Source organism: Seohaeicola sp. 4SK31 (assembly GCF_028802875.1).
GTDB lineage: Bacteria > Pseudomonadota > Alphaproteobacteria > Rhodobacterales > Rhodobacteraceae > Seohaeicola.
This window is the reverse complement of sequence record NZ_JARAMP010000027.1, coordinates 1-45,259: the sequence shown is the minus strand read 5'-3', so window position 1 is coordinate 45,259 and position 45,259 is coordinate 1. Positions and strand designations below refer to the sequence as shown.

Here is a 45,259-nt window from a genome sequence, read left to right as displayed (position 1 = left end):
CAGGTCCGCATCGCCATCCTGAACGGCTACACCGCACTCGGCATACCCGTCACAGAGACCGTGGGATAAGTCTGTCCAGGGAAAGGGGAACTTCGGCGATCAGCCGATTTGTGCAACAGAGCCCCCAAGAGGCACTTGCGGTAGTGCAGGATATTGGAGCTGTGCGCATTTTGCGTTGAAGCCACGGGGGGTTTTCCCCTGTCTATAAGGGCGGCGCGATGCCAGTCTGTATCGTATCCTCGCACCGCCAGCAGGTGTTAGGCGCGCGGAAAGCCGTCCAGTAGTGCGCGCGCGCCGGTATAGTCTCTCTGCTGGGCGGCTGTCAGAAACATCCACAGTGGGCGGCCGGCCGCCTCTTTTCCCGCGCGCAGTGGCGCGGTCATCCCACCCTTGGTGCGCCCGATCCGTCTTGGCCTCAAAAGGCAATTGCCGCGCCGTCCGCGCGGGGGTCGGAGGCGGCTTCCATCAGCCCTTCGGGATGAAGGACCACCGCCCCTGCATGGCCTGCGGTGTCCGAGAAGGGGGCGATCATCTCGACCTCGTGACCGGCGTCTTGCAGGGCGGTGACAAGGGCAGGGTCGAAGCGGTCTTCCAGCTTGAGGGTGGTCGTCGTCTCGCCCCATGTCTTGCCCAAGAGCCAGCGGGGGGCGGTGACGGCGGCTTGCAGGTCCTGACCGAAGGTCACATGGCGGGTGAAGACGGCGGCTTGTGTCTGGGGCTGGCCTTCGCCGCCCATCGTCCCATAGGCCATGACGCGGCCATCGGTCAGTTGCGCGAGCGCCGGGTTCAGCGTGTGGAAAGGGCGGCGGTAGGGGCCGAGCTGGTTGGGGCCTGCAGCCAGCGAGAAGCCCGCACCACGGTTCTGGAAGAACACGCCGGTATCGGTGCAGGTGAGGCCCGATCCGAATTCCCAGAACACCGACTGGATGAAGCTGACCACCATGCCGTCCTTGTCGGCCGCGCCCATCCAGATCGTGTCACCGGGTTTTGCCGGGTGCGGCCATGGCAGGGCGCGGGTCATGTCGATCTTGGCAGTCAGAGCATCCAGATGGCTGTCCGTGAGCCAGTCCTGCGCGGGAGTGGCCATCTGGTCTGGATCGCCCAGTTCGGCGTTGCGTTGGATGAAGGCTTGTTTCGTCGCCTCGATCAGCCCGTGCAGATGGGCGAAGCCTTCGGATTGCGTGATGCCCAGACGGTCGAACAGGGCGAGGATCATCAGCGAGGATACGCCCTGTGTGGGGGCGGTCATGTTGAAGAGTTGCCCGGCGCTGGTGGTGACGGTCAGGGGGGTGACCTGTTCGGCGGCGAAGAGGTGGAAATCGGTCAGGCGCAGGGGGCTGCCCATGTCCTCAAGGAAGCGCGCATGGGTGGTGGCGATGTCACCGCGGTAGTAGTCGTCAAGGCCGATCTCGGCGAGGCGGGCGAACGTGTCGCCGAGGGCGGCTTGACGGAGTTTGTGGCCGGGGGCGGGTGGCGCGCCGTCGACGAGGAAGGTTTCGTCAAAGCCCGTCACGCCCTTGAGGGTGTCCAGCTTGGCGGCCGTGGTCAGGGATTGGTTGGCTGTCACGGCGATCCCGTCATGCGCCAGCGCGATGGCGGGGGCGAGCAGGTCGGACAGGGGCAGGCGGCGGTTTTCGGGGACGAGGGCGAGGGCCTTGGCCCAGCCGTCGATGGTGCCGGGCACGGTCAGGGCGGCCAATGGGCCGCGTGCGGGCAGGGCGGTGGTGACGCCCCGCTCGGCATACCATTCAGGTGTGGCGAGGCCCGCGGCCCGGCCACAGCCCGAGATGCCGACAGGGGCCTGACCGGGGCGGTGGATCACCCAAAAGCCATCGCCGCCGATCCCATTCATATGCGGATAGGCGACCGCGATGGCGGCGGCGGCGGCGACCATCGCCTCGATCGCCGTGCCGCCCGCGTTCAGGATATCGCGACCGGCCAGTGCGGCGGCGCGATGGGGGGCGCTGATCGCGCCTTTGTAACCCATGGAAGATGTCAGCATGTCACCACCCGATTGCTGCGGGCAGCCAGAGGGCCAGCCCGGGGAAGACGTAAACCAGTGCCAGCGCCAGCGCTTGCAGTCCGATGAAGGGCACTGCGCCCTTGTAGATGTCAAGGGTCGTCACCTCAGGCGGGGCGACGCCCTTGAGGAAAAACAGCGACCAGCCGAAAGGGGGCGTCAGGAATGAGGTTTGCAGGTTCAGGCAGATCAGGATGCCCAGCCAGACCAGATCGACTCCATTGGCGATGAAGAAGGGCAGGAACAGCGGCAGGGCTATGTAAGAAATTTCGATCCATTCCAGAAAGAAGCCCAAGAGAAAGACCAGCAGCAACATGAACAGGATTGCGCCGTTCACACCGCCGGGGACCCATTCGAACATGCGGCCCACAAGGTGTTCGCCGCCCAAACCGCGGAAGGCCAGACCAAAGACCTGCGCGCAGATCAGGATGAAGAACACCATCGAGGAAATGAGCAGCGTGGATCGTGCAACCTGCTTGAGCAGATCGAAGGTCAGCCGCCCCGACAGCGCCACGAAGGCCAGCGCGCCGATGGCCCCCATCGAGGCCGCTTCCGTCGGGGCGGCCAGCCCGCCGATGATCGAGCCAAGAACCGCGATCACCAGACCGATGGGCGGGCCGACGACGAGAAGGACCTTTTTCGCCAGTTGTGCCCCGCTCATGGCGTCGCGTTCGGCCTGCGGGATCGGAGGCATGAGGCCGGGTTTCCATGCGGCCAGCACAAGGATCGCGATGATATAGACGCCCGCCAGTGTCAGGCCGGGGATCATGGCGGCGGCGAACATGGTGCCTACCGATTCGCCAAGAATTTCCGCCAGAAGGATCAGCACCAGCGAGGGTGGGATGATCTGCCCCAAGGTGCCCGAGGCGCAGATCATGCCGGTCGCCAGATATTTGGGATAGCCCCGGCGCAGCAGCGTGGGCAGGGTCAGCAGGCCCAGCGTCACGATGGTGGCCCCGACGATGCCGGTCGCAGCCCCCAGCAGCACACCGACAAGGATGATTGCCACACCCATGCCGCCCGCGACCTTGCCGAAGACATGGCCGATGATGTCGATCAGTTCCTCGGCCAGACGGGATTTTTCCAGCATCACGCCCATGAAAACGAAGAGAGGGATCGCCATGAAGGTATAGTTCGTGACAACGCCATAGATGCGTGCGGGCAGCAGGTTGAACAGCATCGGGCCGAAACCCGCATAGCCAAAGACCAGCCCCGACACGGCGATGGCGATGCCCACGGGGATGCCGATGATCAGCAGCACGAAAAAGGCGGCGATCATGCCGATCGCCAGAAGTTCGGTCGGAGACATAGCGGTTCTTTCCTGAAGTTCAGTGTCCCGAGGGCCCGCTGTCATGGGCCGGGTTGGGAAGGCCAAAGCCATGGCGCAGCGCATGGGCCAGACCTTGCAGCGCCAGTAGCGCAAACCCCAGCGGGATCAGCGATTTGAGCGCCCAGCGATAGGGCAGGCCACCCGGATTTGGCGAGGATTCCGCGCGCAGCCATGACTGCTGCACCCATGGGATCGACAGCCAGACGGCATAGAGGGCAAAGGCCATGAGCGCGAGGCCGCCCATCACCTCGATCAGGCGACACAGCCAAGGCGGAAAGCGTTCGAACAGCACATCGACGCGGACCTGTTCGCCGCAATAAAGCGCGTAGGACATGCCGAACAGCGCGATGGGCGAGATCAGGTGCCATTGCAATTCCTGCAACCACACGGCCCCGGTGCGCAGGAAGTAGCGGATGAACACATCGCCCGCCACCATCAGCACCAGCGCCACGCAGGTCCAGGCCGCGATCCAGCCGAAAAGCCGGACCGCGCCCTCGATCCCGTTCACGAAACGTGAGAGGGCGCGCATCTTCAGACCTTGAGGATGGACTTGTGCCACGGCCCTTCGCTGACCCCAGCCCAGCGGTCGTGGTTCGCCTTGAAGGCCATGTAGCTGTCATGGACTTCCTTGACCAAGGGATCGGCGGCGGCCCGGGTGGCCAGCGTGTCGGCGGTCGCGGTGCGCAGTGCCTCGACCACCGCTTCGGGGAGGACGGCGGCGGTGACGCCGAAATTGTCCACCAGATCGGACAGGGCCTCGCCATTCACGGCCTCGGACCATGTCATGCTTTCAAGGCAGGCGGCCATGCAGGCGGTCTTGACGATCTGTTGCAGATCGGCGGGCAGGGCATCCCAAGCGGCCTTGGAGATGAGAAGTTCCCCCGTGGTGGAGGGCTCGTGCCAGCCGGTGGTGTGGTAGAACTTGGCGGCGTTTTGCAGACCAAGGCGGCGATCCTGATAGGGGCCTACGAATTCGGCGGCGTCGATCACGCCGCGTTCCAGCGCGGGGAAGATCTCGCCGCCCGGAAGGACGCGGGCGTCCACGCCAAGGCTGGCATAGACCTGACCGGCCAGACCGGGGATGCGCATGCGCAGGCCTTGCAACTGGCTGACATCCTCGATCGGTTCGCGGAACCAGCCGGTCATCTGCACACCGGTATTGTTCATCGGGAAGGCAACAAGGCCGAAGGGTTCATAGACCTTGTGCCACAGCTCCAGACCGCCGCCGTGATAAAGCCATGCCATATGTCCGGCGAAGCTCATCCCGAAGGGAACGGTGGTGAAGTATTGTGCGGCAAAGGTGGTGCCCGACCAGAAATAGCTGTTGGAGGCGTTCATCTCGATCACGCCCTGCTGGACGGCGTCGAAGCCCTCGAAGGCGGGGATCAGCTCGCCTGCGGCGAAGTGCTGGATCTTGAGGCGGCCGCCGGACATGGCGTCGATCTTGGCGATGATGTCCGTGGGGCTGCCGGGGCCTTCGACGTAGAAGGGCGAGCCGGGGCCGTAGGAATTGGTCATGCGCCAGGCGAAGCTGTCCTGCGCCTGTGCCACGCGGGGGGCGGCCAGGGGGGCAGCCACGGCGGCTGCGGCGGTGGCGGTCAGAAATCTGCGACGTTCCATGAAAGTACCTCTCCTGTCTGGGTCCCTGTCGGGGTGGCCGCAAGGTTGGCTTGCGGTCCGGTTTCTGGTGCGTCTCCTCCGTGAGGGACGAGCTAGGGCAGCGGGCGGATGAGGGGCAGGGGAAAGGGCGTGGATGGCCTTGTTGATTGGTCATATTGTATACAATTTCCGCTGATCAATGCGCTGGTGAATACAAATAAGGCAGTCTGAGAAGCGGCTGCCGGGGCCTGTTTCGGGTTTGACAACCTGCGGTGCGCAGGACAGGCTGAGCCTCCCCGGTGCCGCTGTCAGATGGAGCCTTGTTTGCCCTTTCGTTTCGTTCACACGGCTGATCTGCATCTGGACTCGCCGCTGAAATCGTTGGCGCTGCGGGATAGCGCCTTGGCCGAGGTGATCGGCAATGCCAGCCGCGCGGCATTCACGCGGATCATTGATCTGTGTCTGGAAGAGGCGGTGGATGCGCTGCTGATCGCGGGGGATCTGTATGATGGGGCGCAGACCTCGATGAAGACGGCGCGGTTTTTGACGCAAGGGTTGCGGCGTCTGGATGCGGCGGGGATCGAGACGTTCATCATCCGGGGCAACCATGACGCGGAATCGCGGATCACGGCGCAGTTGGTCTTGCCGCCTTCGGTCACGGTGTTTGGCGCGCAGGCGGGGGTGGTGCGGCGCAGCAAGGGCGCGTTGGAGGTGGCCATTCACGGGATCAGTTTCGCGCGGCCGCATGCGCCGGACAGCCTGCTGGGGCGGTTCAAGGCCCCTGTGCCGGGGGCGGTGAATATCGGGATGCTGCATACCAGTCTGGACGGGGCGGCGGGGCATGATCCCTATGCGCCGTGCCGTCTGGCGGATTTGCAGGGCAGCGGGTTCGATTACTGGGCGCTGGGGCATATCCATGCGCGCGCGCATCATGCGGGCGGCTGTCATGTGGTGATGCCCGGCATCCCGCAGGGGCGTGACATTGGCGAGGCGGGTGCGAAATCCGTGACGCTGGTCACCGTGGCGGATGATGGCACTGTGACGGTCGAGGCGCGCTCAACCGGCGTGGCCCGGTTCGAGCGGGTGGAGGTGCCGCTGGACGGGGCCGAGGATTGGCCGGGTGTCGTGGCGGCGTTGTCGGGGGCGCTGCGCGCGGCGCGGCGGGATCATGGCGAGGATCATCTGGTGCTGCGGCCTGTGCTGACGGGACGGACGCCGCTGCTCTGGCGACTGCGGCGCGATCAGGGACTGCTGCTGGATGAGGCGCGGTTGACCGCCGAAGGGATCGGGACGCTGTGGATCGACAAGGTGGAGCTGGCCTGCACCGATGACGCCCCTCCCGATACAGCCGGCCCATTGGCGGAACTGGGGCGTCAGATCGCAGGTATGACCACACCCCCCGCCGCCATTCTGGCCGAGGCGGATGCGGTGATCGAGGCTCTGGCCAAGACCCTGCCCAAGGAGTTGCGCGGGATGCTGGGCGATGATCCGGCAACGCAGGCGGCGATCCGCGATGCGCTGTTGCAGGAGGGTGCCGCAGAGGTGCTGGCCCATCTGCACGGGCTGGAGGGGGACGCCTGATGCGCCTGCGCCGGCTTGATCTGATCCGCTACGGCAAGTTCACGGACCGCAGTCTGGATTTCGGCGCGGCTCCGGCCGATGGGCCTGATTTCCATATCATCTACGGGCCCAATGAAGCGGGCAAATCCACCACCATGCAAGGCTGGCTGGATCTTCTGTATGGTATCCCCACCCAAAGCCGGATGGATTTCCTGCACCCTTATGCGTCGATGCGGCTGGGGGCTGCGATCGACGCGGGCGGCGAGGTGCTGGAGGTGATCCGCACCAAGGGACGCACGGGCACGCTGACCGATCCGGCGGGACATGCCCTGCCCGAGGCGATGATGCCCGGTCTCCTCGGCGGGATCGACCGGGCGGGCTATGAGGCGATGTTCAGTCTGGATGACGAGACGCTGGAGAAGGGCGGGGAAAGCATCCTCTCCAGTCAGGGGGATCTGGGGCAGATGTTGTTTACCGCCTCAAGCGGTCTGGCGGAGATGGGTCAGGCGCTGGAGGGGTTGCGAAGCAAGACGGCGGGTTTCTTCAAGCCCGGTGGCCGCACTGGCGGGCTGGCCGATCTGAAAAAGGCGCTGGCGGCGGTGGAGCAGCAGATTGCCGATCAGGATGTCGGCGCGCGGGACTTTGCTGTGCTGTCGCAGCAGCGCGAACAGGCACAGGCGGCGCTGGATGCGGCGCAGGCAGTGCAGGATGACACGCTGGCGCGGTTGCATCTGGTTGAGCGGCAATTGGCGGCGCTGCCATTGGTGACGCGGCTGACGCTGATCGCGGCGGATCTCAAGGTCTTGCCGGATCTGCCTGCGGTGCCGCAGGGCTGGATCGCGGAACTGGACGACCTTGCGCGGGAGCATGGCCAGACAGTGGTGCGTCTTGAAGGGCAGGCCGCGCTGATGGACGGCCTGCGCGCCGAGATGGAGGCCGCGCGGGATGATCCCGCGATGCTGGCGCAGGATGCCGCGATGGCCGAGGCGGAGGCGCTGAAATCCGATTTCGACGGAGCGGTGCGTGACCTGCCCGCGCGCCGGGCCGAGGCGGATCAGGTGCAGACGCAGATCGACGAATTGTTGCGACAACTGGGTGCGGCGGGGCGCGATCCGGCTGATCTTGTGCTGTCCCCTCCCTTGGTGGCCAGCCTGCGCGCGCTGATGGAGCGGCAGTCCGGCGTGGCGGCGGCGTTGGATACGGCGCGGCAGGAAGAGGCTGCGGCGGCCCAGCGTTTGGCGGCGCTGGTGGCGCGGCTGGGTGACGATGGTGGCGCGGTGCCCGATCTGTCGCTTTTGGCCGAGGTCGTGCAGGGCGCACAGCGCGGCGATCCCGCAGGCGCGCTGGAGCGTGCGCGCGGACTTGAGGCGGCGGCGCGCGACCGGATGGAGACAGCCTTGGCGCGGCTTTTGCCGTGGCGCGGGGATGGGGCGGCGCTGATGGCGCTGTCCTTGCCGGATGCGGCGCAGGTGCAGGGCTGGCGACAGGCGCTGGCCGAGGCGCAGCGGGGCCAAGAGCGCGCGCATGCAGAGGTGACGCGCGCCACGGAGGAGGCCGCGCGGATCACGGCGCAGATGCAGGCCGAGGTCGCGGCGGGACAGGTCACGCTGGAGGATGCGGCGCGGAGCAGGGCGGCGCGGGAAAGCCTGTGGGCCGCGCATCGCGCGGCTTTGAGCACAGAGACGGCCGAGGCGTTCGAGGCGGCTCTCAGGCAGGACGATCAGGTGACGGCGGCTCTGGCGCGGGCGCAGACCGCCGCGCTGCACCGGGCCGAAGCCGAGACGCGGCTGGCCGCGCTGGAGATAGAGCGTGCGCGGCATGAGGCCGAGGCGCAGGCGGCGGCGGCGCGAAGCGCCGCGGTGCGGGAGGCTCTGGCGCGCGTGCTGCCGGCGGGGCTGGACCCCGCGACATCGCCCGAGGCTCTGGAAGACTGGATGCGGCGGCGCGAACTGGCGCTGGAGGCCTTGGCCACGTGGCAGGCCGCAGCGCGGGATCTGGAGGGGGCCGCGCGGGGGCAGGCGGCGGTGCGGGATGCCTTGGCGGCGGGGCTTGCGGCCTCGGGGCAGGCGGTGGCGGAGGATGCGCCGCTGCCGGTGCTGGCCGCACAGGCACGGGTCCTGCTGGAGCGCGCGCAGGGCAAGGCCGCGCTGGTCGAGGCGCGGGATGCGGCGGCAGAGGATCTGCGGCGGCGGCAGGCGGCGCTGGACCGCGCCGGGGCGGCGATGCAGGCGTGGCAGGATGACTGGCAGGCGGCCTGCGGGCGTCTGCCGCTGGGGGGCAGTGACAGCCCGGACGTGGCCGCGATGGGCGGCGTGCTGGACCTGTTCCAGAGCCTTGAGCAAAGCTGGCGCGACTTGCGCGGATTGCGCGACCGGATCGGCAAGATGCAGGCCAATCATGCGGCTTTTGGCGCGGCGGTGGCCGCGCTGGCCGGGCGGTTGGGTCTGCCGGAGGATGATCCCGCGGCAACCTGGGCCGCGTTGCGGGCGCGGCAGCGGGCCGCGCTTGAGGGGCAGGCGCGACGGCAGGATTTGCACGGGAAGCTGGCAGCGGGTGAGCAGGTCGCGCAGGGGTTGCGGGACAAGCTGGCCGTGACCGAGGCGCGGCTGGCCGAGTTCTGCCGGCATTTCGGCTGCGATGACGCGCAGGCGCTGCGCGATGTGGTGGCGCAGGCCGCACGGCGGCAGGATCTGACCGCCGAACGCGACCGGCTGGCCCGTGACATTTGCGAGGGGATGGGCACCGACCGGCTGGCCGAGGCGGTGGCGGCGCTGGAGGGGTTGGACCGGCCCGCGCTGGCGGCAGAGCGCGCCGGGCTGATGGCGGCGCAACAGCGGCAGGGTCAGGATTTGCAGCGGCTTTATGCGGATCTGTCGCAGGCGCAGGGGCGGATCGAGGCGGTGGGTGGCGACGATGCGGTGGCGCGTTTGCAGGAAGAGCGGCAGACATTGCTATTGCAGATCGCCGAGGAGGCGCGCGCCTTCCTGCGGCAGCGGTTGGGGATCGTGGCGGTGGATCACGCCTTGCAAGGCTATCGCGACAGTCACCGCAGCGCGATGATGCAGCGCGCGTCAGAGGCCTTCCGCACCATCACGCGGGGCGACTACAGCGGACTGGCCGCCCAGCCCGAGGGTGAACGCGAGGTGCTGGTGGCGATTGCGGCGACGGGGGCGTCGAAACTGGCGCGGGATCTGTCCAAGGGGACGCGGTTCCAGCTGTATCTGGCGCTGCGGGTCGCGGGTTTTCACGAGATCGCAGCTGCGCGGGAAACGGTGCCCTTCATCGCGGATGACATATTGGAGACCTTCGACGATGACCGCGCCGCCGAGACCTTTGCCCTGCTGGCCGGGATGGCCGGAGTCGGGCAGGTGATCTATCTGACGCATCACCGGCATCTATGCGAGATCGCCCAGCGGATCTGTCCCGCGGTGCGCGTCCATGCTTTGGGCTGAGCCGTTGTTTCTGGATATTTGAAGCAAGAAGAAGCAGGGCGCGCGGACTGCTTCATCCGGCCGGAGATACTCATTCCACTCCGGCCGATGTCAGCAGGGCGGTGGCGGTGGTATCGCCTGCGTCGAGCGCGCCTTCGATCAGGCCGGGGCTGCGGGTCGAGGTTTCCGCGATGGCGATATGCAGGCGGCCGTCCAGATGGGGTTGGCGCAGGATCGCCGGGGGCAGGTCGGGATGCGCGCCCATGTGATCCGACGCCGTGCAGATCAGCGGTTCGCGCGACCAGTCCTGCACCGTGACGGAGTTCGGGTGCGGGGCGTCCGGGCCGAAACAACGGATCAGTTGCGCGCGGATCGCCGCCTCCAGCGCGGCGGGGTCGCGGGCCTCGGGCGGCCAGCCGACGAATCCGAACAGGGCGGGTTGGCCGTTCGGGGCGCTGTGGTCATGCACTTCGACCATTGGGCCGATGCGGCTGGCGATGCGGCCTGAGAGGCCGCTGTCGCGCCAGAAGGGGCGGTCGTAGAGGATCACGGCCTTGGCCTGCCCCGCCATCCATGTGGGTGTGGCGCGCATCGCGTGCAGCAGGGCTGTGGGCGCGGCGGGGATCGCGATGCGGGTGGCGGCGACGCGCAGCGGGGCCGAGAGCACGACCCGCGCGGCGATGACCTGTGCGCCTGCCGCATCGGTGAGGATCAGCCCGTTCCGGCCCGGATCAAGGCGTGTCACAGGGCGGTTCAGATGGAGCATGCCATCCGGGAGGCCCGCGGCCATGGCCTGCACCAGGGCTGCGGGGCCACCCTTGATGCGCATCATGCCGTCCTGACCGGGCAAAGGGGCGCGGACCGGGGCGGGGTGATAGCCTTCGATCACGGCATCGCCATCATTGGCCTGCACAAAGGTCGCAAGCCCCAGCCTGTCGAGCCACTGCGCCACAACGGGCTGATGCGGCGGCCAGACCCATGTGGGACCAAGGTCGGCCAGCACCTGTCCCTGTTCGTCGCGGAGCGCGTGGATGCGGCCGCCGATGCGGGCCGCGGCCTCGAACACCGCCACTTTGGCCCCGGCGTCCGAGAGCCGGCGCGCGCAGGTCAGGCCGGACAGGCCTGCGCCAATCACGGCAATGTCGATCCGGTGCATGATGTGCCTTTCCCGCAGGGTCCGGGCGCGGCCCTGCGGCGCGCGCCGTTCCGGCCCGTTTACAAAAGTTTCACCTGAATGCAACAAAGCCGTCGCGCTGATCCCTTACGCCGCAAGGCAGACCAAAGGGGGACAGCCATGTTTGCGGTCAACACGCTGACCAAGCGCTTCGGTGCGAATACCGCCTGCGATGCGGTGAGTTTTTCGGTCGATGCGCCCAAGATGATCGGGATCATCGGACGCTCGGGCGCGGGCAAGTCCACGCTGTTGCGGATGCTGAACCGGCTGACCGATGCGACCTCGGGGCAGGTGATCCATGAGGGGCGCGATATCCTGACCCTCAAGGGTGCGGACAAACGTTCCTGGCAATCCGCCTGTGCGATGATCTTTCAGCAATTCAACCTTGTGCCGCGCATGGATGTGGTCAGCAACGTGCTGCATGGCACGCTGAACCGCCGGTCGACGCTGGCGACGATGTTCAACCTCTATCCGACTGCCGATATCGAGAAGGCGATTGCCATTCTGGACCGGCTGGGGATCGCGGATCATGCGCCCAAGCGGGCCGAAGCCTTGTCAGGGGGGCAGCAGCAGCGCGTCGCCATTGCGCGGGCCCTGATGCAGGACCCCAAGATCATTCTGGCCGATGAACCCATCGCCAGTCTTGATCCGATGAATGCGCAGGTCGTGATGGAGGCGCTGCGCCGCATCCATGAAGAGGATGGCCGCATGGTCATCGCCAACCTGCACACGCTTGATACCGCGCGGCGCTATTGCGACCGGGTGATCGGGATGCGCGACGGGCGCGTGGTGTTTGACGGCACGCCCGCGCAACTGACCACGGGTGTTGCGCGCGACATCTATGGGGCCGATGCGAGCTTCAGCGAGGAGGCCACCAGCACCAGCATCGAGGCGCTGGAGCGCAGCGATGCCGCCGCCCGCGCCATCCGCGAAGCTGAGGCGGCCATTTGACGTCTGAGACCTGAAACCGCCCTCCGCCGCATCCTGCGCGAGGGGTTTTCCAAACCGGAGAGAGCCATGAATAAACTGTTTGCCGCAATGGTCGCCACGACCGCCCTGATCAGCCCGGTCCTTGCACAGGAGCAGATCACCGAATTCCGCATCGGCCTGCTGGGCGGCGAGAATGCACAGGACCGTCTGGCGTCCAACGAGTGTTTCCGCGCCTATGCCGAAGAGGCACTTGGGGTGCCCACCAAGCTGTTCACCGCCGCCGACTACAACGGCGTCATTCAGGGTCTGATCGGGGGCACGCTGGATATGGCATGGCTGGGCGCGTCCGGCTATGCCGCGGTCTGGCTGGAAGCGCCCGAGGCGGTGACGCCCGTGCTGGTCAAGACCAACCTTGACGGGTCATTCACCTATCACTCCATCGGTTTTGCCCGCAAGGACAGCGGCATCACCTCGCTGGAGGACATGAAGGGCAAGGTTTTCGCCTTCGGTGATCCGAACTCCACCTCGGGCTATCTGGTGCCGTCGGTCGAGATCCCGGCCGCCACGGGGTCCACGATGGAGTCGGGCGATTATTTCGGTGAAGTCCGCTTTGTGGGTGGGCATGAGCAGACCATCGTGGCCGTGGCCAATGGCGATGTGGATGCCGGTGTGACCTGGGCCGATGGGCAGGGCGACTGGGAGGACGGTTACAACTCGGGTGCGCTGCGCAAGGCTGTGGATTCGGGTCTGGTGGACATGAATGAACTGGTCGAGATCTGGAAATCCAAGCCGATCCCCGAAGGTCCGATCGTGCTTCGCAATGCGCTGCCTGAGGATGTGAAGGCCAAGATGACCGAGCTGACCCAGAACCTGCATGCGAATGACCCGGAATGCGCCTATGGCGTGGCGGCGGGCGAGACGGCGGGTTTCACCCCCATCGGCCATGACGCCTATGAGACGATCATCGCGGTGCGCAAGGCGCAGATGTCGAACTGATCCGCGGGATCGCTTGCAAGGGGGCCCGGGGCCTTTGACCCCGGCCCCTCGTTTTCAGGGAGACCCTTCATGTCCGATCTGACCGCTGCCCGCAGCCCGAATGCGGCGCGTGCCCTGACGCAGAACAGTGACAGCTATCTGCGGATGGTGCGGGCGCGGCGCATGTATTCGGGGCTGATGATCGCGCTGTTCGTGATCGCGATGATCCTTGGGTTTCGCATCGTCGAGGGGCGCTCGGCCGGCGGGTTCTGGGACGGGATGCCCAAGGTTCTGGATTTCCCGGCGGGTCTGGTGACCGAAGCCTGGGAGAAGCGGGCGAACCTGCCGGGTTATTTCGTGGAGTTCTTTCCGGCCCTGATCGAGACGATCAATATCGCGGCGGTATCGACCCTGCTGGGCGCGGCGCTGGGTTTGGGTTTGTCCTTGGTGTCGACGCGGGGGCTGGCCCCTTTTCCGCGACTGATCCCGGTGTTCCGGCGGATCATGGATATCCTGCGTGCCTTTCCCGAAATCGTGATCGCGCTGGTGCTGATCTTCATTCTGGGCGGCGGGCCGGTGCCTGCGATGATCGCCATTGCGCTGCATACGGCGGGGGCGCTGGGCAAGCTGTTTTCCGAAGTGTCCGAGAATGTGGACCTGAAACCTGTCGAAGGGTTGCAGTCGGTCGGGGCCAACTGGTGGCAGCGGATGCTGCTGGGCGTGGTCCCGCAGGTGGCGCCGAATTACCTGTCCTATGCGCTGATGCGGTTCGAGATCAACACCCGCGCCTCGGCCATTCTGGGGTTCGTGGGGGCGGGCGGCATCGGCTATGAGCTGCGCAATGCGATGACCTTCGGGACGGGGCGGTTCGACATTTCGGCGGCGATCTTCATCCTGCTGTTCCTTACGATCGTGTTCTTCGATCAGGTGTCGAGCCATTTCCGCAATCGTCTGGTGCATGGGGTGACGCGATGAGCATGACCACGGAATTGGGGGCGGCGCGCCCCGGCGGGGTGCCCTTGCAGGCCGCGATGACCTTGATCGCGCGGAAACGCCGGTTGGCGCTGGCGGTGCCTGTGCTGGTGCTGGCCTATCTGGTCTATGTCTTCTTTGCCTTTGATGTGCCGGGGCTGGTGCAGCGGGCCAATATGGACAATGCGCGGATTTTGGTGGCCGACAGCTATAGCCATAAGGTGCATGTCACCCGTGATGCCCGCGCCGGCGAGATGGTCTATGCGGTCGAGGGCGAGAACAAGGGGCGCTACCCCGAGGGCACGATGCCGGCCTGGGTGTCAGGCGGGTTCGACGATACGGTGATAGATCTGGGGGGCGGGCATGTGGTGCGTTTCCTGCCTGACCGGCGCGTGACCTATGACATGCCGGATGTCGGGATGATCCAGATCGACAGGATCGATGGCAGGATCGTTGCGCTGTTTCCGGGCTATGGGCCGGGCGAGAGCCCGGACTGGGCCAGCGTGTCGGACAGCCGTGTGTCGATCACCACCGATGCGGGACGGGTGAGCGTGACCCGCTCAAAGGACGAGGTGTTCCGCTATTTTCCGGGGTGGGAGTTGTTCTGGTTCACGCTGGACAGCCCCTATCATGGGCGCGGGCTGGGCGAGATCCTGTTCGGGCCGCAGATTGACCCGATGCGGGGGAACGTTGTCGGGGCCGTCGCTGATTTCATGGGCAACCCGATGTGGCGGCACGCGGATGTGTTCTGGGCTATTGGCGAGACGGTGCTGATGGCCTTTCTGGGCACGTTCGGTGCGGCGGTCATTGCCCTGCCGCTGGCCTTTCTGGCGGCAAAGAACTTTGCCCCTGTCGTGGCGCTGCGGTTCGCAGTGCGCCGCGTGTTCGACTTCGTGCGCGGGGTGGATGGGCTGATCTGGACGATCATCCTGAGCCGCGCCTTTGGGCCCGGTCCATTGACAGGGGCGCTGGCGATCCTGATCACGGATACGGGCAGTTTTGGCAAAAGCTTTTCCGAGGTGTTGGAGAATGTGGACGGCCGCCAGATCGAGGGTGTGCAATCGACCGGGGCCAAGCCTCTGCAGCGCTATCGCTTTGGGGTGATCCCGCAGGTGACGCCGATCCTGCTGTCGCAGATCCTCTATTATTTCGAGTCCAATACCCGCAGCGCCACGATCATCGGCGCGATCACCGGGGGCGGCATCGGCTTGTTCTTGACCCAGGCGATCCAGACCCAGAAGGATTGGGAGGAGGTCACCTATTACATCGTGCTGATCGTGCTGATGGTGATGGTCATGGATAGCGTGTCGGGCTGGCTGCGGCGGCGGCTGATCAAGGGTGACGATGCGGGGCATTGAGGCGTTGCTGTTGAGTATTTCTGGCAAGATGAAGGGGCGGGGCGCGTGAAGGATCTGAGGGCGGAGGCGCCGTTGGTGCATCCTGATTGCGAGATCACGGATGTGACCTTTGGCGCGTGGTGCGAGATCGGGCGCGGGTCGCGTGTGGCCCATTCCGGGATCGGGGATTACAGCTATTGCGACCGTTTCTGTGACATCGCGAATGCGAGTGTCGGCAAATTCGCCAATATCGCCAGTTTCGTGCGGATCGGTGCGACGGATCACCCGCTGGACCGCGCCTCATTGCATCACTTCATGTATCGCAGCGCGTCCTATTGGCCGGATGCGGCGGATGATGGGGACTGGTTCGCCAAGCGCCGCGCGCGGCGGGTGGTGATCGGGCATGATACCTGGATCGGGCACAATGCGCAGATCAAGCCCGAGGTGACGGTGGGACATGGCGCGGTTGTGGCGTCGGGCGCTGTCGTGACCAAGGACGTGCCAGCCTATGCCATTGTTGCCGGGGTGCCTGCCAAGGTGATCCGGATGCGCCTGCCCGAGGATCTGGCGGCGCGGATGATCGTGCTGGCGTGGTGGGACTGGGATCATGCCCGGTTGCGGGCCGCGCTGGAGGATTTCCGACGCTTGTCGGTGGCGGATTTTCTGGACCGCTACGAAGGCTAGGCCGGGGTTATTCGGCGGCCATGGCCAGTTCGGCGCGACTGCCGAGGAAACGATGCGCGGCCTCGCCGGTCAGATGGGTCAGGCGACCCGCCGAGAGGGTCGCCTCGACGCGGCGCGTCTCCTCGTTCACCACGCAGAGATCGGCGCGTTTGCCATAGGCGATGACGCCCCGATCCGCGAGGCAGAGGATTTCGGCCGGGCGGGTCGAGATCATCGCCCATGCGGCGGGCAGGTCGAGGATGCCGTCATCGACCAGACGGAACGCCGCGCGCGACAGGGCAGGGTAGTAGTAGTCAGACACCAGCGCATCGCACATCCCGCGCCGGATCAGGTCGGTGGCGGCGATATTGCCCGATTGCGAACCACCGCGCACCACGTTGGGTGCGCCCATCAGCACGGGATCGTTGACCGCGCGGGCGAGTGCCGCAGCGGAGCGGGCAATGGGGAATTCGCAGATGCGCGCACCGATCATCGAAAACCGCTCGCGCGTTTCTCCATCCGGGTCGTCATGGCTGCCGTAATGAACACCCAGCGTGTCGAATGCCTCGGCCAGACGGCAGAGGTAGCGGGGCACTTGCGGAGCCTGCTGACGCGTGGCCTCGACCAGTGCCAGCTGTGCCGCGGGGGAGCGGCCGGACTTCGCGGCCCAGAGCGCCAGTTCGGTGGGACGGGACCCGGCAAGATGGAGCGCCTCGTCCAGATGGTTGTTGAAGATCACATAGTCGATGTCATGACGGCGTATGGCGGCCAGCAGGCGGTCAGCGGTATCGACCGTATGCGTCTCGACCCGCAGTTGCAGGCGCAGGTCAGTCATCAGGTGGGGGCGCAGGGTGTCCAGCGATTCCATGATGTCCTCGGCCATGTCGGGGCTGCGATGGCCGCCCTCCCATGACCAGCTTTGCGCCAGCCATGCGGTTGTCACGCCATGGGCGGCGGCGTCGCGGTCGGTGGCGTGCAGGCCGGTCTCGATGGGAAAGGGGGCGGAGGGGCGCGGCGCGATGTGCCGTTCGAAGGCGTCGCCATGCAGGTCGATGATGCCGGGAAGGACCAGAAACCCGGTCAGGTCCACCTCGGGCAAGGGGCCCTTGGTGATCACGCCGTCCTGCATCGCGACCGAGCGTTTCTGCATCTGCCCTTCGCGCAGGACAGTGGCGCCGACAAGGCGCAAAGGCGGGTGGGAATGGCGTGTCATCCGGGGTTTTCCTGTGTGGCTGACCCTGTGGATAACTGCAAAGCGTATCCGTTCTGTGACAAACTCATGCCTCTGGCAGGATACTCAAGGTGACGTGATCGCCGATGAAGGCCGTCTGGCCCAGTTCGACGGGTTGGCCTGCCGGGTCGATATTGATGCTGAAGCTGAAGAGGATCGGATCGCCCTCGCGCAGCATCAGGTGGCGGGCTTGCAACGCGGTGGCGCGGCGCGCGGACAGGCGGGTGCTGGCGCGGGTGTAATCGGTGATGCCGCAGGCGGCCAGCGCCTGCGTGACCGATCCTGTCGCCTGTAGATGGGCGGGCAGGTCGGGCAAGCGGGCGGCGGGAAAGGTGCTGATGAAATGCGCGATGGGCAGGCCGTCCGCGAAGGAGACCCCCTCGACCCGGTGGACCGGCGCGTTCTGCGCCAGGGACAGGGCCTCGGCCTCATCGCTATCGGCGGCGCGGGTTTCGATATGCAGGAACCGCTTTTCCGGCAGGCGTCCGGCGGCGGCGAGATTCTGGTGAAAGCGCACGCGGCGGCCCAGCGGGTAATCGGTGGGCGCGCGGCTGACGAAAGCACCCGCGCCGCGGCGGGTGGTGATCGTGCCGTCCTTGACCAGCCCTGACAGGGCGTGGCGCACGGTGTGGCGGTTCACCCCGAAGCGGCGGGCGAGCGCGGATTCGGTCGGCAGCCTGTCGCCGGGCCGGTAAAGCCCCGCGCTGATTTCGTCGCGCAGGGTGCTGGCGATGGAGGACCAGAGCGGGGTTGTCGTCATGATGTGTCACCAAAATTTCACGAAGCGGCGCTTGCGGCGTGGGCAGCATGGGGTTAGAATTTGTATAGTTGTATAGTAATCTAGACAAGTCGGCAAGATGTCGGTTGTCCGGATCACAGGATGGAGGCGGGAATGGACCGCAAGGACTGGATGGGGCTTCTGGCGCGCGCGCCCGCAGATCTGCTGGATCGTCTGTGGCGAGGGGTGAACATGGCCCCCGCCTTTCGCTGGCTGCGCGCGCCCGAGGTGGGCGGGGTGATGGTGCAGGGCCGTGCAGGTGGCACGGGTGCCCCGTTCAATCTGGGCGAGATGACGGTGACCCGCTGCGCGCTGGTGCTGGAGGGTGGGGCCGTTGGCCATGCCTATGTGCAGGGACGCGACAAGCGGCAAGCGGAGCAGGCGGCCTTGGTGGATGCGTTGATGCAGGGGCCGGAGGCCGGGCATCTGCGTGCGGCGGTGCTGGAGCCGCTCCTGGCTGAGGTGCAGGCGCGCGCGGGCCTGCGTGCGGCCAAGGCGGCGGCCACGAAGGTCGAGTTTTTCACGCTGGTGCGGGGTGATGACTGATGGATGAGGCAATGATGACAGGCGGGTTTGCCGACCCGTCGATCCAGTCGGCCTGGGGCTTTCGCGCGGCGATGATGGCGATGGCGCGGCCCGGAGATATCCTGAAGGTGGCCGGGGCGCAGGCGCCTGAGCCTGTGTCAGTTGCGGCGGCCGTTCTGCTGCTGGTGCTGTGCGATCCCGAGACGCCGGTTTGGCTGGCGTCGTCCCATGACAGTGTCGCATTGCGGCGCTGGATCGCGTTTCATACTGGCGCCCCTGTGGTTGAGGCGCGTGGCGATGCGGTCTTTGCGCTGGGCGCGTGGGACAGTCTGCTGCCGCTCGGGGGTTACAGGATCGGGACGGCGGAATATCCGGACAGGTCCGCCACTCTGATCGTCGAGATGAGCGCGTTGCGGGGTGACGGCGCGGTCCTGACCGGGCCGGGGATTGCCGATGCGGCGCGGCTGAGTCTGCCGGACGTGGCGGCCTTTCGGGCCAATCGGGCGCTGTTCCCGTTGGGGCTGGATTTCTTTTTCACCTGTGGCGACAGGTTGGCGGCGCTGCCGCGCAGCACGGTTGTCGCGCAAGCGGCGGAGGTCGTCTGATGTATGTGGCTGTCAAGGGCGGCGAGCGGGCGATCGAGAACGCCCATGCCTGGCTGGCCGAAGAGCGGCGGGGTGATCCCGCCGTGCCGGAGTTGAGCGTGGCGCAGATCCGCGCACAGATGGCGCTGGCGGTGAACCGGGTGATGGCGGAGGGCTCGCTTTACGACCCGGATCTGGCGGCGCTGGCGATCAAGCAGGCGCGCGGCGATCTGATCGAGGCCGTGTTCCTGATCCGCGCGTATCGGACGACCTTGCCGCGCTTCGGCTCGTCGCGTCCGGTGGAGACGGCGGATATGCGCTGCGACAGGCGGATCTCGGCCACGTTCAAGGATGCGCCCGGCGGGCAGGTGCTGGGGCCGACCTTCGATTACACGCATCGTTTGCTGGATTTCAAACTGGCGGCGGAGGGCGAGGTGCCCCCCGCGCCGCGGGCCGACACGCAGCCCGGCGCTGTGCCGCATATCACGGATTTCCTGAACCGTGACGGCCTGATCCAGACCGAGGAACCGAGCAACGCGGCCCCCCCTGATCTGACGCGGCAACCGCTGGAGTTTCCGGCGAACCGGGCGCTGCGGCTGCAAGCCTTGACGCGCGGGGATGAGGGGTTCGTGTTGGGCTTGGCGTATTCGACGCAGCGCGGCTATGCGCGCAACCATGCCTTTGTCGGCGAGTTGCGCATCGGGCGGGTGCCGGTCGAGATGGAGGTGCCCGAACTGGGCTTCACTATCCAGATCGGCGAGGTCGAGCTGACGGAATGCGAGACGGTGAACCAATTTGCGGGGTCCAAGACGGAACCCGCGCAATTCACCCGTGGGTACGGGCTGGTGTTCGGGCAGACCGAGCGCAAGGCGATTTCCATGGCGCTGGTGGACCGCGCGCTGCGCTGGCGCGAGCTGGGCGAGGATGATCTGGGTGCGCCCGCGCAGGACGAGGAATTCGTGCTGTCGCATTGCGACAACATTCAGGCGACCGGATTTCTGGAGCATATCAAGCTGCCCCATTACGTCGATTTCCAGTCGGAGCTGGAACTGGTGCGGCGCTTGCGGGCCGAGGCGCAGGCCGCGAAGGAGGCTGTGGCATGAGCGATTACAACTTTGCCTATCTGGACGAGCAGACCAAGCGGATGATCCGCCGTGCCATCCTGAAGGCGCTGGCTGTGCCGGGCTATCAGGTGCCCTTTGCCAGCCGCGAAATGCCGATGCCTTACGGGTGGGGCACGGGCGGGGTGCAGGTCAGCGCCGCCTGTCTGGTGCCGGAGGATCGGTTGAAGGTGATCGACCAAGGTGCCGATGATACGACCAATGCGGTCTCCATCCGGCGTTTCTTTGAAAGGACCGCCGGTGTCGCGACCACGGGGCGCACGCGCGATGCGACGCTGATCCAGACCCGCCACCGCATCCCCGAAGAGCCGCTGACCCGCGACCAGATCCTTGTCTATCAGGTGCCCATTCCCGAACCGCTGCGCTTTCTGGAGCCGCGCGAGACCGAGACGCGCAAGATGCACAGCCTTGAGGAGTACGGGCTGGTGCATGTGAAGCTTTACGAGGATATCGCGCGGCACGGGCAGATCGCCACGTCCTATGCCTATCCGGTCAAGGTCGAGGGGCGTTATGTGATGGACCCCTCGCCGATCCCCAAGTTCGACAATCCCAAGCTGGAGAGTGCCGCTGTGCAATTGTTCGGCGCGGGGCGCGAGCAGCGGATCTATGCGCTGCCACCGCATTGCAAGGTGGTCAGTCTGGATTTCGAGGATCACCCGTTCGAGGCCAGCAAGGCGGATCATGCCTGTGACCTGTGCGGGTCCGCGACCTCTTATCTGGATGAGGTGATCGTGGATGATGCGGGCGGGCGGATGTTCGTCTGCTCGGACACGGACTATTGTGAAACGCGCCGCGATGCGGGGCATCTGGGGCGGCTGTCCGCGTCAGGCCCCGTCACGACCGGACAGGAGGATGCGGCATGACCCCGTTGTTGCAGGTGAAGGGCCTGACCAAGCGCTATGGCGCGCGGATCGGCTGTCAGGATGTGAGCTTTGATCTTTATCCCGGCGAGGTGATGGGGATCGTGGGCGAAAGCGGATCGGGCAAGTCGACGCTGCTGAACTGTCTGGCCGGGCATCTTGAGGCGGATGCGGGCGCGGTGGTCTTTGACACGCGCGCGGATGGGCCGCGCGATGTGCGCGCCATGTCGGAGCCGGAACGGCGGATGCTGGCGCGCACCGACTGGGCCTTTGTGCATCAGAACCCGCGTGACGGGCTTCGGATGGGCGTGAGTGCTGGCGGCAACGTCGGCGAGCGGCTGATGGCCGTGGGCGCGCGCCACTACGGAAATATCCGGGGGCAGGCGTTGGACTGGCTGGACAGGGTCGAGATCGCGGGCGACCGGATCGACGACCGGCCCACCGCCTTTTCGGGCGGGATGCAGCAACGTTTGCAGATCGCGCGGAACCTTGTGACCGGGCCGCGGCTTGTGTTCATGGATGAACCCACAGGTGGTCTGGATGTCAGCGTGCAGGCGCGGCTGCTGGACCTGCTGCGCGGGCTGGTGCGCGAGATGGGGCTGAGTGCGGTGATCGTGACCCATGATCTGGCAGTGGTGCGCCTGCTGGCGCATCGGTTGATGGTGATGAAATCGGGCCATGTGGTCGAGGCGGGTCTGACCGATCAGGTGCTGGACGATCCGCAGCATGGCTATACGCAACTGCTGGTCTCCAGCGTGTTGCAGGCCTGATGGGGGGCGTGGCGATGATCGAGATTTCAGGGCTTTGCAAGAATTTCGTGCTGCACAATCAGGGCGGCGCGGTCATTCCCGTGATGCGGGATGCCGTCTTGTCGGTGGCGCCCGGTGAATGTGTGGCGCTGGTGGGTGCGTCGGGCGCGGGGAAATCCACGCTGATGCGGATGGTTTACGGCAATTACCTTGCCGATAGCGGCTTGATCCGTGTGGGCGGCGTGGATGTGGCGCAGGCTGCCCCGCGCGAGGTTCTGGCGCTGCGCCGCGCGACGCTGGGCTATGTCAGTCAGTTTCTGCGTGTGGTGCCGCGTGTGCCTACGGTTGATGTGGTGGCAGAACCTCTGCTGGCGCTGGGCATGGCGCGGGATGAGGCGCTGGCGCGGGCGCGTGATCTGCTGGGGCGGCTGAATATCCCCGAACGGCTGTGGACCCTGTCGCCCACCACGTTTTCGGGCGGCGAACAGCAGCGGGTGAATATCGCGCGCGGCTTTGCCCATGCTTACCCCGCGCTTTTGCTGGACGAGCCGACGGCAAGCCTTGATGCGGCCAACCGCGAAGTAGTTCTGACGTTGATCGAGGAGGCCAAGGCGCGCGGCGCGGCCATCTTGGGCATCTTCCATGATGAGGCAGCGCGCGATCGGGTCTGTGACCGCGTCGTGGACGTGACGCGTTTCACACCGGGGCTTGCAGCATGACAGGTCGACTGGTGGCTGTCGTCGGGCCATCCGGCGCGGGCAAGGACACGCTGCTGGCCGGGGCTGTCGCGCAGCGACCCGGTCTGGTTTGGGCGCGCCGCGTGATCACCCGGCCCGAGGAGGCAGGGGGAGAGCCTTTCGAGGGTGTCAGCCTTGTCGAGTTCGAGGCGCGCAAGGCGCGGGGTGCCTTTGCGCTGCATTGGGTGGCGCATGGGCTGTCCTATGGCATCCCGGCCAGCGTCCTGCGGCAGATGCAGGCGGGGCGTGTCGTGCTGTTCAACGGATCGCGGGCGGTCTTGCCCCGCGCGAAGGCGCTGTTTCCCGATCTGGCGGTGATCCTGATCACGGCGGACCGCGCGGCCCTGCGCACGCGGCTTGCGGTGCGGGGGCGCGAGAGTGGGGCGGATCTTGATCACCGTCTGGCGCGGGCGGATTTTGCCCTGCCCGAGGGGACCGCGCATGACGTGGTGGATAACAGCGGTTCGGTCGAGGCCGGCGTTCAGGCGCTGGTCGCGGTGCTGGACCGGCTGAGTGCCGGGCCAAGGGGGTAGCGATGGATCAGATGGAACATCCCGTCCGTGGCCTCGCCCATCAGACACAGGCTGTCCAGCGGCCAAGGGCGTGGCAAAAGCCCCTCCAGATGCGGGGCGAGGGCCTTGGCCGTGATGTCCGCCGCGTCGCGGGGCAGGTTGCCGGTCAGGGTGATGTGGAAGCGGAATGCGTCAAGCACATAGGGATAGCCCCAGCGGGTCAGATGGGCCTCTTGCGCCGGGGTGAGGTTGGCCTTGCGGCGGCGGGCGAGATCGGCCTCGGTCAACGGGGCGCGGTGGCGATCGAGAGATGTCACGGCCTCGCTGGCAAGGACGTTCAGCGCGGCGGTGTCGCCCTCGGGCACAAGGGCCAGGAATCCGCCCAGACGCGCCAGCGTCAGACCGTCCAGCGTGACCGGGTCCAGACGGTCGCAAAGCGCGGCCAGATCGGCCATCAGAGCGGCCAGCGTGGTGGCGTCGGCCAGTCGGAAGGGCGGCTTGATCGTGGCGTGCAGCCCGTATTTGCGGGGTGTTGCGGTGATCTCGGCCAGCGGACGGGGCAGGGCCTCCAGCTTGGGATGATCCACTGCGCGGCCCACCCGGGCATCCCAGCCCAGCCATGCTGCGCCGAAATCCGCCAGCGGGCCGTCGGGCATCACATAGATCGCGTATCTTTCATATCGGGTCATGAAGCCAGACTAACCGCTGCTTTGTCACAATCCGGTGACACCCCCTCTGATACAGCACCCGAAAGGGGCATGAAATGACTGAAACGATCCTGAACAACGCCATACTTGTCCTGCCAGACAGGACCATGCAGGGGCATCTGCTGATCCGCGACGGGGTAATCGCTGACATGGGCGCAGGTCGCGTTGCGGGCGGTGAGGATTGCGAGGGTGATCTGCTGATCCCCGGCCTGATCGAGTTGCATACCGACAATCTGGAACGCCATATCCAGCCGCGCCCCGGCGTGGACTGGCCGCATGCTGCGGCGATCATCGCCCATGATGCGGAACTGGCCAGTGTGGGGATCACCACCGTTTTCGATGCGATGCGGGTGGGGTCGATCCCCTCGGGCGTGGGGCGCTACAAGGCCTATGCGCGCAACCTGTCGCAGGAGTTGCTGGATCTGCGCCGTCAGGGGTCGCTCAGGATCAGCCATTTCCTGCACCTGCGCGCCGAAGTCTGCTCGGAAACGCTGATCGCGGAGATGGCCCAGTTCGGCCCCGATGACCGGGTGGGGATCGTCAGCCTGATGGATCACACGCCGGGGCAGCGGCAGTTCCGCGACCTGTCCAAGCTCAAGGCTTATGTCATGGGCAAGAACGCCATTTCCGAGGCGCAGTTCGTGGAGCATGTGGACCGGCTGCGGGATGTCAGCGCGCGGCTGGGGGCCGTGCATGAGACGACGGCCGTGGCCGAGGCGCGGCGCTATGGCGCGGTGCTGGCCAGCCATGACGACACGACCGCCGATCAGGTGGCGGTATCGGCGGGGCACGGTATCCGGCTGGCCGAGTTTCCCACCACACCCGAGGCGGCCGCGGCCTGCCGTCAGCACGGTATCGCGATCATGATGGGCGCGCCGAACCTGATCCGGGGCGGGTCGCATTCCGGCAATGTGGCGGCGGCCGATCTGGCGGAGGCAGGGCTTCTGGATATCCTGTCGTCGGATTATGTGCCTGCGGCATTGCTGACCTCGGCCCTGCATCTGGGCCAGATCTGGGGCGATCTGGCGCGGGGCATCGCCACCGTCACATCCGCCCCCGCCGCGGCCACGGGGCTGACCGACCGGGGTCGCATCGTGCCGGGGTTGCGGGCCGATCTGGTCAGGTGCCGCCCGGTTGCGGGCAGTGCCGTCGTGCGCGGCGTCTGGTCTGCGGGGCGACGCGCGGCCTGACATCCGCGCCCTGCTTCTTCTTGCTTCAAATATCCATGGCGCGACGACCGGACCGGGTGATCCCGGTTCAGTAGTCGCGCTCGATATAGACGCCGATGCCGGTGCCGCCGTCGGAATTCAGGCGCCCGCGCACGGTGATGGACCGGCTGACATCGAGGTTCAGGTTGATCTGTGTCTCGCCGGCGGTGTTCACGGTGACATCGGTGTAGATGTTCTCTGACAGGTACTTGCCGACCCTTGCCTCGGTCTCGCCCTCGTCATTTGTGCTCAGGTCCAGATCATCCACCCCGATCGAGGCGCGCAGCCCCTCGCTCAGGCCATTGCTGCGGCCCGACAGGGTGCGGATCGCGCCGGCAAGCTGCACCGCTTGCAGGGCGGAAATCTCGGTGATCCCGCGCCCGAACAGAAGCAGGGCCAGCACTTCGTCCTGCGGCAGTTCCGGGCTGGAGGTGAGGGTCAGTTCAGGGGCCGAGGCCAGACCTTCAAGACCGATGCGGATGGCGCTGCCTGCGGCCTCGGTTTCCGCGATGAAGCGGATATAGGGATCGAAGGCCCCTTGCAGGCTGACCTGACCTTCGGTCAGATCCAGTCGTTTGCCCAGGATGTTGAAGCGGCCCCGTTCCAGCGTGAAGCGGCCCTGCGGCACGATGGCCGCCGTGGTGCCGGTCAGACGCAGCCGCCCGCCAAGTTCGGCGTCCAGTCCGCGCCCGCGCACGAAGATGCGCGAGGGGGCGTTGATCAGCAGGTCGATCGGATAGGCGACGGAGGGGCCGGAGGCGGCATTGGGATCCGCGATCAGCCCGGCCCAGATACGCGTCTGGCGGGCGGCGGCGCTGTCGCCGCGATGTTCCAGCCCCGGAAGGTTGGCGAAGGTGGGGCCCAGCGATTCAGGGATGCGCAGTTCCACCGTATCAAGGTCGATCTGACCACCGATGCGCGCGCCATTGGTCAGGGCTCCGGTCAGCGTGACCTGCCCGTTGGCCGTGGTTTCATAGAGGTTGCGCTGGCGCAGCACCGCGCCGTTCAAGGTGGCGGTCAATTCAGCCGCGTAGGGCGCGCTGAGCGACACAGGACCGGAGAGGGTAATTTGTCCGCCGGTGGACAGGCCTGCCTGCGCCTCGACTTGCGCGCGCCCGCCCGACAAGCGGATCGTGGCCCCCAGATCACCCAGCGCCAGTCTTGGCCCCGGCAGGACAACCCGCGCGCCTTGTGTCGAAAGCACACCCGAGACCGAGGACAGGGCGGGCGGACCGTTGACCGCCAGATCATAGGACATGATGCCGGTGACGGAATTGGGGCGCAGCCTGTCATTGGCCAGCGACAGGGGGGCGCTGCCTTGCAGGGTCACGTTCAGGCGCTGCCCGTCGGGCGCTATGGTGCCGGCCGTGCGTGCGGTGATGCCGCCCGGCCCGGTCGCCGTGGCATCAAGCTGCCAGTCGCCGCCGCTGTTCTGCACCACGCCCTCGGCGCTGGCCGCCCCCGACAGTTCCGGCGTGATCAGGCCGATATCGCGGATATAGGCGTCAAAGCGCAGGCGGCTGTCATCGGGCGAAACGCGTCCGGTGATATCCGTCACACCTTGCGGCGTGCGCAACTCGACCAGATCGAGGATGGTCATGCCTTCCTCTGTCTGGCGGATCTCGAAGGTCAGGCTGCTGTCCCCGCGCAGAAGGGTATCGGCTGTGGGTATGTCCAGCCGGAGGTTCTGCCCTGTCAGGCTGCCTTTGGCCGTGCCGCTGCGTGCCAGCACATCGCCGGAGGCATCAAGGCTGATCCCCGCCGCACCCGAGAGGGGGCGACCGGCGAGGGTGGACCACGGGCTGAGATCGCCCATCTGGGCGTTGAGCTGTCCTTCGGCCAGCAGCAGGTCGATCCCGTCGCCGGTCACGGTGCCGGTCAGGCGGGCGGTGGTCTGGCCCGGCGCTTCGGCGTCCAGCGTGATGGCCCAGGTTTCGGCCTGTTGGCGCGCCGCGAGAGTCAGGCCCACGGGGCCGCTGACACCGTCAAGAATCAAGCCCGCATCGAGCAGGCGCGCAGTCAGATCAACCGTGCTGCCGTCCGAGGCCAGTGATGCACGGCCGCGCAGGTCGGTGCCGGTGGTCACGATCTCGAACAGGTCCACGCGGGTGCCGGTCTCGTCACGGCTGGCTTGCAGCGCGATCTGGCTTTCGCCGGTGATGAGCGGATCGACACGTGTCTGTCCGATGGCCAGATCCTGCCCGCTGCCCGCAAGATCAATCCGGAAGGCACCGGTCAGCGGCAGAACCTGCCCGCGCAGGGTCAGATCGGCCGCGCCGTCCAGGGGCTGCGCGGCAAGGCGCGCGAAGCGGGACAGGTCGGCTGTAACCAGTTGCAGGTCAAAATCCACACCCAGATTGCCGATATCCTCGGCTGTGTTCCCCGCCTCGGTGTCGATCACTGCGTTGCCGGTCAGGGTTGTGTCGGCAAAGGCCACTGACAGGCGCGGGATCTGGAACGGGCCGTCCGTGGACCAGTCGAAGGCCAGACCGCCGGTGACATCGCCACCCAGAGCCTGCGCGAGTGCGGCGTCGTCGGTTTCCAGACCCTCGGTCACCAGGTTGATCTGGCCGGTGACCCGGCCAATCGCGCCCTCGCCGGTGCCGCGGGCGATCAGACCCTCGCCGGTCAGATCGGCGCGGCGCGTGCGCAGGTCGGGGCGTTCCAGCCCGTCCACGCCCAGGGTCAGGGTCCAGCTGTCGCCGGTCTCGGCGTCATAGGACAGGTCCAGATCGACCCCATCGACACGGGTGCGCGGGCCGGACAGCGGGAGCAGCACAGGGCCACCATCGGGGGTGGCGATCCGCCCTTCCAGCGCCAGCCTTTCAGGCCATCCATCCGCGGCCAGTGCGGCGGTTCCTGTCAGGCGGATGGCGTCGGCGCTCAGATCCAGACCGTCCAGCACCACACGTCCTTCGGGAGTCTGGGTGGCGGTGACGGCCAACTGGATGTCCGGGCCGAAGAAGTCACGGTAGTCGGGGGCGAAGATCGGCGCGATGTCCCCGCCGATACGGGTGACGAAACGGCGTGTGATCAGTTCGGTGCCCGGCGCGCCCTCTTCGGCGGGGCCGGTCTCGCGCAGGGTTTGCAGAATGACCTGCCCGGCCAGACGTTCCTGCCCATCGGTGGCCAAGGTCAGATCGGCGGTGAAATCATCCACCGGGGCGTCACCTGTGACCGCCAGACGCAGCGAGGGCGTACCGGGCAGGCCCATCAGGGTCGCGGCGATGCCGTCTGCCTCTTCCTCGACGACCAGATCAAGGGTCAACTGGCGGCTGGCATTGGCATAGGCCCCAGACAGCAGGACGCGGCCCTGGGGGCCGTCGATGCGGTCGACGGTCAATTCGGCAGAGCCTTGCCCGCCGTCGAGCGAGGCGTTGCCCTCAAGGCTGATCTCGACGGGTTGACCGATCAGGGCCTCGCCCAGAACCACGCGTTCGGCGGCGATGCGGCCGATCTGCACCGAGACAGGCAGTTCCGGCAGCGAAAACCCGGAAGACGCCTCGGCGTCGGGCAGTTCGGGATCGGGGACGGGGGGGCGGATCACCTCGATCTGGCCCACGGTCAGTTCGGTCACGTCGATGCGGCCGCGCAACAGGGCTGCGCGGTTCCAGTCCAGAACCAGATCGGTCAGGCGCAGCCAAATCCCCTCGCCATCGGCGATGGTCAGTTCGTCGATGCTGGCGCGGGCGCTGAGAGCGCCTGCAAATCCCACGATCCGCACATCGCGCCCGACAGAGGAGAGATTGTCCTCGAGCAAGCCCTGAATGTAGCCGCGATCTTCTTCGGTCGTCTGGGCCTGCGCGAGGGTGAAAAGACCCAGCAGGGGCAGCAGCAGAAGGGTGAAGAGAAACGCGCGCATCAGAAGGACTGCCCTATGCCGATATAGATCTGCACCCCGTCGCCGGTGTCGCCGCCCAAGGGGCCTGCCACGTCAAGGCGCAGCGGTCCGACCGCCGTGTCATAGCGCAGGCCGATCCCCGCGCCCGAGTGCCATTCCCCGGTGCCGTCGTAGAAACTTTCCTCGCCGATATAGCCTGCATCGGCAAAGCCCACGAGGCTGATCGTTTCGGTCACCTTGGCGCGCACCTCGCCCGAGAAGCCCACGAAACTGCGCCCGCCGATGCCACGCCCCCCGCCCAGATCGACAAACAGCGACTGGTAGGGCTGGCCGCGCACGGTGCCGCCGCCGCCGGAGTAGAACAGAAAGTCAGGGGGGGTATCGAGAAGGTCCGGCCCGAACAGCGCGCCCAGTTGCGCGCGGCCTGCCAGCACGATGCCGTCACCCTCGCCGAATCCGCGATAGGCGCGAGCGTCGAAGCGCAGCCGTCCGCCGCTGTCCTCGCCTTCCGTGTCGATGAAGGGCATGGCCTCGGCCTTGAGATAGAAGCCGGTTGTGGGGTTCAGGATGTCGTCGCGCCGGTCCCATGTCAGCGCACCCGGCAGGCTGACCAGCGTGTATTCCCTGACCGGGAACGTGCCGCCGACGATGCGCGGCAGAAAACGCGAGGTGACACGGGCCTGTTCCAGCGTCAGGCCAAGCTCGCCCTCCAGCGTGTCCGAGAAGGTGCGGGTGACGCCAAGGCCCACATAGGCCCGCTCGGTGAGGAAAAACTCCTCGTCCAGCCGTTCGATCCCGATGATGCCGAAAAAGCCTGTGTCCGGACCATAGACGGCCGGGCGGTCGTAGCGCGCGCTGAGAGAGTAGTCCAATCCGCCAGTGCTGGCTTCGATACCTTCGACGCTGCCTTCGACGCGGACCCTGTCGGCGCGCCCCGAAACATTGCGGTGCATCCAGAAGCCGTTGAGGCCCAGACCTGTATCGGTGGCGATCTCGGCCCCAAAGCCGTAGCGGCGGGGGCGTTCGTCCACGACGGCCACGCCGATATCCAGCGTGTTGTCCGGTCCCAGCAACTCTGCCTCGGTCAGCGCGACGGAACGGAACGCACCGGTGCGGCGCAGGCGTTGAGCGGCTTTGGCAAGGGTTTCGGGGTCATAGCGCGCGCCTTCGGGCAGGCCCGCGATGCGGCGGATCACGGTGGGGCGGACGGCGCTGCCTTCGGCGACGTTCACCGCACCGAAGGTGACGGCGGGGCCTGGCGACAGACCGATCTGGGCATCAAGGCGCGCTTCGGGGTGGATCGCGGTGACGCGCTGATCCGCGACCTCGGCCTTGGCATGGCCTGCGCTGCGCCAGTCGTTCACGGCGGTGGTCGCCGTATCCGTGATCGCTGTGGCGCGGGCCACGGCGCCGGGCTGGAACTCTTCCGGTGCGCGGCGTCCGGGGGCGAGCGGGCCGATTTCAGCCAGACCAAAGGTGAAGCGCGGGCCGGGGGTCACGCGGATCTCGGCCACCGAGATGCTGGTGGGTGGGTCCAGCGGGGGGATCTCGGCTGCCTCGCGCCCGTCGATGCTGATATTCACGACACCGCTGTAATAGCCACTGGCATAGAGCAGATCGACCATGCGCCGGTAATCGGCCTGTGCGGCGGCCAGCAGGTCCTGCGGGTCCGTGACCTGATCACGCTCGGCTGCCAGCAGAAGCGAGCCTGCGACCAGTCGTTCCTTGAGCCTGTCGGTGCCGCCCTCGACAAAGACCAGATCCGCCCGGTCCAACGCGGCGGCGGGCAGGACCGAGAGCCATGCCACGACACTGGCCGATAGGGTCGCCGTAATGACACCCGCGCGGGCGCGGTCGAGGCGGGGCTTGGGCACCTGTCGTCCTTTCGTCTGGTCAATGGGCGGTGCGCATGGTTCCGCCCCAGGTCATTCCCGTTAAAGGTTAGCTGGCCGCGCGGCAAACCTCCACCCGTTTTGCCTCACGTCTGTATCAGGTGGGGGGAGTTACGCGATTTTTCGCAGGCCGGGTGCGGCTTATGGCGTGATGTGTCAGGGGGCGGGCAGGATGAAATGGGGCACGATCCCGGCGCTGCGGATAGCGGTGCCCACATCCAGACCCAGAAGCGCGCCAAATCCCGTGATGAGCGCGGTTTGCACGCCAGCGGCGGCCCCGCCCAGAATATCGGTTTGCAGCGTGTCGCCCACCATCACGATGCGGGCGGGATCGGTCACATCGGGGCGCGCGGCACGGGCGCGGTGAAGGGCCATGTCGAAGATCGCCGGATAGGGTTTGCCGAAGAATCGCGGGGCGATTCCGGTTTGATCGGCCAGCAGATGTGCGAAATGGCCCGGTTCAAGGGACAGCCCACCCTCGCGCGGGGCGACGATATCGGGATTGCCGACGCGCACGGGGCGCGGGTTGCGGCGCAGGCTGTCTGTCAGCAAGTGTTGGCGGTGATCGGTCCATGTGCCGGAGCCGAGAAAGGCGAAGCCTTCGGCGGCGTCATAGGCGGCAGGATCATCGCCGAGGATGGTGGCGTGCAACCCGTCCAGTTCCTCAAGCCCATAGTGCGGATCTGCCATCAGCCCCCAGTGGCGCGGCGGTTCATGGCGCAATGTCTCCAGCAGCACTTCACGGCTGGACAGGACCTGATCGGGGGCAAAGTCAAAGCCCAGCCGGACCAGCCGCGCCATCAGGATGCGTTTGGGATAGCCTGCGGCGTTCGAGACGACCATCACATGTTTGCCTGCCTTTTGCAGGGCGGTCACATGGTCCACCGCGCCGGGGATCGCGGTTTCGCCCACGTTCAGCACGCCGAAGGCATCCAGCAGGAAGATGTCATGGCTGTCGATCAATGCGGTCAGGTCCGGGGCGCTGCGTGAGGTTGCCGGAAAGTGCGCCTGCGGCAGGCGGTGACGCACGGCCTGATAGGCGGCAAAGGCCCATGCGGCGGAGGTATCTGGGGCGGCGGGGTGATCGGTCACGGACGCCTCAGGGGATGATGGCCAGCCAGAGCCAGATGGTGATGACCGAAATGCCGGTGCCCAATAGCACCGCCGAGGCGGCGACGCGCCGCGCACGGCCATACATGTTGGCGAAAATGTAGCAATTCACCCCCGGCGCCATGGCGGCGGTCAGCACGGCGGACCTGAACCCGGCCTGCCCCAGATCCGTGGCGCGGCCCATCAGCCAGACGGTCGCGGGATGCAGCAGCAGCGAGACGGCGACGACATAGCCGATCACCTTGAGATCGCCTTCGGGGCGGTAGCGGACCAGCACGCCGCCCAATCCGAAGAGCGCGGCCGGCAGGGCGGCGCGGACCATCAGGTCCAGCGTCCCGGTCACGGGCGCGGGCAGAGGGATGCCGCCAAGGTTCACGACAAAGCCCAGCAGGATGCCGAGGATCAGGGCATTGCGGAACATCGCGCGGCCCACGGTCAGGGCCAGCCGCGCCGGTGACTGCCCGGTGCCACGGGCGCGCACGATCTCCATCGCGGTGATGCCGAGGCCATAGCAGAAGGGCGAGTGCAGCGCGACAATGGCGTAATTGGCTTGCAGCGCATCCACGCCGTAAGCGCGTTCGGTGATCGGCAGCCCCAGCATCAGCGAGTTCGAGAAGAGGCAGCAAAAGCCGATGGCGACGGCATCCTCCCACTCGCGGCCAAAGATGAAACGCGCGCCCAGCATGCCCGCGAAAAACCCGGTCGCGGCACCGGTATAGAAGGACGCCAGCAGGCGCGGGTCGAAACTCTGGCCCAGATCGAGTTTGGCGATGGCGCTGAACAGCAGGCAGGGGATGGCGAAGCTTTGCGTGAAGCTCATCAGCCCATCCACGGCGCTGTCCTTGAAATAGCCCAGCCGCACGGCAAGATAGCCCATGCCGATGACGCCGAAGACCGGCAGGATCACGTCGAGAAGGGCTTGCATCAGATCGGGCCTTGGACTTGGCGGCGGCGGCCGAAGCGCTCCGCGCGGGGATATTTCGGGCAAGAAGAAGCGGCGGGGTCGGATTTTGTCAGAGAGGGTAGCGGATCACCATGCCGTCATGGGCCGGTGTGATATGGGCGGGGGTTTCGTCCGCGACGGTCTGGTAGTCGAGGTCGATATGCATGTTGGTCAGCACCGCGCGGCGGGGGGCCATCTGCGCGATCCAGCCGAGGGTCATGTCAAGATGGGCATGGGTCGGGTGCGGGGTGCGGCGCAGCGCATCGACGATCCAGCAATCCAGATTCTGCAGATGCGGCAGCGCGTCGTCATAGAGGCGCACGGCATCGGGCAGATAGGCCAGGTCGAGGATGCGGAACCCCAGAGCGTCGATCGTGCCGTGATTGGCGCGGAAGGGCGTCAGGGTGATCTCGCCGCCTTTGCCGGCGATCGTGAAGGCACCCTTTATCGTGTGCATGTCGAGGATCGGCGGATAGGGGCTGTCGGCGGGCTGCATGAAGGCATAGCCGAAGCGGGAATACAGATCGTTCTGCGTGTCGCCATCGGCCCAGACGGGCAGGCGGCGGCGCATGTTGAAGACGATCATGCGCAGGTCATCAAGGCCATGGACGTGATCGGCATGGCTGTGGGTATAGACGACGGCATCAAGCTCTCCCACGCCTGCGTCCAGCAGCTGGGCGCGCAGGTCGGGCGAGGTGTCGATCAGAACGCGGGTGGTCCCGTCCGGTCCTTCACGCTCGATCAGGAGTGAGCAGCGGCGGCGGTTGTTTTTCGGATTGGCCGGGTCGCAGTCGCCCCAATGGCCGCCAAGGCGCGGCACTCCGCCCGAGGACCCGCAGCCAAGGATGGTGAAGCGCATCTCGCTGGTCATGCGGCGGCCCTGTATTGCGCGGCCTTGGTGAAGAGGCGGTCGAAATTGGCCTGCGTGGCGGCGGCGAAATCCTTGAGCGAGAGGCCGAAGATTTCAGCCCCGGTTTCGGCGTTGTGGATGCTGTAGGCCGGTTCGTTGCGTTTGCCGCGAAAGGGTTTGGGGGCAAGATAGGGCGAGTCCGTTTCCACCAGAATACGGTCCAGCGGGGCGGCGGCGAAGATGTCGCGCAGGTCCTGACTTTTGGGGAAGGTCGCGATGCCCGACATCGACAGGTAGAACCCCAGATCGAGGGCGGCGCGCGCCAGTTCCGCGCCGGAAGAGAAACAATGCATCACGCAAGTGTAGGGACCCGCGTGAAATTCCTCTGTCAGGATGCGGGCCATGTCGTCATCGGCGGCGCGGGCGTGGATGATAAGCGGCAATCCGGTCTGGCGCGCGGCGGCGATATGGATACGCAGGCTTTCTTGCTGCTGCGCGGCGCTGTCGGCGGTGTAGTGATAGTCCAGACCCGTCTCGCCGATGCCCACACATTTGGGATGCGCGGCAATGGCGGTCAGTTGGTCCTGCGTGATCAGCGGCGTTTCGGCCACGGACATGGGATGGATGCCGAAGGTGTAGAAGACGCTGTCATGCGCTTCGGCGATGGCGCGGACGGCTGGTTCATTCCTGAGCTTTGTGCAGATCGTGACCATCCGTGTCACGCCCGCCGCATGGGCGCGCGCGATGATCGCGTCGCGTTCCCCGTCGAAATCGGGAAAGTCGAGGTGACAATGGCTGTCGGTGATCTGGAGCTGGTCGGTCATGGTCTGCCTTGCGGGCCGGATCAGCCACCCGCGGTTTTCTGAATCCTGAAGACCGTATCTAGAACAAGCGAGGCGGGGTCAAGGTTGACCGCCCGCCCATGTTGGCTGCGCGCGCTGATGGCCTGCGCGGCATCGGCCCAGGCGCGGGCGCGGGCGGGGCCGGGGGCAAGGCGGGCCATGAGGGCGGCTTCGCCGGGGGCGGCCTCGACCCTCGGCGGTTGGCTGGTCGCACCGGCGCGCGCCAGACGCGCCAGCATCAGGTCGGTCAGACCCATCAGCAGGCCGAGACGGTCCGTCGTGCCCCTTGCGGCTGTGGCATCGGCCAGACGCAAGGCGCGCGGGCGGTCCAGATCGGGCAGGCGGGAAAACAGCGCGATGAGTTCGGCGTAAATCTCCAGCCCGCCCTGGGACAAAAGGCGGATCGCTTCGCCTACCGAGCCTGCGGAAAGCTCGGTCAGCGCTGCGGTATCGGCGGGAAGGGCGATGCCGGCCTGATCAAGTGCGCGGGCCATATCATCAGCGCCCAGTGGTGCAAGGCGCAGTTCGCGGCAGCGCGAGCGGATGGTGGGCAAAAGCCCGGTAGGCTGGTGCGAGATCATCAGAAAGATGCAGCGTGCGGGCGGCTCTTCCAGCATCTTGAGCAAGGCGTTGGCGGCCTGCGGGTTCAGCTCATCTGCCGCGTCGACGATGATCACGCGGCGGCCGCCCTCGGTGGCGCTGAGTTGCAGGAAATTGGCCAGTTTGCGGACCATGTCGACGCGGATGTCGTTGGACAGCTTGTCGCCCTTGTCCGTCGGCCCGCGGCGCAGCAGGAACAGGCCCGGTTCCGACAAAGCGCGCATCCGGCGGCTGACGGGATGTTCGGGGTCCACGTCGAGGCTGGTGGGCGGGGGCGGCGCGTCAAACAGGCTGGGGCCGTCCTCCACGGGGGTGGCCAGCAGGAAGCGCGCGATGCGCCATGCCAATGTGGCTTTGCCCACGCCGCGCGGCCCGGTCAACAGCCACGCGTGGTGCATCCGGCCCGCGGTATGGGCTTGCAGAAAGCCCGCTTCGGCGGTGGATTGCCCGAAAAGGGCCTGTGTATCGCGGGGATGGGGAGCCCCCTCCAGCGCATCGGGTTCGGGCAGGGTATCGTCGCTCATGCCGCCTGCGTCCCGTCCAGATGGGCGTCCACGATCCGGGCCACCTCTGCGGCGACATCCTCGGGCGCGCGGGCACCGTCCACCACGCGGATGCGGTCAGGCGCGGCGCGGGCAAGGTCAAGGAAACCTTGACGCATCTGCGCCTGCATCGCCTGTCCGAAGGACTCGAACCGCTCTTCGCCGCCATTGCGCCCCAGCGCGCGGGACAGGCCTGTTTCCGGGTCCATGTCGATCAGCAGGGTCAGATCAGGGTCCTGCCCGATCATCAGGTCATGCAGGCTGTCCACCATCCGGCGCAGGCCATCGCCGCGCAACCCCTGATACATGCGGGTGGAATCGGCGAAACGGTCGCAGATCACGATCTTGCCGGATGCCAGCGCGGGGCGGATCGTGCGTTCCAGATGATCCCGGCGGGCGGCGGTGAACAGAAGGATCTCGGTCTCGGCCGACCAGCGGTCGGGCGGGCCTTCCAGCACCAGCTTGCGGATCTCCTCGGCCCCGGGCGAGCCGCCGGGTTCGCGGGTCAGCACGACGCTGCGGCCCTGATCCTGCAAACGCGCCGCCAGAAGCCGCGCCTGTGTGGATTTGCCCGAGCCGTCAATCCCTTCAAAGCTGATGAACCCGCCCCGCGGGATCAAGAGTTGCCCCCTGTTGCGGCGTCAGCGGCATCTGCCGGAGGCTGGGTGAAGCGTTCGATGAGCACTTGCGTCGTGGTCAGCACACGGGTGGTGAACCCGCCCAGCGGCACGTCGCGATCCGCCACCAGCGGCACGCGCACGGGATCAAGACCGTCGCGCGTCAGGATCATCTCGCCCAGTTGCTGGCCCTTGGTCACGGGGGCGTGGACCGGGCCATCATGCACGATCTCGGCCTCGACCTGATCGCTGGACAGGGCGGGCAGCAACAGCGAGACATCGGTTTCGGGCACAAGTCCCACCTTTATCTGGTCCCCCCGCCAAACGTCGGCCTCGGCGATGACCTCTCCGGCGCTGGCGACCTTGCGCTCGGTAAACTGGCGAAAGGCCCAGTTGACGATAGCCGCCGACTCCTCCGCCCGGATCTGGTCCGTCTCCATGCCGCTGATCACGAAGATCACGCGACGGTCGCCTTGCGCGGCGGATCCCACCAGACCGAAGCCTGCTTCCTGCGTATGCCCGGTCTTCAGGCCGTCAGCACCGATATCCAGCTGAAACAAGGGGTTGCGGTTGAAGCGATTGGCTGGCGCGCGGCCTTTGTAGTCATACTCACGTTCGTTGAAATACAGGTAGAGTTCGGGGAAATCCTCGATCAGGTGTTGCGCCAACAGGCCCAGATCGCGCATCGACATGCGGTGCTGCGGATGCGGCCAGCCCGAGGCATTGGCCAGCGTGGTGTCCTTCATCCCCAGTTCGCGGGCGCGCTGTGTCATCAGGGCGGCAAAGCCGTCCTCGGTCCCGGTGGGCGACAACCCTTCGGCCACCACGACACAGGCGTCATTGCCCGAATTCACGATGATGCCCAGAATCAACTCGCGCACAGTGGGGCGGTCCTGTTCATTCAAGAACATGGTCGAGCCCCCCATGGCACGGGCGCGGGCCGAGACCGGGAAGGTCGTGTCCATGGTGACCGTGCCACGCTCAAGCGCTTCGAACAGCATATAAAGCGTCATCAGCTTGGACATGGACGCGGGCGGCAAAGGTGTTTCCGCGTTCTTGGACAAAAGCACCGTGCCCGTGGTCTGATCCAGCACCCATGCCGCCCCGGCGCGCGTGTCGAAGGCCTGTGCGGCGGTGGACGACAGCAGGACGGGCAGCAAGGCTGCCGCGAAAAGGCGGCGCAGGCGAAGGGGGGTGAAAAGCGTCATCGGTGATGAAACCTCCGGTCAGGTGTCTCAGTTGGTGACGGCATAGGCGTCGGTGAAGCCTTCCTGCTTGATCTTGCCCAGCAGGGTGCTGCGCTCGGACGCAGAGGCGGCGGGTCCGACCAGCACCCGCCAGAAGGTCTTGCCCTGGCTGGATTGCTGCTTGACCTGCGGCACCATGCCCGCGTTGCGCATGGCGGTGGCGGCGCGGTTGGCATTGGCCTCGACGCTGAAGATCCCGATCTGCAGGAACGGCTTGTCGAGGGTCGAGGTTCCGGACGGGGCCGGCGGTGGCGCAACCGGCGCAGGGGGCGGGTTCACGGGGGCCGCGGCCGGAGCAGGCGATGGTTGCGGCGCCGCTTCGATGGCGGCGGCAGCGGAGGCGATGGGGTCCAGCCGGGACTCGGTCACGTCGGAGGGCGGTGGCACGGCTGCGGCTCCCGCATCATCGGCCATGTCCTCGGCGGGGGCGGCGTCCGGCACTTCCTCGCGCCGCAGGGCGGTGACGTTCAACTGCACGGGCTGACCGGCCAACATGCCAAGGGTGGCGGCTGCATCGGACGAAACCTGCACGCGTGGGCCGGGAGTGTCGACCTCGCGCCGGAACAGCGCGCCGATCACGAAAGTGCCGTTGGTCGTGTTGCGGATGATCACCCGCTCGGGCTCGGTCACATCGGGGTGGGCGACCCAGACGCCGCCCAGCGAAGGACGCCCGTCCCAGAGACCCGCTTCGGTGACCTGAAACACATCGGGTGCCTCGACATCACGCTCGACCAGCCGCACCGAACGGTTCGCATCTGCGCCCTGCTGCGCCGCGCCCCGACCCTGAAACAGCGCCATCTGCCCGTTCTCGTCGCAGGCTGCCAGAGCCATCAGCCCCACGCCAGCCAGTAAAGCCGCGCGCATCCTGCGTGGAAACATGCCCGTCGCCGTGCTTGTCAAAATGATACTTGTCATGCCTTGCCCCTTGCCCTGCCGCCTCTGTGCCGTTTCGACAGGTCCCGCCGGTTTTCCGGTCCTTCTGTCACTGATCCCGGCGGGCGTGACCCCGCGCCGCCGGACGGCTTGGCGCGCAGTCTAGCGGTAACCGCGCCTCAAGAAAAGTGTATCCCGAAGCCCTTGGGCAGATTGGGCGAAAAACCCCGATGGCTTGGTGCTTTCAGAATCAGATCGCGCGGTTTAGATGAGCTCCGTTGCAAGAGCGATGGAATGGTTTATTTCGCCGCTCCTGACAACTTGCGCTTGAAGGACCAGTTGAAGGAATTTAGGGAAAAGAGCCGATGCTTGCGTCGGGTCAAGGTTGTGACGGCTGGCTGAAATGCAGCGCAGCTTCAACTGCCGCGAGATACGGATGGGTGGCCGAGTGGTTTAAGGCTCTAGTCTTGAAAACTAGCGTGCGGGGAACCGTACCGTGGGTTCGAATCCCACCCCATCCGCCACCCACCCCTGTCTCTGCCCCCAGTTTACGCAATTCGCGAATATTCCCACGCGATTTCCGTGCCTTGCGCGCGTTACTCTTGCAGAGAGACGGCGCAATACGCCCCTTCCTCTGTCATTTGTCCGGTCAGTCTCAGCGGCGCCTGCGCCTCGGTTCGGTTTCACCTGCGCTTTCAAAGAACAGGGAATTTACAGGGAATTTGCATCATTTCCGACTGGCGCCATGCCCGTCACTGGCGGCCGTGACCCGCCGGTTTTCCCGTCGGGATTGGATTTCAGCTTGTTGTGAGAGTGAGAGCTCTACCAACGAGCGCCCGGTGAGCGCGTTGGGCTCCTTCGTTGATCCTGATACACCGGAATTCCGATGTCCCCGCTTCACACGAAGCCGAAGAGCTGCGCCTGGGCGTCCCAATCGAGGGGCACGCCGGTCCGGACGATGCGCGCGAGCGTCAGGTCCGGCGGTTGCGTACCGGCAAGGATCGCACTCTGGATGGAGGGGGCCAGGAAGGCGAGGGGCGCGCGGGTGCGTATATAGGCTTCTGAATGACCGGCGTCGCGGGCCACCTCTGCCAAGGGCGTGCCGGCTCTCAGGCGATCCATCCAGAGATGGGCCTGGGCGAGGACGCGCAGCAAGGTCGGATCTGGCCGTGGCGCCATCTGCCCCGCCGCGATGCGGGTCTCGACGCCGCGGCGGCGCAGCTGGAATGGGGCGCGGATAGTGAGGAATGTCGGAGCCAGGTCCTGCGGATCGACGCCGATGTTCTCCGCCAGGAAGGGCGCGGCAAGCTGCAGATGCAGGCTTGGCGGGGCCACCTGACCGGACTTTAGCAGGGAGGAGACCGCGGCACTCCCTTCGGCGCGGAGGGTGGAGACCAGCGCCAACATGGCCTTTGAGACCTGTGCGGCTGTCATTGCATCAGGCATTGCCAGGATGGCGTGGGTCTCCTCCGCCGTTTCCAGATGGGTGAGAATGATCCCAAACACGGTCTGTTCGAGCGCGGAAGCTGGCAGGCGCCAACCGGTGGGATCGGTGCCGCCGGAAACAAGGCGGTTGGAGATATAGTATCGAAACAGCCGCCCCTTGCGCCGCGTATGGCTTGGCGTCAGCCGATCGCCCGTCTCATCGCGAAGCAGACCCGTGAGGGGCGCGGAGGGCACTCCGGAAAGATCAGCCACAGCAGGATTGACTGCGCCGTGTCGCACCCGCTGGCTGGCCTGCTGCAACTTGTCCTGCACCCTATTCCAGAGGGTTTCATCGATGATGGCCGGATGCTTGCCGGGATAGACCTCAGTCTTGTGGCGGATCTTGCCGCGATAGACGGGATTGGTGAGCAGGTAATGAAGTTGTCCCCGTGACAGGGGCTTCCCGCCTGTGACGGTTCCGTCCGCCGCGAACCGGCGTTTGGAGGTCAGGCCCTGTGCCTTGGCGGTTGCCTCGAGATCGACCAGTGCGCCACAGTTCTCATAGAGCGCGAACAGTGTCTGCACCGCCACGGCTTCCTCCGGGTTCGGCACGAGGCTGCGCTGCAGCGGGTCGGGGTGCGGATCATAGCCCAGCGGGACGGTTCCCCCCATCCACAGGCCCTTCTTCTTGGAGGCGGCAATCTTGTCGCGGATCCGTTCCGCGGTGACCTCGCGTTCGAACTGGGCGAAGGAGAGCAGGACGTTGAGGGTAAGCCGGCCCATGGAGGAGGAGGTGTTGAAGGCCTGGGTGACGGAGACGAAGGAGCAGTTGGCCGCATCGAGCCGTTCGACCAGCTTGGCGAAGTCGGCCAGCGACCGGGTCAGGCGGTCGATCTTGTAGACCACCACCATGCCGATGCGCCCTGCGTCGACATCGCAGAGCAACTGCTGCAGGGCCGGGCGATCCAAGGTGCCACCGGAGAGCCCGCCGTCATCGTAGCGGGCGGGCAGGAGCCTCCAGCCCTCGTGGCGCTGGCTGGCGATATAGGCGGCACAGGCCTCGTATTGGGCATCCAGGGAGTTGAAGCCCTGCTCAAGACCGTCATCGGTGGATTTGCGCGTGTAGATGGCGCAGCAGATCTGCGGGCGGGCGGTCACTTGGTGGCCCGACCCTGTTTGGAGGCTTTGCCGCCTTGTACCGGCCCGAAGAAGCGGGGCCCGGACCACTGCGCGCCAGTGATCGCGCGAGCGATGGCGGAGAGCGAGCGGTGGTGTTGCCCCTTCCAGAGATAGCCTGGCTCGGTGACGTCGACCACATGGGTAACGCCATTCCAGACCCGCAGGTAGCGGCCGCCCGGCTGCAGGGTCGGCGTGGGGCTGCTGTTCTTGCCCACCGCAATCCGCAGGAGCCTGGCCTTGAGAGACACGGGCAGCGGGACGGTCGCGCGCGCCTGCATCTCGAAGGCGATGAAGCGGCGCAGGAAGACCTGGCTCATGTTGGGCGGTGGAGGCGCCCCGAACAGGTCGGTCCAGAGCGTGATCAGCTCCGGCCTGCCGGTGCTCTCGAGGCTGATCCAGGGACGATGTGAGGAGACGGGTGATTCGGTCATGGCGCGGCTTCCTGTCAGATCGGAGTGCCGCATCTTACGACCATCCGTACTGACCGGAGCGTGAGAGTATCACGCCTGTGATACTGAGCCATCGAGACGCCCTGAAGTCCAGTCAAATACCAGTATTTATTGCTGAATTTGCTTGCCAAGATGATCGTCTTGGAGCTGTAGTTACGGCATCGCAGGACTCGAACATAAAGTGAACGCGCGCTGCGGAACTAGCTGCAATCAACACCGGCCCCTCGGGGCCGACCCGGTCCGCACGAGAGTGTGGGCCGGAGTAGAGAAAGGTTTGTCTATGACAAAGAAGCTGGAATACCTCCCTCCTGAATCTCTTGTTCCCTTTCCCAGGAATGCACGGACGCATTCCCGCAAGCAGATCCAGCAGATCGCTCAGAGCATCACGACCTTCGGGTTCACGGTGCCTGTTCTGATCGACGGCGCAGGCATGATCCTGGCGGGCCATGCCCGCATTGAGGCGGCGCGGTCGCTGGGCATGGCGGAAGTCCCCTGCGTCCGGGTTGAACACCTGACGGCGGCACAGAAGCGGGCCTATATCTTGGCGGATAACAAGCTGGCTTCGAATGCGGGCTGGGACGAGGACTTGCTGGCGAGCGAGTTGCTGGAGTTGACGGCAGATCCCGACCTTGACTTCGATCTCGGGGTGACCGGCTTCTCCATTCATGAGGTCGATATGTACGTTGACGGGCTGGCCCCTGAAGAACCCGGCGATCCCGCGGATGACATCCTGCCCGCCGATCTGCCGCGGCGCTGTGCACCGGGTGATGTCTGGCAGTTGGGGCGCCATCGTCTGATCTGCGGTGATGCGCTGGATTCCGCGGTGATTGACCAGCTGATGGACGGGGAGCAGGCCCGGATGGTGTTCACCGATCCGCCTTACAACGTGCCGATCGATGGCCATGTGGGCAACCTCGGCAAGATCAGGCATCGAGAGTTCGCGATGGCGGCTGGCGAGATGAGCGGCGAAGAGTTCACGGGCTTTCTGACCGAAGCGATGCGCCAGTTGCATGAGCATGCGATGGACGGATCCATCCACTTCATCTGCATGGACTGGCGGCACATGGGCGAGATTCTGGCCGCAGGGGCAGCAGTTTATGCCGAGCTGAAGAACATGATCGTTTGGGTCAAGGATAATGGGGGGATGGGCAGCTTCTATCGCTCCCGCCACGAGCTGATCTTCGTGTTCAAGAAGGGCACGGCGGCACATGTAAACACGTTCGAGTTGGGGCAGCATGGGCGCTACCGCACCAATGTCTGGGAATACCGGGGCGTGAACACGCGCCGGGCAGGGCGGATGGAGGAGCTTGCGCTGCACCCGACGGTCAAGCCGGTGCAGATGATTGCCGATGCGATCCGGGATGTCTCGGGGCGTGGCGATATCGTGCTCGATATCTTCGGCGGCTCCGGCTCGACGCTGATCGCTGCCGATAAGACGGGGCGACGGGGGTATCTCTGCGAACTTGATCCGATCTATTGCGACCGGACCCTGGCGCGGTGGGAGGCCTATGCAAAGGACGAGGCGGTGCAACTGGTCTGCGGCTGGCCGCGCGCATCTGCTGCCGCAGAGGGCTTGAGGGCGGCGGAATGAGCAAGAATGCTGACGACAATCTTGGCCTGAGCCTGTCCAGGCTGCAGCTTGGGTCCCATGAGGTCGGCTACGGGCGACCACCTGCGGCGACACGGTTCGTCAAAGGCCAGTCCGGCAATCCTGCGGGGCGGCCGCGCGGATCCAAGAACAAGCCTGCAGAGCTGGATGGCTATGATCTCCGTCACATTGTTCTGGCCGAGGCCAATCGGGCGATCGAGATCAATGAACGGGACGAGGTCGTGACGATCCCGATGGCGCAGGCCGTGATGCGCAAGATCGGGATCGATGCGATGAAAGGCCGACCCCGTGCGCAGGAGTTGTTCATCAAGACGATCGACAAGGCGCGAGACGAAAGCATTCAGTTGCATGAGCGCCATCTTCAGGTGGTCTGCGAATATAAAGCGTTTTGGGAACAGGAACTGGACCGCCGCGCGCGCCTTGGCATCACCCATCTGCCGGAACCGCTGCCACATCCCGATGACATCGTGATCGATCTTCAGACGGGCGAGGTTGAATACCATGGGCCCAGGACCCGGGAAGAAGAAGCGCAGTACGAAGCTCTTCGAAAGCAATTGATCAAGCTGCAGGATGGGCTGCCTGACTTGGATGCAATATTGAAGAAAAGGCGTTCCCCTGCACAACGTAAGGATCTTGAGCAGATGAAACAGACCGTCCTGGAGCGGATCGCGTTGATCGAGACGGTGCTTCCGGCCGCCTATGTCGCGCGCAAGGGCAAGGCAGAGGCAGCGTCACAAGAGTGACGACGCTGCCTGCGTGAGGCGCGATCCCCAAGCCAGCTTCTCGCGCCAGGCGGCAGGAATGCCCGCTTCACCGTAAAGCGCCCCCGCCAATTGGCCGGCGATGGCCCCCGTGGTGTCAGCGTCTTCGCCAAGGTTGGCGGCCAGCAGCACGGCGCCCCGGTAATCCCCGGTCCGCGCCACGCTCCAGAGCGAGGCCTCAAGCGAGTGGGCCACATAGCCGGAGGCGCGTATGTCCTCGCGTGCCTGGCCGCGCCAGGATCCGGCCATGATGGGTTTGATCTTGCCTGCAAAAGCCTCCTCGCGGCTACGCAGGACCTCCGATCTTTTTGCGCCTGCAATGGCATCCGCCAGGACCTCGGCATAGGCCACGCAGGCGTCCACCGCTTCGGGGGCAGCATGGGTGGTCCTGCTTTGCCGCGCGGCAACATCGCGCAATACGCTGCGTGTCTCGAAGTGACGAATGGCGACGGGGGCGAGCCGCATAAGGCTGCCGTTGCCCGCGCTCATCGGATCCGTCGCTCCGGCAAAGGGATCTCCTGTCTTCTGCCACCGGGCCAGGGCCTGCCGGGTGGTGATCCCGATGTCGAAACACTGCCCGGTGCAGGAATAGGTCCCGGTCTGATACCAGTCCACGAAACGCTGCATAAGGTCGGTCTCGTCAATATCTGGGTTCTGCTGCAGGCTGTCGGCGAGAGCCAGGGCCATCGCGGTATCATCCGTCCATTGTCCGGGCTTCAGGCCGAAAGGCCCGCCGCCGACCATGTCCTGAAGCTGCGGATAGGTATCGCGCGGCTTGAACTCGAGCGTCGTGCCTACGGCGTCGCCGACAGCAAGGCCCAGTAGCGCGCCGATCGCGCGATCGCGGATCGCATCCGCAGAGGTTGCAGGTTCCTGCTCGGGAACCGCCTGTTGCGCCATGACATAGTCCAGTTGCGCGCTGGTCTCGATGGCCCCGGGTCGAACGCTCCGCACGGCCTTTACCGCCTCTGCCGGGGCTACGCCCAATTCGACCATCAGTCTGGCCGCAATGGTGCCGGCGCGTCCCAGGCCGCCTTTACAGTGCACAAGCACATCAAACCCGGCGCGCAGTCGGTTCATCAGGTCCGGGCCGACGGTCTTCCATTGCTGCTCGAATGCCGCATCCGGCACGGAGACATCCGGGATCGGCAGGTTAAACCAGTCCATGTGACGGGCGCGCACCTGCGCACCCATGTCCGTGACTTTGAGAGTGGCAAGTTCATGGTCCTCGATCAGCGTGAGGACCGCGACAGCGCCCCAAGTGGACACGGCGTCCAGATCCAGCCCTAGGTCGCGCTGCCAACTGCCCGACATCGCGCCGGGCTGCACCTTGCCAGGGCAGAAGGTGATGCCAGAGGTGGTTCGGTTGATCTGAACAGTTTCCAGGCGTTTCGTAAGTGGTTTTCCGCCTTGGTTATGCCGCTACCGCCTCGGGGCGCGGCTGGTTGAAGTAGGCCTGATCGGGGGTTTTCCCGT

The 45,259-nt window shown here is 66.0% G+C and carries 38 protein-coding genes and 1 tRNA gene; 18 read left to right on the top strand and 21 right to left on the bottom strand.

Annotated features, from left to right (window positions below; genetic code table 11):
* Positions 1–415: 415 nt before the first annotated feature.
* From PVW27_RS18295 to PVW27_RS18280, 4 genes are read right to left on the bottom strand one after another with little or no spacing between them, the layout of a single operon-like run.
* On the bottom strand, positions 416–2,002 hold the full coding sequence (locus PVW27_RS18295) for a gamma-glutamyltransferase family protein (RefSeq protein ID WP_274560209.1): 1,587 nt from the start codon (positions 2,000–2,002) through the stop codon (positions 416–418).
* A gap of 1 nt (position 2,003) precedes the next feature.
* The gene (locus PVW27_RS18290; RefSeq protein ID WP_274560208.1) at positions 2,004–3,329 is read right to left on the bottom strand and encodes a TRAP transporter large permease; all 1,326 of its coding nucleotides are present in this window, start codon (positions 3,327–3,329) and stop codon (positions 2,004–2,006) included.
* A gap of 19 nt (positions 3,330–3,348) precedes the next feature.
* Complete coding sequence (locus PVW27_RS18285; RefSeq protein ID WP_274560207.1) at positions 3,349–3,879, bottom strand: TRAP transporter small permease subunit; 531 nt, start codon at positions 3,877–3,879, stop codon at positions 3,349–3,351.
* Positions 3,880–3,881: 2 nt separating this feature from the next.
* Complete coding sequence (locus tag PVW27_RS18280; protein WP_274560206.1) at positions 3,882–4,970, bottom strand: TRAP transporter substrate-binding protein; 1,089 nt, start codon at positions 4,968–4,970, stop codon at positions 3,882–3,884.
* Between the two features lie 303 nt (positions 4,971–5,273).
* Here PVW27_RS18280 and PVW27_RS18275 point away from each other — a divergent pair, with 303 nt between their 5' ends.
* Positions 5,274–6,530: a metallophosphoesterase family protein gene (locus PVW27_RS18275; protein ID WP_274560205.1), complete on the top strand. Its 1,257-nt coding sequence runs from the start codon at positions 5,274–5,276 to the stop codon at positions 6,528–6,530.
* Positions 6,530–9,961, top strand: a complete 3,432-nt coding sequence (locus tag PVW27_RS18270) for an ATP-binding protein (protein ID WP_274560203.1) — start codon at positions 6,530–6,532, stop codon at positions 9,959–9,961. The genes PVW27_RS18275 and PVW27_RS18270 overlap by 1 nt, the downstream gene beginning before the upstream one ends.
* A 70-nt stretch (positions 9,962–10,031) precedes the next feature.
* On the opposite strand, the gene PVW27_RS18265 is transcribed toward PVW27_RS18270, so the two are convergent.
* Complete coding sequence (locus PVW27_RS18265) at positions 10,032–11,096, bottom strand: flavin monoamine oxidase family protein (protein WP_274560201.1); 1,065 nt, start codon at positions 11,094–11,096, stop codon at positions 10,032–10,034.
* 138 nt (positions 11,097–11,234) lie between these two features.
* Here PVW27_RS18265 and phnC point away from each other — a divergent pair, with 138 nt between their 5' ends.
* From phnC to PVW27_RS18240, 5 genes are all read left to right on the top strand, one after another.
* A complete protein-coding gene (gene phnC / locus PVW27_RS18260) occupies positions 11,235–12,065 on the top strand; it encodes a phosphonate ABC transporter ATP-binding protein (RefSeq protein WP_274560199.1) in 831 nt (276 codons plus the stop codon).
* Between the two features lie 66 nt (positions 12,066–12,131).
* Positions 12,132–13,040 (top strand): phosphonate ABC transporter substrate-binding protein, encoded by a 909-nt coding sequence (gene phnD, locus PVW27_RS18255; RefSeq protein WP_274560198.1) that lies wholly within the window; start codon positions 12,132–12,134, stop codon positions 13,038–13,040.
* A 69-nt stretch (positions 13,041–13,109) separates the two neighbouring features.
* Positions 13,110–13,994: a phosphonate ABC transporter, permease protein PhnE gene (gene phnE / locus PVW27_RS18250; protein WP_274560196.1), complete on the top strand. Its 885-nt coding sequence runs from the start codon at positions 13,110–13,112 to the stop codon at positions 13,992–13,994.
* Positions 13,995–13,996: 2 nt separating this feature from the next.
* Positions 13,997–15,349 carry a phosphonate ABC transporter, permease protein PhnE gene (gene phnE / locus PVW27_RS18245; protein ID WP_432762098.1) on the top strand — a complete coding sequence of 451 codons (1,353 nt, stop codon included), beginning with the start codon at positions 13,997–13,999 and terminating at the stop codon, positions 15,347–15,349.
* 45 nt (positions 15,350–15,394) lie between these two features.
* Positions 15,395–16,012, top strand: coding sequence for a chloramphenicol acetyltransferase (locus PVW27_RS18240; protein ID WP_274560194.1), 618 nt, complete (start codon positions 15,395–15,397; stop codon positions 16,010–16,012).
* Positions 16,013–16,019: 7 nt separating this feature from the next.
* Here PVW27_RS18240 and PVW27_RS18235 read toward each other — a convergent pair whose 3' ends face one another.
* Complete coding sequence (locus PVW27_RS18235; protein ID WP_274560192.1) at positions 16,020–17,204, bottom strand: alpha-D-ribose 1-methylphosphonate 5-triphosphate diphosphatase; 1,185 nt, start codon at positions 17,202–17,204, stop codon at positions 16,020–16,022.
* A gap of 64 nt (positions 17,205–17,268) precedes the next feature.
* Positions 17,269–17,982 (bottom strand): phosphonate metabolism transcriptional regulator PhnF, encoded by a 714-nt coding sequence (gene phnF, locus PVW27_RS18230; RefSeq protein WP_274560191.1) that lies wholly within the window; start codon positions 17,980–17,982, stop codon positions 17,269–17,271.
* Positions 17,983–18,114: 132 nt separating this feature from the next.
* Between phnF and phnG the strand changes: the two genes are divergently transcribed.
* From phnG to phnN, 7 genes are read left to right on the top strand one after another with little or no spacing between them, the layout of a single operon-like run.
* Positions 18,115–18,546: a phosphonate C-P lyase system protein PhnG gene (gene phnG, locus PVW27_RS18225; protein WP_274560190.1), complete on the top strand. Its 432-nt coding sequence runs from the start codon at positions 18,115–18,117 to the stop codon at positions 18,544–18,546.
* Positions 18,546–19,130 (top strand): phosphonate C-P lyase system protein PhnH, encoded by a 585-nt coding sequence (gene phnH, locus PVW27_RS18220; protein ID WP_274560189.1) that lies wholly within the window; start codon positions 18,546–18,548, stop codon positions 19,128–19,130. The genes phnG and phnH overlap by 1 nt, the downstream gene beginning before the upstream one ends.
* Positions 19,130–20,212, top strand: a complete 1,083-nt coding sequence (locus PVW27_RS18215; protein ID WP_274560187.1) for a carbon-phosphorus lyase complex subunit PhnI — start codon at positions 19,130–19,132, stop codon at positions 20,210–20,212. Before phnH ends, PVW27_RS18215 begins: the two co-directional genes overlap by 1 nt.
* Positions 20,209–21,093 (top strand): alpha-D-ribose 1-methylphosphonate 5-phosphate C-P-lyase PhnJ, encoded by an 885-nt coding sequence (locus PVW27_RS18210; protein ID WP_274560185.1) that lies wholly within the window; start codon positions 20,209–20,211, stop codon positions 21,091–21,093. The genes PVW27_RS18215 and PVW27_RS18210 overlap by 4 nt, the downstream gene beginning before the upstream one ends.
* Positions 21,090–21,860, top strand: coding sequence for a phosphonate C-P lyase system protein PhnK (gene phnK, locus PVW27_RS18205; RefSeq protein ID WP_274560184.1), 771 nt, complete (start codon positions 21,090–21,092; stop codon positions 21,858–21,860). The genes PVW27_RS18210 and phnK overlap by 4 nt, the downstream gene beginning before the upstream one ends.
* Before the next feature lie 14 nt (positions 21,861–21,874).
* Positions 21,875–22,558, top strand: coding sequence for a phosphonate C-P lyase system protein PhnL (gene phnL / locus PVW27_RS18200; RefSeq protein WP_274560182.1), 684 nt, complete (start codon positions 21,875–21,877; stop codon positions 22,556–22,558).
* A complete protein-coding gene (phnN, locus tag PVW27_RS18195) occupies positions 22,555–23,109 on the top strand; it encodes a phosphonate metabolism protein/1,5-bisphosphokinase (PRPP-forming) PhnN (protein WP_274560180.1) in 555 nt (184 codons plus the stop codon). The genes phnL and phnN overlap by 4 nt, the downstream gene beginning before the upstream one ends.
* Here the strand turns inward: phnN and PVW27_RS18190 are convergent.
* Positions 23,058–23,777: a DUF1045 domain-containing protein gene (locus tag PVW27_RS18190; protein ID WP_274560178.1), complete on the bottom strand. Its 720-nt coding sequence runs from the start codon at positions 23,775–23,777 to the stop codon at positions 23,058–23,060. The genes phnN and PVW27_RS18190 overlap by 52 nt on opposite strands.
* Positions 23,778–23,851: 74 nt before the next feature.
* Here PVW27_RS18190 and PVW27_RS18185 point away from each other — a divergent pair, with 74 nt between their 5' ends.
* Positions 23,852–24,985 carry an alpha-D-ribose 1-methylphosphonate 5-triphosphate diphosphatase gene (locus tag PVW27_RS18185; protein ID WP_274560176.1) on the top strand — a complete coding sequence of 378 codons (1,134 nt, stop codon included), beginning with the start codon at positions 23,852–23,854 and terminating at the stop codon, positions 24,983–24,985.
* A 67-nt stretch (positions 24,986–25,052) separates the two neighbouring features.
* On the opposite strand, the gene PVW27_RS18180 is transcribed toward PVW27_RS18185, so the two are convergent.
* The 10 genes from PVW27_RS18180 to PVW27_RS18135 form a co-directional block, all read right to left on the bottom strand.
* Entirely contained in the window at positions 25,053–28,865 is a 3,813-nt protein-coding gene (locus PVW27_RS18180; protein ID WP_274560174.1) for a translocation/assembly module TamB domain-containing protein, read from the bottom strand.
* Entirely contained in the window at positions 28,865–30,718 is a 1,854-nt protein-coding gene (locus PVW27_RS18175; RefSeq protein WP_274560172.1) for an autotransporter assembly complex protein TamA, read from the bottom strand. Before PVW27_RS18175 ends, PVW27_RS18180 begins: the two co-directional genes overlap by 1 nt.
* 174 nt (positions 30,719–30,892) lie before the next feature.
* Entirely contained in the window at positions 30,893–31,828 is a 936-nt protein-coding gene (locus tag PVW27_RS18170; RefSeq protein ID WP_274560170.1) for an HAD-IIA family hydrolase, read from the bottom strand.
* Between the two features lie 7 nt (positions 31,829–31,835).
* Positions 31,836–32,771 carry an AEC family transporter gene (locus PVW27_RS18165; protein ID WP_274560168.1) on the bottom strand — a complete coding sequence of 312 codons (936 nt, stop codon included), beginning with the start codon at positions 32,769–32,771 and terminating at the stop codon, positions 31,836–31,838.
* 88 nt (positions 32,772–32,859) lie between these two features.
* The gene (locus tag PVW27_RS18160; protein WP_274560166.1) at positions 32,860–33,660 is read right to left on the bottom strand and encodes an MBL fold metallo-hydrolase; all 801 of its coding nucleotides are present in this window, start codon (positions 33,658–33,660) and stop codon (positions 32,860–32,862) included.
* Positions 33,657–34,463 (bottom strand): TatD family hydrolase, encoded by an 807-nt coding sequence (locus PVW27_RS18155; protein ID WP_274560165.1) that lies wholly within the window; start codon positions 34,461–34,463, stop codon positions 33,657–33,659. Before PVW27_RS18155 ends, PVW27_RS18160 begins: the two co-directional genes overlap by 4 nt.
* Positions 34,464–34,483: 20 nt before the next feature.
* Complete coding sequence (locus tag PVW27_RS18150) at positions 34,484–35,605, bottom strand: DNA polymerase III subunit delta' (RefSeq protein ID WP_274560163.1); 1,122 nt, start codon at positions 35,603–35,605, stop codon at positions 34,484–34,486.
* On the bottom strand, positions 35,602–36,243 hold the full coding sequence (gene tmk, locus PVW27_RS18145; RefSeq protein WP_274560161.1) for a dTMP kinase: 642 nt from the start codon (positions 36,241–36,243) through the stop codon (positions 35,602–35,604). The genes PVW27_RS18150 and tmk overlap by 4 nt, the downstream gene beginning before the upstream one ends.
* Positions 36,240–37,448, bottom strand: coding sequence for a D-alanyl-D-alanine carboxypeptidase family protein (locus tag PVW27_RS18140; RefSeq protein WP_274560159.1), 1,209 nt, complete (start codon positions 37,446–37,448; stop codon positions 36,240–36,242). Before PVW27_RS18140 ends, tmk begins: the two co-directional genes overlap by 4 nt.
* Before the next feature lie 27 nt (positions 37,449–37,475).
* On the bottom strand, positions 37,476–38,402 hold the full coding sequence (locus tag PVW27_RS18135) for an SPOR domain-containing protein (protein WP_432762097.1): 927 nt from the start codon (positions 38,400–38,402) through the stop codon (positions 37,476–37,478).
* Between the two features lie 392 nt (positions 38,403–38,794).
* Here PVW27_RS18135 and PVW27_RS18130 point away from each other — a divergent pair.
* Positions 38,795–38,884, top strand: a tRNA-Ser gene (locus PVW27_RS18130).
* Positions 38,885–39,257: 373 nt separating this feature from the next.
* Here the strand turns inward: PVW27_RS18130 and PVW27_RS18125 are convergent.
* The gene (locus PVW27_RS18125; protein ID WP_274560157.1) at positions 39,258–40,943 is read right to left on the bottom strand and encodes a recombinase family protein; all 1,686 of its coding nucleotides are present in this window, start codon (positions 40,941–40,943) and stop codon (positions 39,258–39,260) included.
* On the bottom strand, positions 40,940–41,395 hold the full coding sequence (locus PVW27_RS18120; protein ID WP_274560155.1) for a DUF2924 domain-containing protein: 456 nt from the start codon (positions 41,393–41,395) through the stop codon (positions 40,940–40,942). The genes PVW27_RS18125 and PVW27_RS18120 overlap by 4 nt, the downstream gene beginning before the upstream one ends.
* 298 nt (positions 41,396–41,693) lie before the next feature.
* Between PVW27_RS18120 and PVW27_RS18115 the strand changes: the two genes are divergently transcribed.
* Both PVW27_RS18115 and PVW27_RS18110 read left to right on the top strand, forming a co-directional pair.
* Positions 41,694–43,004 carry a site-specific DNA-methyltransferase gene (locus tag PVW27_RS18115; RefSeq protein ID WP_274560154.1) on the top strand — a complete coding sequence of 437 codons (1,311 nt, stop codon included), beginning with the start codon at positions 41,694–41,696 and terminating at the stop codon, positions 43,002–43,004.
* Positions 43,001–43,765, top strand: coding sequence for a DUF5681 domain-containing protein (locus PVW27_RS18110; protein ID WP_274560152.1), 765 nt, complete (start codon positions 43,001–43,003; stop codon positions 43,763–43,765). The genes PVW27_RS18115 and PVW27_RS18110 overlap by 4 nt, the downstream gene beginning before the upstream one ends.
* Here PVW27_RS18110 and PVW27_RS18105 read toward each other — a convergent pair.
* The gene (locus PVW27_RS18105; RefSeq protein WP_432762096.1) at positions 43,754–45,112 is read right to left on the bottom strand and encodes an ADP-ribosylglycohydrolase family protein; all 1,359 of its coding nucleotides are present in this window, start codon (positions 45,110–45,112) and stop codon (positions 43,754–43,756) included. The two genes, PVW27_RS18110 and PVW27_RS18105, sit on opposite strands and share 12 nt — an antisense overlap.
* Positions 45,113–45,259: the final 147 nt, after the last annotated feature.

What these genes read in the sequence shown, in the direction of transcription:
- PVW27_RS18295 (WP_274560209.1), bottom strand. Translation starts at nt 2,002, where the DNA reads ATGCTGACATCTTCCATGGGTTACAAAGGCGCGATCAGCGCCCCCCAT.
- PVW27_RS18290 (WP_274560208.1), bottom strand. Translation starts at nt 3,329, where the DNA reads ATGTCTCCGACCGAACTTCTGGCGATCGGCATGATCGCCGCCTTTTTC.
- PVW27_RS18285 (WP_274560207.1), bottom strand. Translation starts at nt 3,879, where the DNA reads ATGCGCGCCCTCTCACGTTTCGTGAACGGGATCGAGGGCGCGGTCCGG.
- PVW27_RS18280 (WP_274560206.1), bottom strand. Translation starts at nt 4,970, where the DNA reads ATGGAACGTCGCAGATTTCTGACCGCCACCGCCGCAGCCGCCGTGGCT.
- PVW27_RS18270 (WP_274560203.1), top strand. Translation starts at nt 6,530, where the DNA reads ATGCGCCTGCGCCGGCTTGATCTGATCCGCTACGGCAAGTTCACGGAC.
- PVW27_RS18265 (WP_274560201.1), bottom strand. Translation starts at nt 11,096, where the DNA reads ATGCACCGGATCGACATTGCCGTGATTGGCGCAGGCCTGTCCGGCCTG.
- phnC (WP_274560199.1), top strand. Translation starts at nt 11,235, where the DNA reads ATGTTTGCGGTCAACACGCTGACCAAGCGCTTCGGTGCGAATACCGCC.
- phnD (WP_274560198.1), top strand. Translation starts at nt 12,132, where the DNA reads ATGAATAAACTGTTTGCCGCAATGGTCGCCACGACCGCCCTGATCAGC.
- phnE (WP_274560196.1), top strand. Translation starts at nt 13,110, where the DNA reads ATGTCCGATCTGACCGCTGCCCGCAGCCCGAATGCGGCGCGTGCCCTG.
- phnE (WP_432762098.1), top strand. Translation starts at nt 13,997, where the DNA reads ATGACCACGGAATTGGGGGCGGCGCGCCCCGGCGGGGTGCCCTTGCAG.
- PVW27_RS18235 (WP_274560192.1), bottom strand. Translation starts at nt 17,204, where the DNA reads ATGACACGCCATTCCCACCCGCCTTTGCGCCTTGTCGGCGCCACTGTC.
- phnF (WP_274560191.1), bottom strand. Translation starts at nt 17,982, where the DNA reads ATGACGACAACCCCGCTCTGGTCCTCCATCGCCAGCACCCTGCGCGAC.
- phnG (WP_274560190.1), top strand. Translation starts at nt 18,115, where the DNA reads ATGGACCGCAAGGACTGGATGGGGCTTCTGGCGCGCGCGCCCGCAGAT.
- phnH (WP_274560189.1), top strand. Translation starts at nt 18,546, where the DNA reads ATGGATGAGGCAATGATGACAGGCGGGTTTGCCGACCCGTCGATCCAG.
- PVW27_RS18215 (WP_274560187.1), top strand. Translation starts at nt 19,130, where the DNA reads ATGTATGTGGCTGTCAAGGGCGGCGAGCGGGCGATCGAGAACGCCCAT.
- PVW27_RS18210 (WP_274560185.1), top strand. Translation starts at nt 20,209, where the DNA reads ATGAGCGATTACAACTTTGCCTATCTGGACGAGCAGACCAAGCGGATG.
- phnK (WP_274560184.1), top strand. Translation starts at nt 21,090, where the DNA reads ATGACCCCGTTGTTGCAGGTGAAGGGCCTGACCAAGCGCTATGGCGCG.
- phnL (WP_274560182.1), top strand. Translation starts at nt 21,875, where the DNA reads ATGATCGAGATTTCAGGGCTTTGCAAGAATTTCGTGCTGCACAATCAG.
- phnN (WP_274560180.1), top strand. Translation starts at nt 22,555, where the DNA reads ATGACAGGTCGACTGGTGGCTGTCGTCGGGCCATCCGGCGCGGGCAAG.
- PVW27_RS18190 (WP_274560178.1), bottom strand. Translation starts at nt 23,777, where the DNA reads ATGACCCGATATGAAAGATACGCGATCTATGTGATGCCCGACGGCCCG.
- PVW27_RS18185 (WP_274560176.1), top strand. Translation starts at nt 23,852, where the DNA reads ATGACTGAAACGATCCTGAACAACGCCATACTTGTCCTGCCAGACAGG.
- PVW27_RS18180 (WP_274560174.1), bottom strand. Translation starts at nt 28,865, where the DNA reads ATGCGCGCGTTTCTCTTCACCCTTCTGCTGCTGCCCCTGCTGGGTCTT.
- PVW27_RS18165 (WP_274560168.1), bottom strand. Translation starts at nt 32,771, where the DNA reads ATGCAAGCCCTTCTCGACGTGATCCTGCCGGTCTTCGGCGTCATCGGC.
- PVW27_RS18160 (WP_274560166.1), bottom strand. Translation starts at nt 33,660, where the DNA reads ATGACCAGCGAGATGCGCTTCACCATCCTTGGCTGCGGGTCCTCGGGC.
- PVW27_RS18155 (WP_274560165.1), bottom strand. Translation starts at nt 34,463, where the DNA reads ATGACCGACCAGCTCCAGATCACCGACAGCCATTGTCACCTCGACTTT.
- PVW27_RS18150 (WP_274560163.1), bottom strand. Translation starts at nt 35,605, where the DNA reads ATGAGCGACGATACCCTGCCCGAACCCGATGCGCTGGAGGGGGCTCCC.
- PVW27_RS18140 (WP_274560159.1), bottom strand. Translation starts at nt 37,448, where the DNA reads ATGACGCTTTTCACCCCCCTTCGCCTGCGCCGCCTTTTCGCGGCAGCC.
- PVW27_RS18135 (WP_432762097.1), bottom strand. Translation starts at nt 38,402, where the DNA reads ATGACAAGTATCATTTTGACAAGCACGGCGACGGGCATGTTTCCACGC.
- PVW27_RS18120 (WP_274560155.1), bottom strand. Translation starts at nt 41,395, where the DNA reads ATGACCGAATCACCCGTCTCCTCACATCGTCCCTGGATCAGCCTCGAG.
- PVW27_RS18115 (WP_274560154.1), top strand. Translation starts at nt 41,694, where the DNA reads ATGACAAAGAAGCTGGAATACCTCCCTCCTGAATCTCTTGTTCCCTTT.
- PVW27_RS18110 (WP_274560152.1), top strand. Translation starts at nt 43,001, where the DNA reads ATGAGCAAGAATGCTGACGACAATCTTGGCCTGAGCCTGTCCAGGCTG.